Genomic DNA, 48,582 nt, shown 5'->3' on the forward strand with positions numbered 1-48,582 from the left:
CGCGCGTCCTCCTCCGGAGGAACGACGCACGACCCTACGGGTCGTAAAGACGCAACCCCCTCCGGGGGTTAAACAATTCCTCCGGAATTGTTTTGTGAATTCCTCCGGAATTCACCGCGAATAGTTTTCGCTGGGTTCTGCTTGATTTGGCGGGTGCAGGTAAGTCCTGGTGATGCTTCAAGATGGCTAACTGCTGGGAGGGGTGGCGGTGTGTTCATTTCTGATGGGGACTGGAGCAAAAGGTGACGGGCTGACAGGTTCTGACATTCCATCATCAGGTTTTCCCAGGGTACCCGCATCACGGGAACTCGCATGTCCGACTCTACCAGCAACCACCCTTTCGAATCGACCTTGCACAACCTGCTGCATCACTCCGTGATGCAGGGGTAGAGTCTGTGAAACCACGGCACCACCCCCGGGGCCGGCGGCCCCGGGAATTCCTCATGAGGAAGGGGTCAACCAATGCCGGAAGAAAAGGTCATCGAATCCCACCCTCGGTCATCCGGAGACGCCTTGAGCTTCGAAATGGGCTTTGCGGTGCAGGAGGAAATCCATCGTGAGGTATTCGGGCTGACGGTGGAGCAGATCAATGAGCGTCTGGCGGCCGCGGGCGGACTGGCGGGCCCCGAGGACGAGCCAGGACCGCTCAGCACGGAGGAGCGACTGGCGGCAGTCCGGCGGAACGAACTGGGGCGCATCGCGGCCCTGATGGCCGGCGCGGGGTGGCAGACCTACTCCCCCGATGGTGACCCCTCGGTGCCCCGCTGGCACCAGGAGCGGCTGGCGCATTGGGAGCGTGAGACGGGTGAAGCGGGGCCGGCCCCGGAGCTGATCCGGTACCGGGTCGTGGCGCAGCGGACTGATCCGGCGCACCCTGGCGCTGTTGTGACGGCCAGCTACGTCTGCGGTCGGTCGGTCGAGGATGGCGTTGGCAAGGTGCGGCGGGTGTTGGAGCGGCCGGATGGCTTGTACGGGGACTGCGGCGTGTACCGGGTGGTGCAGGTGACCGAGGAGAGCCTGTCCGTTGAGATGCGTCAGCAGGAGGAGGCGCGCCGGCGGTACCTCATCACCATCCTGGAGGCTGCCCTCGCCGCTGTGCGCGGCCGTGAGCCGGACGCCCCGGATGGGGAGTTGCTGAGTGTCTGGGGATTTGCTGAGTGGCCTGGATGACTTCTTCACTCGCGCCGTGGTCTTCCCTGACCCGCTGGGCGGTGGTGTCCGGCCCCGGCCTTACCAGGCCACGTTCGGCTGGACTGGCGAGCCGCCCGGGATTCGGCATGCCAGCGACCCTGGCCGGGCCCTGGCCGAGTTCCTCCTGGCCTACCTCGACCACCACGGCCTGGGTCTAGGGGAGGTCAGCCGGTGATCTGGAGCAGCGAGGATCTCGCCCGGGAGGTGGTGCGGCGGCAGGCCGCGGGAATGCCGGCGGCGCGGGTGGCCAAGGCGGTTGCCCAGGCGGCTGTGCGGGAGCGGGAGACGGCCGAGGAGTTGCGGTCTCCTGGGCCGGTGGAGCGTGGTCTGGTTGTGTCGGATCTGGAGGAGCTCGCCGGGATGTGGGCGGCGCGGCATGTGGAGTGGCGGCGTGTGCAGGTGCTGATGGAGGCGTCGGGCTGGGCGGTGTACGAGCCGGAGCTGGACAGTGTCGGGTCGGCGTGGGCGGCGGAGCGGGTGGCTCGGCGGGTGCAGGCGATTGTCGCGCATGCCGCGCGTCTGGAGCGGCGGCGTGAGGCCGTGGACGAGGTGCGGATGGGGGTCTGGTTGCCGGCGGGTGCGGGCCGGTTGCTGCGGCAGGCCGCGGCCCGTGCGGGGCTGACGCCACAGGAGGTGCTCGCGCAGCTGGCGGCGCGGCGGGTGGTCGACGAAGGCGGTGCGGTGTCCGTCGAGGCGTTTGTGCCGTCGCTCTGATCTTCGTGGAATTGCGGATTCGTTGAATTGCTGGATTGTGGAAATGGAGGAGTCAGGAAATGGGAAGCAAGATGGGTGAGATTCCGCTTTTCCCGCATCAGGTGGAGTGTGTGGATGCGATTATCCGGGGTCTTTCGGGGCCGGTGGACGGGGTTCTGCCTGCCCGGGGGCTACGGGGGCAGGTGGTGTCGGCGACTGGGTCGGGCAAGACGATCTCGGCGGCGACGGCGGCGTTGCGGATGGTGCCGCGGGGGCTGGTGGGGGTGTTGGTGCCGACGCTGGATCTGCTGACGCAGACGGTGGAGGCGTGGCGGGCGGTGGGGCACAGGGGTCCTGCGGTGGCGGTGTGTTCGTTGGGGGCTGACCCGCTGCTGGAGGCGTTGGATGTGCGGTGCACGACGAATCCGACGCAGCTGGCGTTGTGGGCCGGGAGCGGGCCGATGGTGGTGTTCGCCACGTATGCGTCGCTGGTGCCGCAGGGCCTGGAGGACGACCAGGACGCCGCTCAGGCCGGCGACGAGGAAGGCGTCGGCACCGAGGGGCGGTCGGGGGCGCCGGGGGTGCTGGAGCAGGCGCTGCGCGGCTCGTATGGTCAGAAGATGGGTGCTTTTGACCTGGTGGTGGTGGATGAGGCGCACCGGACAAGTGGTGCAATTGGTAAGGCATGGGCGGCAGTTCACGACCAGGAGCGCATCCCCGCGGCGCGGCGGCTGTATATGACGGCCACACCACGGCTGTGGGCGCCCGCAACGGCACCCGCCGGGGCGTCTGGGGTATCGGGCGGGGAGGGTGCTCGCAGCGGCTCTGAAGGCGATTCAGAGGCGTTGGGTGGGCGGTTGGTGGCGTCGATGGATGATCTTGATTTGTACGGGCCCGTGCTCCACGAGTTCGGGCTGATGGAGGCGGTGGAACGCGGCGTCCTTGCCTCGTTCGAGGTGGATGTGCTGGAGATCCGCGACCCCGAGGCCCCGGGCGAGGATGCTGCCCCGGAGGAGGTGCGGGGCCGACGGCTTGCCGCCTTGCAGGCAGCGCTGCTCAGGCACGCAGACACCACCGGGGCGCGGAACCTGATGACGTTCCACTGGCGCACGCTCGAGGCGATGGCGTTCGCGCGTGCGTTGCCGGAGACAGCCGCGGAACTGCACGAGACCGGCCCGGCGGTGTATCCGAAGCGGGTGGGGGCGGAGTGGCTGTGCGGGGAGCACTCGGCGGCGCACCGGCGGGTGGTGCTGGACCGGTTCGCCAACGGCCTGGACGCCGAAGGCTGGGTTACCGACCTGGGGATCCTGGCGTCCTGCCAGGTGCTGGGCGAAGGGGTCGACATCCGCGGCAAGCGCGGCGTTGATGGCGTCGTGTTCGCCGACACCCGTAGTTCGCCGGTGCAGATCGTGCAGATCACCGGCCGCGGGCTGCGCCAGGCGCCGGGTGAGGGGAAGGTGGCGCGGCTGGTCGTGCCGGTCTTCCTGCAGGCCGGGGAGGACCCCGAAGACATGATGGCCTCCGCCTCCTACCGGCCCCTGGTGGCCGTTTTGCAGGGGCTGCGTGCACACGATTCCCGGCTCATCGAGCGCATGGTCCTGCGCACCGCCACATCCCGCGGCAAGGCCACCTCGGTGGTGGCCCTGGATCCCGGGCGTGAGGAGGACGAAGAGGGGCAGCCCGAGGGGGGGCAGCCGGCCGGCGGCGACGGCGACGTCGGCGGCGACGTCGAGGGGGGTGAGGGGCAGGGCGTCGAGGAGCAGGGCGAGGCCGTGGCCGCCGTCGGTGACGATCGGCGGCCCGCCGGCGGCACGGACGAGGAGGACCAGGAGGGAGGCGAGGACGGGCGCGGGGTTGTGCCGTTGCTGCGGTTCTCCCTGCCGCGCAACCCCCACGTCATCGCCGCCTTCCTGCGCACCCGGGTGCTGCGGCCGGACAGTGAGGTGTGGCTGTCCGGCCTCAACGCCCTACGCAGGTGGGTGGAGGCCGAAGGTCATGCCCAGGTGCCGATGGACACCGTCGTGCCGATCGGCACAACCGAAAGCAACGGCGACGGCGGCAACGGCGGCACCTACGCGCTGGGAGCATGGGTCAGCGAACAGCGCCGTGCCTTCCGCGCCGGGACGCTCAAGGCCTGGCGGGCAGAGTTGCTGGACGAGCTGGGCATGGTCTGGTCGGTCGCCGACGCCCGCTTCTACAAAAACCTCGCCACCGCCCGGAACTACTTCGCCGTGCACCGGACTCTGGCCGCGCCGAAGGACGCGGTGATCGACGGGGTCGCGGTGGGCCAGTGGCTGGCGAATCTCCGGAAGACCGGCGGGCTGGGCAAAGACATCGAACGCGCGGCCCAGCGGCGCCAGGCGCTGGAGCGGATCGACCCGTACTGGAACCCGCCGTGGCCGGTCGCTTGGCAGCAACGCTACGCCGCACTCGCCGCGGTCCTGGCCGACGGCGCAACGCTCGCGGAGATCCTTCCTGGCGTGACCGTTGGCGGTCAGGACATCGGCGCCTGGCTGCACACACAGCGGCAGGGGTGGGAGCAGCTGAGCGACGGACAGCGCGAGCGCCTGGCCGAACTCGGCGCCGAACCGCTGCCCACCACCGAGGTGCAGGCCCCGGCCAAGACCGTGAAGGTCAGGAAGGCCGGCTCCGCAGCCTTCGAACGAGGTATTGCGGCGCTGGCCCAATACATCGCCCGCGAGGGCCATCACCGCGTGCCCAGGGCTCACGCAGAGGAGATCACGGTCGAGGGCGAGGCAGAACCAGTGTCTGTGAGGCTGGGGGTCTTCATGAGCAACACCAAGAGCCGCCGCAACAAGCTCAGCGAGGCCCAGCGGGTAGTGCTCGCCGAACTCGGACTGGAATGGGCGGCATAGCGGACACCAGAACGGATGCGGCGGCGGCCCCGGTGCGGATGGTGCACCAGGGCCGCTGCTGTGTGCGCGGGGGACGCTACAACCTCCCAACGATGAAGCACCCAGAACGCAACGCAAGGTACCTATCCGCGTCACTGTTCGGGGCCGCGTGCGGGCGCCAGATCACGGTGAGGAACCCAGGCCGCCCACGGATCGGTGCGCCGCAGCCTTGGCCGCGCATGACCGGAGTGAGTACTTCTACGGATGGCCGGCCAACACCAGGACCAGCAGGATGACTCCATGAGTGAACACGACGGTCGCCCCGCTGCTGGAGCCCAACCCGCCCGCGACCACCGGAGGGCGGAGACGGTGATGAAGACCATCCTCGTCGTGGCAGCTCTCACGGGTGCGATCGTGTTGCTCCCCATGATTTTCGTCATCGCCGTATTCGCCATGGGCAACTGACCGCATCCGTCCAGAGGACGTCGGCGTCGTCCTACCGGCCCCGGAGCAGCGCTAGGACGACGATCCGCCCGCCACGCCCCAGCCACTCAGAAAGTCGGCCAGGGCGCGGCGCTGTTCTTCCTCGCGGGCAAGCTGCCGGGCGAGCACCTGGCGGTCGACGTACGGGGCGACGGCGGCAAGGACCAGGCGCTGCAGCTCCTCCGGTTCGAGGGCCTCTACCTCCCACTGGACAGGGCGCTGGGATACGGGCGATGTCGCGTCATGTTTCGGTAGTACCGTCGGGCACGACGTACCCCCAGGGCGCAAACAGCGTCAACCGAGGGCGCTTTGGGATCGGACAGGAGCCACTCGACTCAAACGGGCACAGGTATGGAGTCTCCTGTCGCACAGCCCGCATTGAACACCCTCACCTCAGCAGTCGCAGGCCGACTCGCCCCTCGAAGCACCACCAAACAACCCAACCGAGACAACACGCTCTTTGAGCTTGTCGTTTAACCGAAGGCGTTCGGCGGGGACGCGGCAACGGTGACCTGGGCGGTCCAGGACCCGGGTTCCCAGGGCGGATCCCAGGTCACGTCGACGCGTAGTTCGTGAAAGTCGTACGCGAGTCCCACGACCATGGCCGCCGCGGCGGCCCGTGCCTCGGCTGGGCCGGCGTTGACCGGAATGTCGGTGAGGAGCCCACAGTGCATCCCACCTTCCACGGTGAGAACACTGTGGCGCCAGCCTTCCGGCGTCGCGAGCAGGACGATGCCCTTCGGCATGCCGAAGGGAGGTCGGCTCTTCTCCCGCTTTCGTCTCACCCCTCGTCGGCTTCCTGACGGTTCAGGCAGGCGGGGCTTCAGGTGCCGCGGCGGGGCTTGGTGCCGACTTTGTGGTGGGCGGGACGGCTGAACGCCTCACCGGCGGCGAGGACCCGCCCGACACCCTGCCCACCGTCCGCTTCGCCTCCATCACCACCCCAACCCGGCGGCACGAGCTCTAGTTACAGGCGCCGTGCTCGCGGGCCCGGTTTCCCGCGCTATCAGGTCGACGGTCGGTTCTGACTGCGGTAGGACTTCGATCTGGCCGGTGGTGTGCCGGACCGAGGCGCCGCTGTAGATGCGGGTGAGGGCCTGGATGTCGTCGGTGGTCAGTTGCCGCAGGGTCACCATGCGGCAGTCGGCTCCTTTGCGGTGGGGTACGTCTGGCTGTCTGAGGTATCGGCCCTCTATGCGCGGGCGGTCAGCGCGTCGCGCAGGATGCTGCCGTACGTCGTCATACCTGCCCAACAAGCACCCCTGCGGCAGGCTTCACGGGTTACGGAACCGCCGGAGCGGCTTCTGTGAGCCGGTCCAGCCGCGGCTGGCGATTGACGCGGGTTGGCGGTCCGGACCCCCGTCACCCAAGGCACGCGAGACTGCGGGCATACATTGCCATCATGCAAACCGTAGTGATCAATTCCCAAGGGACCTTCCAGTTGGAGCAGCGTCCAGAGCCGGTTGCGGGGCCGGGGGCCGTGGTGGTCCGGGTGCGGGCCGCTGGACTCAACGCCGCTGACTTACAGCAGGCACGGGGGGATTACCCGGCGCCAACGGGATGGCCATCGGACGTTCCCGGCTTGGAGGTCGCAGGCGAGGTTGAGCGGGTCGAACCCGGCGTCATAGGGGTTGGGCCCGGGGACCGGGTGATGGCACTGGTCGGCGGCGGCGGCCACGCCGAGCGGATCACGGTTCCCGCCGATCTTCTACTGCCCGTGCCAGAGGGCCTGCCATGGGAGGAGGCTGCCGGTTTCCCGGAGGCGTTCAGCACCGCCTGGGACGCCCTGGTCACCCAGGCCGGGGTCCGCGCCGGCGACCGGGTACTTGTCAGTGGCGCGGCGGGCGGGGTGGGCACGGCCATGGTGCAGGTCGCCACGATCTCCGGGGCGCACACCGTGGCCAGCGTGCGTCGGCCCGAACTCCATAACCATGTGAAGGCACTCGCCCCGGATGGCCGGGTGGACGTCGTGACTCCCGGCCAGGAAGCCGCGCACGCGCCCTACGACGTGATCGTGGAGCTGGTCGGCGGCGAGGACTGCCTGCAGCGGGTCGCTCTGCTCCGCAGCCGGGGCAAAGTCCTCGTCGTCGGAGTCCAGGCCGGCACCACGGCGCCGCTGCGGATGTTCGATCTGATGCTCGCGCGTGCCCAATTGATCGGCACCACCATCCGCGGGCGCTCACACGCCGAGAAGGTGCTCCTCGCCGCCACCGTGCGGACGTCCGTGGTGCCCCTGCTGGCGCAGGGGCGGTTACGGGTACCCGTCGACGCGGCCTTCCCGGTCGACAGATTCGCTGACGCCTACGCCCGCCTGGCAGGCCCGGGCAAGTTCGGCAAGGTCGTCCTGCTGCCCTGACGATCTCACTTCATCTCCGGCCGCCGCGGCGGTGAGCCAGTCGGCAGCTTCGGCGTCGGTCATGACCAGCGCCTGCGTCAGGTGGGCGGCGGCGTGCTGGTGAGCGCGGACAACGGTGGAGTCGACCGCGACGACCCGGTCGAGGTCGCCTTCGGTGTCGGCTCAGGCGAGCAGAGCGGTGAAGACCTTCTCCCCGGTGCCGTCGGCGGCCCACTCCCGCAGCCGGTTGTGGACGCCTTCCCAGGACCCGAAGTGCTCAGGCAGGTCTATCCACGGTGTGCCGGTGCGGTACTTGAACGCGATCGCGTCGATCACCTGCCGGTGATCACGCCATCGCCCTCCCCCCTCGGAGTCCGGTCCGGCAGCAACGGCTCGATCCTCGCCCACTGGGCGTCAGCCAACGACACACATCAACCAATGATCAGATGATCCGAAGGGGACGTCCTGGGCCCCTCAGCCGGTGAGTTGCTGTACCAGCTCGATGGCCGCGGAAGCCACCAGCTCCAGAGGCTCTCCGAGCTCGTGGGCGTCCAGGTTCCGCAGAGGAAGCGTGTGTCGCAGCGTCAAATAGTCGGAGGCGATGACGGCTCCGCCAACTGCGGTGGTCTCCGCCAGTTGCTCGAGCACCTGCGCGAGGTCAACTCCCTTGGCCAAGAAACACGGCGCTTTGACGGAAGCCCACTCCTCCTCGCCCACGGCCTCCCGGGTCACAATGACGATCTGGGTCTCCCCGTCCTTCACGTCGACGTCGATCTGGATCTCGTCGACGCCCTCCGAGATGGTCCGGTAGGTCTGCTTGATGTATACGACAACGTCTTCCCAGGCTGCCATGTGGTCCCTTCCTCCATCTGACGGGAAGATCAAGCTAGCCAAATGCAGCCGCTGAGAGGTCCGGATCCGTACACCGGACTCGAGGTCGCGCAGGGTCACCATGCGGCGCCCAGCTCCTTTGCGGTGGGTACGTCTGGCTGTCTCAGGTGCCCACCCTCTGTGCACGGGCGGTCAGCGCGTCGCACAGGATGCTGTCGGGCGTACGCGCCATGCGCACCAGTTCCCGGATCACTTCAGCCTTGTCCCAGCGGATGCCGGTCTGCTTCCTCAGCTCCAGGATCCATCGCTCGATCTCCAGGGACTCGCTCGGGTCGAAACGGACTGTCGTCGGGATGGCGCCGTCTGCTCACGCCGCGGCACACGACGCCGCAGGCCCGGCAAATTGCACGGGGACAAGGGATACGACTACCGGCATCTGCGGCAGTGGCAGTGGCAGCACGACGGAGCGCCGATGCAGCTGCACCCCGGGGACATCGGCTGGAACTACCAGTTCGGAACGGCCGAGACGGCCGCGGTGGTCCAGACCCCGTCCCGGCACAGGCAGCCCGGCCAAGCATCGCCACCTACCAACAATCACTGAGCATGAGCAACGCGCAGCGAAGATGACACAACCTGATCTCCCCACCCGCAAACTGACAAACCCGCAGATCGCCACCCAACCCAAGAACCCCACCCACGACCATCACGACCACAGGGCACACCACCACAGCCTGACCACAGCCACACACCAAACTGATCAGCCCAGGCCAGACCAACAACCACCGATCACCAAAACCCCGCATGGACGGCAGTACTCGCCGACCTCGGGCCTCGCCATGAACTTCCTCCCGCTGGAGCCGGTGCGGTACGTGCGACCGACCGACGATCTCATTACCCCCGTGGCGAGTTTCTCCAACCGCGACCGGCGGGAGAAATGGTTTTCGGCTTCGCGGACACCAGGCGGCGGTAGCAAATGAGGGCACAGGCGATGGCGGTGAAGGCCAGGAAGTGTTCGGCCTTGCGCTCGTAGCGGCGGTGGAGTCGTCGGCAGCGGGCGAGCCAGGCCATGGTGTGTTCGATGGTCCAGCGATGACAACCCAGTCGCTGGGAAGTCTCCCACGCGGTGGTTGATCAACGCGGGGTCAGCGAGTCCAGGAGTTCACGACCGTGCTGCCACGAGCCCAGGCCGCTGGCGGAGTTGATGTGGCCGCATGCGCCCGCCAGGTTCCATCGTGCCTGCCACCGCGCCGCGAAGCCGGCGGCTGCCTCGGGGGTGCAGTACGGGTCGTTGGCGCTGCCCACCACCAGGGCCGGGCACAGCAACGGTTGCGCCGACACTTCGGTGAACGTCGCGGCCGCCTGGCGTGGGAACGCCGGCCCGCCGGGGTCGGGCGGCGCGACCAGGAACGCGCCGCCTGTCGGGCTTGAGGGGCTCTTGTTCAGCCAGGCGGATGCCGCCCAGCAGCCCAGGCTGTGGGCTACCAGCACAACAGGGCCTTCCTGCCGGGAAGCTTCGTCGTATGCCTCCTGGACAGCGTCGACCCAGTCTTCGAGGTCAGGGGTGCACCACGAGGCAGGGGAGATCCTCACCGCCGAGGTGCCCCACTGCCGCTCCCACGAAGTCTGCCAGTGCTGTCCGTCCGAGCCATCGATACCCGGGATGATGACGTACGCGACCACTGCCCACCACCATTTCACTCGTCTCTCCCTACGATCACGGGAGCACCCGGCGCAGATTCTGTTGGATGCATCAGGGCGGCGGCAGTGGCACAAGTGATCTCAAAGAAAATGGTGCGGACAACGATGGAATCACTCGACCGGATAGACCGGGACATGCTCGCCTTGCTCCAGACCGAGGGCCGGCTGACCGGCGCGGAAGTTGGGCGCCGCGTCGGACTCTCGCAGCCCGCGGCCAGCGCGCGCATCCAGCGGTTGGAGAAGAACGGGGTCATCACCGGCTACCGAGCGACAGTCGACCCGGCAGCCCTCGGTCTGAACATTCACGCGGTTATCCGGCTGCGCACCACGCACGCCCAACTCTCACACGCGCTGGACTTCGCCTCCCGGACTCCTGAGGTCGCCTCCACTCTCAGAGTCACCGGGGAAGACTGCCTCATCTTCGACGTCTACTGTCCGCAGGCAGGACGACTCGAAGAAGTCGTCGACGCACTTGCCCGTTACGGCCCTGTCACCACATCCCTCGTGCTCCGCTCCTACCCCCAGAAGCCGCTGACCGACGCCACGTCAACAACGTCATGACCCGCAACATCTAAGCGGGCTGACACCGAGCTGGTGCTGAGCCGCCTGGCGACACTGCATGCCGCGATGTACGAGGGCCTGCGAAGGTCAAAGAGCAGCTCGCCGAACAAAGTGAGACCGTCGGCTGACCCGGCCGTGACCGGCTTGGGAGTGGGGCGTTGTGCCGGGCAGCGCGTGCATGAACATCCGTCCCCCGCGGGTGCACGTGTGAGGCCCCACACTGGCGCAGCAGCGCGGTGTGGGGCCTCAACGGCCCGGTGGGGATCAGCCGCGCTGGATGGCTTGGAGCTCCTCGAGTGTCAGCTCCAGGTGGCGGGCTTTGGGCTTGCTCTCCACCCACGTCAGGATCTGCTGATCGACTGTCCTTATCGAGTACGGGGGGCCTCCGGCGGTGGTGTCCTTGCCGTTCGAGGCGATGAGCTTGGTGAGGTAGTCGGCTAGGGCGGTGGGCCCGCCCCCGGTCCGCCCGAAGCCGTAACCGCATCCCTCCTCCTGCGGCAGCAACGACAGTGCCCCGTCGGCGGTTCTGGCCCAGAACAGGCCATTTTCCCCGTCGATGATCAGGGAGGCGAAGACGTCGTCGGGGCGCAGGTCCAAGGGCGTGTACGTGGTGTAGGTCCAGTTGTCGGTGTCACCGCCGACGGTTCGATAGTGCTCGCCGACGACTGGGAGCCCGAACTGCGGGTCGTACGAGGTGCGGTAGCACGCGCAGTTCGACCTGAGCGCGGCCGGGGAGCTGTCTGTGTCCCTCGTCCACACACGGCTGGAACAGCTTCGGCATCATCATACTGTCCACCAGTGTGGTGTGCAGTGCGCTCGGGACGCACCGCTGGTGTCGACGGTCACGCAATTCCCCACCTGGGGCGGATTGAGCGTCGCGAAATTCCCCAACCCGCGGTCACCCTTCCCCATAAGGATCGCGAAGGGGCGCTCGGGCGACCCCGGAGTCGGCCACCTACGATCCGTGCAGCCAGATCCGCAGCGGACCCATGGGTTCGAAGCCATGGCGGATGGCGGCCACCAGGTCATCGGCCTGCTCGTAGCCGACCACAGTCAGGGTGGGGAACAGCCAGTTCACCGCGTCCAGTACGCCCGGCCAGGCCGTGTCAGGGCCTCCGTCCAGAGCGAACACATTGGAGATTCCGACCACGTGATCGCTGCGGCTTGCCACCCCTCCGGCGACCACTCGGCCGTCGGCAGACTGTCCGGCGAGCACGAAGGTGGCCGGGTCGTCGAGCAATTCGGGCCGGAAGAGATCCGCGTTACCGTCCTCGTTGTCCCAGGCGAGCGCCCAGGCACGCAGCATATCCGGGTCGCCCACCATGTCCCAGGCAAGATCCGACGTGAGGGCGGGCGCACTCGCCGGGCGGTGGATCCACTGCGCCTCGAACAACACCTGGAAGCCAGCCTCCGTCAGGTCGAGGTCGGCGAAGCTGTCCTTGACGGAGGCGTCGGGTGCGGCGGTGTCGATCTGGGCCGCCAGTGCGACCCAGTCGGCGCCCGGCACCAGCGTTACCGCGTCGGGGTAGTAGAGCGGAGTGCGAGCCGGAGCGGCCCAGAATTGCGCTCCGAACTCGCTCACCAAGCCGTGCGATCGGCTCATCGCTGCGCACCACTCGGCGTTGTTGCGAGCGGCGGCCCGGACCAAGAACTGCTTCGACGTCGTCACGAGTACGGATCATGACGTGTCCGGCCCGGACCGCCGAACGGTTTTTCGCCACTCGCAGGAAGGATGCTCCGCCCAAAGCCCGTCGGCCGGCCCCTGGGTGCCTCCACGACCTGCGCGACCGCCTCGCCGGCGCTGGGGACAGCGGCGCAGCGGCGGTGGCATGCGTCGCGGCCGGCACCTCCGTTCACGCCGACGGTGGCACTGCGGCCGGGTGAGCTGGTGATGCTGGACAGCACTCCGCTGGATGTACTGGCGGTGCTGGACGATGGTGTGATCGGCCGTCTTGAGGATGATGCGGACAGCCTGAATGCTGTTGCGCCGGGACGCGCCGAAAGCTGCCCGCTCGCCACCGGCTATCCCGAGGCTTCACCTGAGTGCAGCGGACGGATGGGGCCGGTGACCGTGAACCGCAGGGGCACGCCGTCTACGGTCACCGGCTCCTGGGGAAGGTCAGTGCTCGACTGCAGATACACGGTGATGACGTATGCGGTGCCGGGCGAGACCGCCTGTCCGATCCCGACTCCGACGGCCCGATAGGTCGCCAAGATGTGCGCTTTGCGCCGGTCCAGGACGCGGCGGACGTGGTCAAGGGAGTTCGGCTCGCTCATGAGGGGCTCTCTGGCCTGGCCTGCGACGGACTTGCGGACCTCGGCTTCCGAGCGTACCGGCCATCCTGTCGTGCTGCCCGGATGGTGGCGACGTGGCGGACGAGCGAGGCCGTCACCAACACGGCCGATCAAAAGAAGTCGCGAAATCTGCTGAATAGCATGCTTTGAGGTGGTAGCAGCGGGCAGCAACGAGAGAAGACCCGTCGTGGACGAGCGTTATGCAAAAGCCCGGTCCTTGTCCCAGGCCGTGAAGACGGCGTACTGGCCCGCCTACGGGCAAGACCCCAACATCATGGGCATGGCCTTCGGGCAGCGCATCACCGACGGGCAGCGGACCGACGAACCAGCCGTCTTGATCTACGTAGCCCGGAAGATCCCCTCTCGGTTTCTCCCTCCGTCCCGTGAGCTGCCCCAGCGCCTGCCTGTGGGAGGGGACCACATCGAGGTCGACGTGGTGGAGACCGGGCCCATCTATCCGCTGGCGTTCGCGGACCGCACCCGGCCGGCACCCTCCGGGATCAGCATCGGCCACACCCTCGTCACCGCAGGGACCCTGGGATGCCTGGTACGGGACAACACCGACTCAAGCCTGTGCATCCTCAGTAACAACCACGTCCTGGCCAACGAGAACGCGGCCACGCCCGGCGACGCAATCGTCCAGCCGGGTGCTTACGACGGCGGCACCGCGCCCGGCGACACCATCGCCACGCTCAAGCGTTTCATCACCATCGGCATGTCCGGCAACACAGTCGATGCCGCCATCGCCCAGGTGACGAACCCGAGCAATGTCGTGGACCAGGTGATGAACAACCTGATGCCCGTCGCGAGCCCTAACCACCCGGCCGTGGGCCTGCTCTTCGCCGGCAGCTGCAACCGTACGTTCTTCAACCCGATCCAGGACGTCCTGACGAAGCTCAACGTCGCCTTCCCCGCCGGCGCCGGCTCGACCGCCACCGCCCAGCTCGGGATGAACGTCGAGAAGGTCGGGCGCACCACCGAGTACACCACCTCGACCGTCCAGGAAATCGACGCGACCACGAAGGTCAGTTACGACTTCGGCCAAGCGACGTTCGACGGCCAGATCGCCACCGCATGGCTCAGCGACGGCGGGGACTCGGGATCCCTCGTCTGCCAGGGCGGTGCGGGCGGCAACGAGGACCATTGCGGCAGCTGCTTCTTCATCTCCATGGCGTCCAGCATCCTCGGTGAGGACCTTTCCGTTCACCAGCAACTGGAGAAGGAATTCCGGGAGCGGTACGTCAGCCAGACCCGCGCCGGCAAATACCTGATCGACGTGTTCTTCTACAACCAGGAACGGTTGGTGAACCGGGCGCGGCAGGCCCGGCCGAGCGAAGAGGACCGGGCCCGTGCGCGCAGTCTGTACGACCGCTACTCCGAGCTGATCACACGGATCATGGCCCGGCCCTACGCCGATGACACCCGCCTGTCGGCCGAGCATCTCACCGAAGCACGGCAGGCCCTGGAACTCGCCAAGAAGTACATGACCACAGAGGAAGCCGAGGTCGCGGAAGGATTCTTCGACCTCGTCAGGCGAGCCCAGGGACTCAAGCCAGGCGAGATCCTCCAGGCGCTCAACAACCCGGGGGTGTACAACCGGGTGAAACAGCTGATCTCCCAGATCGACTTCCTCCAAGAGCCCGGACCGTGACCACCAGCCAGACCACCGGCGAGGACTGGCTCACCTGTGCACGCACCCGGGCGGCTCTCGCCGGGCTCGAAAGCACCCTGCGCGAGGCGACCGCCGCGGACGACGCACTGCTGCGCGTGATGGCCGGACACCTGTTGCAGCGAGGCGGCAAACGGCTCAGACCGGCCCTGCTGCTGCTGTCCGCGTCCTATGGCTCGTACCAGCGAAATCGACTGCTGCGTGCAGCAGCGGCTCTGGAACTGGTGCACATCGCTTCCCTCTATCACGACGATGTGATGGACCGGGCATCCACACGGCGCCACGGGCTGAGCGTGAATGCCTGCTGGGGCAACGAACTGGCCGCTCTCACTGGCACCTACCTGTTCGCCCGGGCGAACGACCTGCTGGTGACCTTGGGCAATGAGTCCCATCACGTCGCGGCCCAGGCCTTCTTGGAGCTGTGCACCGGACAACTCCAGGAAGTGGAGAACGTCTACAACACCGACCTCACCGAAGCGGCGCACCTGGAGATTCTCGCGCGTAAGACCGCCACGCTGTTCGAGCTGCCCTGTACGTTGGGTGCCCTCCTGAGCAAGGCTCCACGGCGGTATGCGACCGCGCTCCAGGCCTACGGACAGGACCTCGGCCTGGCGTTTCAGCTCACCGACGACGTGCTGGACCTGCCGGGGCGAGGCCACGGGTCAGGCAAGTCAGCCGGCACCGACGTCCGCGAGGGCGTCTACTGCCTGGCGGTATTGCGTGCCGTAGGCACCGGAGGTGTCATCGCCGCGAGACTCAAAAGCCTGCTCGGCCGGGAGGACATGACCGCAGAGCAGGTGGCCGAGGTGTACCGGCTGGTGGAAACCGCCGACGCCGGCTCAGCAGTACTCGAGGTGGCCCGCTCCTACGCTATGAGGGCTCTTGAGGCGCTCCAAGTCCTCCCCGAGGGCCCACCACGCCAGTCCTTGGAGAACCTGGCCCGGCACGTCCTCATCAGATCGAGCTGACGGGCGGGTCGCAGCATGGATGCAGATGTCATCGTGGTGGGTGCGGGACCGGCCGGAGCCACTGCGGCGTACTGGCTGGCGCGCTACGGTCGGCGTGTGCTGCTGCTGGACAGACAGGAGTTTCCCCGGCCCAAAACGTGCGGGGACGCGCTCGGCCCGCCGGCCGTACGCCTCCTGCAAGACATGGGAGTGCTGCACCGCCTGCAGAACGAGCACGGGGACCTGCGGCACATCCGTGGCATGCGTGTGCGCATGCACCAGCGATGGCGCACCTTCACTCACCAAGGAGGGCGCTCAGGACTGCTCGTGCCACGGATCATCCTGGACGAGGCCGTCCGGGAGCAGGCGGTGGCTGCCGGAGCCTACATGCTGTCCCGCACACGAGCCGTGCGCCTTCTGCGGGACGAGGGCGCGGTGGTGGGCGTGGAAGTGTCGCGGGGCGGCCGGCGTACCCGGCTGCATGCCCCGGTCGTGGTGGTTGCCTGCGGGGCTGCAGTCGACGTCCTGATCCCCACCGCGTCCGCCCACGCCGCGGTGGGCCGCGGACAGGCCATCCGGGGGCATCTGTCCGGCGTGACCGGGCTCACCGACATGCTGGAGATCTACACTCCTGTGACGCCCCCGTCCGGATACGGGCTCCCCCCTTCCTACGGGTGGCTCTTCCCCACCGGCTCATCGACCGCCAATGCCGGCGTCGGAGTCCTAGGACCATGCCCGGGCGGCCACCTGACCACCCTCTGGGACACCTTCGTCCGTACGCTGCGCGACACCGACCCGCGGTTCACGGGCCTGCGCCAGGACGGCTCCCCGCGGAGCGCGCCCATGCGCTTCGACTTCGTCCCTGAACGGTGTGCCGCTCCTGGCCTGCTGCTCGTGGGGGATGCCGCGGGGATGACGTCCCCGTTCACCGGGCAGGGCATCGGCCCGGCGATGGAATCCGGCCGCCTGGCAGCCCTCGCCATCCACGCCCGGCTTCGCCCCGGGTCACCGTCCGCACCGGATCTTACGGACTACATCCGCAGCCTCAAGAACAGCTACGTCGGTCACTTCGAGCACGGCAACCGATCCGCACGCCGCCACCTGCTGGTCTGGCGGACGCTGCACAGCACCTTCGACAGCGAGCGGCCCCTTTTCACACTGGCCAGGCAGGCGCTCCTCTTTCCGGACAGCCTCGATGAGACCCGGGTGACCCGCGTCCTGGACGACGCCACCGGCCTCCTTGCCGACAAGTCGCCCCGGCTGCGGGCGGATCTGCTCGCCGTCAGCGAGGTACTCCTGAACGCCGTACGCGCCGATTGGCCGTTCCTCGGCCGCGTCACTGCGATGGGGCGAAGCATGCCCGGCATTCCCCTGCGCCCGGCCCTCTTCGCTCTGCTAGCCGGCCGGCTCATCATCCCCGGGGGCACACCGGACACCGCCATCCTGGCCGCGGCGTCAGTCGAGCTCGGTTACTTGGCTGCCTTGGCCGGGCTCAGCGTTGTCGAGGAAACCCGTGACCGGGATCCCAAGCATGGGGACGGGCCAGCGAATTGGGGCAACATGCTGGCCCTGATGGTCGGTGACTTCCTGCTCGGCAAAGCCAACGAGCTTGCAGCCCGGGCAGGCACCGCCGTGAGCCAGATGTTCGGCCAATCACTCGCCACCGCCACCGAAGGCCGGATCCGCCACGTACGCCACGCACACGACCTCCAGCTGACCAAGGCCGAACACATCGCCATCCTGACCCAGCAGACCGCTACGCTTTTCGCGCTTCCCTGCAGGCTGGGCGCCCTGCTCGCCGGCGCCACGACAGCTGAAGCCGCCGCCCTGGAGGCCTACGGCCGCCACCTCGGCCTGGCCTTCCAACTCACCGAGGAAGCCCGCAGCGCAACCGGTCAACCAACCCGACTGGGCATGACACTGGCTTCTGAGCTGGCATCAGGCACCTTCGGGATCCCCGTTCTCCACGTACTGCACCACAACAGCAAACTCAGCACGCGATTGAAAACCTTGATCGTCAGACGCCCCAGCACGAACGAAGACGCCGAGACCGTCATCCGACTCATCAAGGAGGGCCGCGGCGACACAGAAGCACTGACCATGGCCGCCCAGCACGCCGAACAGGCTCGAGCCGCTTTGCGGCACTTCGCCCCGGGGCCTGATCGAAACGCCATGGAACGCCTGCTGGACCACACCCTGCGGTCTGCACGCCCCCTTTCATGACCAGAGGCCCATAAACAATCAGGACCGCATGGCGGTCCGGCAGGCGCTGCACCTCGGAGTCGAGCCGCCGCATCGACAGGGACGCGCACTGAGCTACCTCTCCCGGCCCCTCGGCGAGGCCGCATGGGCCGAGTCCGGGCTGGGGCACCCGCCGATATCGACCAGCTCCAACGACGCATCACCCTGCTCGAACAGCAGCACGCGGACACACACGGACAGCTTCAAGAGCGAACCGATGAGCTTGAAGCCGCCCGGGCCGCCAACCGGGAGCTGCCCCGGGCGCTAAATCAGCCCCCATGGAGGCCCTGACCTGCATTAACTCCAGGATGCGATCACTGCCCGGCGGGGGTGCGATAGGAGGCAAGGAGGTGGCGGGCATGGCGCGTGCGGTCTGGAACGGCATGGTGACGTTCGGGCTTGTCACCTTGCCCATGCGGCTCGTCACCGAGCCCCAGACCACGCCACCCGCTTCCGGCAGATCCAGCGCGGCACCACCGACCGGGTACGCAACAAACGCGTCAGCGACGGAGGGCAGACTCGCGCACCGCATCAGCGGAGCGGCGTAACGCGGCTGGCACCCAGGGTGTGCAGGCCCCAACGGAGAGTGAACCGGCCGTTCACTGGACGGGCTCAGGCTCGTCGGCCACGTGGCTGGTCGCACAGGTGGTACTGGTTGCGGTGCCTGCGCGTGACATCCATACGGGGAGAGGAGCCAAGGGATGGATCCGATATCGGCAGGCTTGTTGGCGGCGTTGGCCGGCGGTGTAGGCGGTGAGCTGGGCCGGCAGGTCTGGGCAGGACTGGGTGCGCTGGTGCGTCGACCGTTCCAGCGCGTCGAGGGAGGCGGACAGCTCCCTGCAATGAGTCCGGGAGAGACGGAGCTGGCGCGTCTGGAGGAACAGCCCGACGATCCGATGCGGGCCCAAGCACTGAGTGCTGCGCTCACGATGCGGGCGGCGGCCGACACGGACTTCCGCGTACAACTGCAACAGTGGCTCGCACAGGCAACAGCACTGGTGCACAACGTGGGCGGAGAGACCCGCAACGAGATCAGCGGGGGCACCTTCCACGGCCCCGTGCTACAGGGCCGTGACTTTTCCGAGTCGTCGTTCACCACCCGGACCCCGCCATCGCCGGCTCCGGGCGACGCCGAACTCGGGCAGCAGGAGTGAGCACAATGGCGGAGGCCTGCGGCCAAGGCCCGGCCCCGCTCCAAGAGCCTGGTCGAGGACTTGCGACTGCTGGGCACCGGCAGTGCAGAGGGCCGCTTGCGCGCGCTGGCTGATCGCTGTGGACTGCCCGGGTGACGAACCGCACCTTGTACCTGATCGCCTGCGCCGCCCCGCCGGCCCGCCGCATACAGATCCCCATCCGCGACGCCCAGAAGGCTGGTTGGGACGTCTGTCTGATCATGACGCCGTCCGCGTACCGGTGGGCCGCCGAGGATCCCGAAGCCGTCGCCGAGGGTGGGATCGAGGCTCTGGAGCAGCTCACCGGCCACCCCGTCCGCTACCAGTACAAGCTCCCCAGCCAGCCGGACGTACTGCCGGCGCCCGACGCGATCCTCGTTGCTCCGCTCACCAGCAACACGCTGCACAAGTGGGCCGCCGGCACCTCGGACACCCTGGCTCTCGGGCTGGTGACCGAGGCGATCGGGTTGCGCATCCCAACGGTTGCCCTGCCGCACTGGAACGACGCCCAGCACGCACACCCGGCGGTGCCACACAGCGTGGAGACCCTGCGGGCGGCCGGGGTGGCCCTGCTGCTCGGCGAGGACGGATTCACGCCCCACAAGCCCCGGCACGGGAACCTCGACACGTACCCGTGGCAGGCCGCGCTCGACGCCCTGCCCACCTGATCCGCCGCTTCAACGCCGGCCACAGCCGCGAACCGATCCGCCCGGCGCATCCCGCGCCGGGCAGATGGCCGCCATGGCACGATGAGTCGCCGACGCCCTCGAAGTCCCGCAGTCGGCGCTGGCCTGACATCGGAGGGTCTGTCCGAGAAGGGGTGAGCCCGCCCCTGTCGGGGGCCTTGTTGGGACCTTCGCGACGGTGGCTTTATTTGTCCCGTCTCAAAGGATCTGGTCCCGGCGCCATGACCCTGGCCTGCTACGACCAGATCGGTTGAGACGCGCAGCCGCGCCGAATCTCATTTGATCTGGTCTGCGAAGATGTTCCGCGGGCACGCCGAACAGGCATCCATCACGTCTGACCTGGGCGTCTCAAGTGATCTGGCTGACCACAAGGGAAGATGACTGTCCGTTCTCACCGAAGCCAGTCGCTCTCTCATCCAATCCAGTCGCCTCACGAGCCCGCTTACCCCAACCCGGATACCCGCAGGTGAGCGGGGCTGAGTCGCTGCTTGTCGGACACGGCCATCACGACGCAGCGCATCGGTCACCCCGCCGTGGGCTGCACACCGCACGGCCATGACCGATCGGCCGCTGTCGGCCATGACCGATGCGACACGGACTCGACCACCGCTCGCGTGCTTCCCATCGGCCATGGCGTCCTTGATCAACTTCGCGCGACGGCCTCGCTCGGGTGGCTGACGTCGCGGTGTGCGGATGACCGATGGACCGATGCCAGGAGTCAGGCCGTACCGCATCAGAAGCTGGAGCGCGTGTGCCGGCGGATGGCCGAGGCGGAGCAGCGGGAGGCTGCCCGACGGGTGTCGGCGCGGCGGGCGGCGGCGCCGGAGTGGACGCTGCGGGTGAGGGTCGGTCCGGTTGCGCAGACGTGCGCGCCCCGCTGCTCCACCTGCCGAACTACGCGGTCACCGCATTCGGTGAGCGCCTGGACCGGCACAGCGGCGAGCCGGGGTTCGTGGTCGTCCTCACCTACGCAGACGGCCATCCGGTCGGCTACGCCTACGGCAACACGATCGAGCACGGCGACCGGTACTGGCAGCGCGTCACCCCGACGCCGGCCCATGAGCACACCGAACGTCCAGCCGTGGCCCTGAAGGAGATCGGCGTCCGGGAGGGCTGGCGGAAGACCGGCACCGCCCGCCGTATCCATGACGCGCTCCTGGCCACACGCGACGAGCCGTTCGTCACGCTCATGGTCAACCCAGCCGCCGGTGACGGGAAGGTCCACGCGCTCTACCAGTCATGGGGGTACCAGGACACGTGTTTTTGAACAGTCCCGAAGTGAGGTGGCCGCTGGGGACCCCTGATGTGGACCAGAAGTGCGAAAACGGGGAGGAGCAGGTACTGACCATTGGCATGATGTTCGGATGAGTTATCAGCAGCGGACGGAAGCTCCGCGGACCGCCGATGAGCGTGCCTCGTTGGCTGGCTTCCTCCGGTATCAGCGGGAGACTCTTGCCATGAAGTGTGGCGGGCTGACCGCTGAGCAACTGAGGGAGAGGGCTGTTCCTCCATCTGGCCTGTCTTTGCTTGGACTGATCCGGCATTTGGCGGAGGTCGAGCGGAGCTGGTTCCAGGTTGTGTGGAACGGCGAAGACGTCCGGGCCTATTGGCCAGGAAGCGTGCATGGCACCTTCGCTGAATTCGATGTCGAATCGGCCGACCCTGACGAAGCTTTCACGACCTGGCAGTCAGCGTGCGCGCGGTCTTGTGCTGTCGTGGACTCCGCCGACTCCCTCGACAGCACTGTGCAGTGGGGTGACGATACGTTCACTCTTCGCTATGTGCTCACCCACATGATCGAGGAATATGCACGACACAACGGCCACGCAGACATGCTTCGCGAGCGGATCGACGGTGCCACCGGAGAGTAGTCGATGAGCGCGAGGTGACCCTGCTCAGCCGGCTGTCTTCCTCGCCCAGGTGCGGGCAGAGCCCTTGCGGGTCAGACGCTTGGTCATCACGGTGATGAGCGACCAGGCCAGGTGGGCCTCGGAGTGCTGGGGCAGGCGCTCGTAGTCTCGGACGTTGCGGCGGGCGTTCATCAGCCAGCCGAGCGTGCGCTCGACCTTCCAGCAGCGGGGAACGACGACGAAGCCCTTGGCGCCGCGGGGGCGGGCGACGGTCCGCAGCGTCATCCAGAGCCGGTCATCGGCCCAGTGGACGAGCTGGCCGGCATAGGCGGAGTCGGCCCAGACCTGGGTGATCTGCGGTTGGGTGAGACGGAGGCGCCAGAGCAGTTCGCGGGCGGCATCGCGGTCGGTCGTGTCGGCGGGTGTCACCGTGATCATCACGGGCAGGCCGATCGTGTCGACCGCGATGTGTCTTTTACGGCCTTTGATCTTCTTCCCTGCGTCGTAGCCGCGGGTGTCCTTGCCGACGGTGGCGGCCTTGACCGACTGGGAGTCGACGATCAGCGTCACCGGATACGGGCAGCGGCCCAGGTTGGTGCGGATCCTTCGCCGCAGTTGCTCGCGGATCCAGGCCACCACCCCGGCCCGGTTCCATCTCCAGAAGAAGCCGTAAACAGTCTCCCAGGGTGGGAAGTCCGCAGGCAGGACCAGCCATTTGGCGCCGTTGTCGACGATGTAGCGGATGGCATCGACGATGTCCCGCCGCGGCCACTTCTCCGGATGCCCTCCGGTCTTCGTCTGGCAGGCCGGAACGGGCAGCAGCGGCTCCAGCAGGGCCCACTCGGCGGCGGTGGTGTCGGAGGGATAGCGGCTTTTGCGGCGGGAGGAGTCTCGCATCAAGGGCTCGGCATCAGGTCGCAGGGGCCTATTTGGTGAGCTGGGCCAGGCTGGCGCGGACGCCGGTGAGCTGGGCGGAGGCCAGCTGGGCCCATTCGTCGTCGGGGTGGCGAGCCAGATGCGGGTCGAGCGTGCCGGTAATCATCCGGGTGAGCCGGCCGAGGATGAGGCGGAACTGCTTCTTTTCGTATTCGATCCAGTCGGCGGGCTCGTCGGAGAACAGGTAGCTGTCCTTACGGCGCCAGATGATGGGGGTGAGGTGTTCGGAGGCTCCGACGTCCCGCAGGTGGCGGATGCCTCGTCCGACCTGGGATTTCGTCAGGCTGGTGGCGGTGATGAGCTGGCGGGTCTGGAGGCCGGCGGGGCGGGCTTCCATCAGGGCGACGCGGACCAGTGTCGGCGTACTCGTTGAGGTGCTCAGCCAGGTACGGATGAATGTGCTCAGCTTGGTGACCGCCAAGCTGTCGTCTGGTGGAGAGGCGCTGAGCCTCAGGGTAGAGACGCCTTGCCGTTTGAGCCGGAGAGAACGGATGATCGACGCATGGAACGAGGTGCCTTCGACGACGTCCCCTTGACCACGCTGATTCCCGGCCTCTCGACTGCTGGCGTGGAGTCCTTGAAGGACACGGCCCGTGCCATTGATGCTGCCCGCGTCAACGGATCCGGGGCGAAATGGGAATGGGCATTGGGTCACGCTGTCTTCCCTGGCCCGCAATCATGGACCCCGGTCATCCTCGGCCTGGATATCATTGAGCATGCCGACAGGGGCGACCAGCTGGAGTTCCTGCATCAGGTGGTGTGGACAGACCAGGGCCAGCTCGCGGTCGAAGCGGCGGTCAATGTGGCTTGCGGGTGCGACACCGATCACGCCACCCATGACGTTGATGCCCTCAGTCTTGCCGTCGGTGACGTGACCTCCCTGCCCCTGGCTTTCCGCGCGGGGGCTAAGCGTCTGATCGGATGGCTGGCCGACCCGCGCGACGCGGACTATTGGCGTGCAGGGGCGGGGCTGCCCGCCCGCCGGCCCTGATAGGAAGCCGGCGGGATAGTGACGGTGACAGGGGATCACGGCTGATCAGGCCACATTGGCGTCGTGCTCGATAGCAGCGAGCCGGTTCTTGAGTCGGTAACTGGGGCCGTTGATGGAAACGACGTCGCAGTGGTGCAGCAGGCGGCGCCGGCAATGGATCGACCGCGCCCTCCCTCAATACGCCGGCGTCCTCGCACCCGTTGATATCAACTGGGTCACCGCGCACGGCGACTGCCACTTCGCCAACCTCACCACGAGCGGACCGACACTGTAGGACTTCGAAGGTTTCGGGCTGGCACCGGTCGGCTATGACCCCGCGCTGCTGTACGCCTACTCCCTCCTCGCACCACAGACCGCCAACCGCGTCCGCGCCGAATTCCCCATCCTGGACACCCCTGCCGGCCACACCGCCCTCCTCGTCGTCGCAGCCGACCTCCTCCAATCCGCATCCCGCGGCGACCACCCCGAACTCACCAAACCGCTGCGGGCCCTGGTGAAGTCCGTAGCGCCTTGAGTCTGCGGGCACTTCGACTGTCGTGAGTCGCCCCAGCATGAGGGACGCACTGTTCATGGGCGGCCGTAGTCGAGCGCGGCCGCGGCGGCCGGGTCAGTGTCTCGCGGGTGGAGGTCGGTGCGGAACGGATGTCGCTGTCAAGCGTGACGGTGTTCCACAGGTGTCGATGACGTCGTCCACGTCGGTGTCGGGCGAGGATGATCCGGCAGGACGTCTCCCGGCCATTCCGGCCCGAAGCACCACCACCCCGTGCAGCCGACGCCGTCCCCTGGCGTCCGGTCCATGATCTCCCGGACGGCCGCTACGAGGTGGCTGAGCAACTGGCCTGCCCTGACTTCCCAACCCCGAGCTACAGCGCGGCGCGTGCCCTCTCAGAGAACCGAATCTCATCACCCGTGCGGGGCATAGCGGGCTAACAGAGGTCATCCTTCCAAGGAGTCTGAGTCCCCCTTGTTCTGGTCTATCCCTCGGCAGGGTTGCGCGAGGCGCCTTTCAATGCGCTGCCTGCCTTCTCTTTGCCGAGCGCGGACCTCGATCTCAACGCGGGTACCGCTGCCATCCGCCGTACTTTGCAGCGCACCACCGCGGGCGGACTCACCACGCTGCCCACCAAGACCCGGGCCTCCGAACGCCGCATCGCCCTTCCCGCACGCTGCGTCCAGTCGCTGAAGCTCCACCACGAACAGCAGCAGCGTGAGCGCGAGGCAGCAGGCACCGCGTGGCAGCACAGCGGAAGCGTATTCACCACTCCGCAGGGCACACCGATCGATCCGACCAACATCACCCGCACCTTCACCACGCTGCTCCGCAAGGCCGGCCTCCGCCGCATCCGCTTGCACGACCTCCGACACTCGACCGCAACCCTGCTCCTGGAGCAGGGCGTCGAACTCGTCGTCATCAAGGAACTCCTCGGCCACGCCCACATCGGTGTCACCGCCACCGTCTACGCCCACGTCCGGCTCCTCCTCCAGCGAGACGCCATCGACCTCCTCGGCCACGCCCTCCGTAACCCCGCTGAGACCGCCGGCCAGCCCGACGACGGCGACGACCCACCGCCTTGCGCAGCACCCGTCCGCTGACGTTGCCGTCAACTACTGCCGTCAGACACCTCTGTGGCCCCGTCGGAACGATCCCGACGGGGCCACAACTGTGCTCCTGCATGCAGGTGCGATGCGAAGATCAGGTTTTCCGGTTACGGCCCCCTATCACTCACCACTCCACACCGCAATCTCCCCTCCGGGCATGCAGGTCACTCGCTTTCCCTTAGGCCCGACAAGCCCCCAAGCCTCGTACTCCTCATCCGGCTGGACAGTCAGTTTCGTGCCGCTTTCGAATTCGATCACGAGACGCCCGGCTCTTCCCACCTCAGCCTCAGTGATCACGTCACGGGCCAGTCGGACGAGATGGGAAGCCGCAACGCCTGGGGATTCTGGATCGAAAGACACATGATCCCCGGCTGAGACTTGAAGAACCGCCTCGGTCTCGACGCGCAGTTCACAATCCCCGCTGGTCAGGACTGTGAGAGCCGCGTCGAAGCAGACACGGGTAACTACTTGACCCCGAAGGTTCAGGTTCATTCCTACCATCCCACCGGAAGTGGATAAGTGCCGTCAGGATTCATCGGGATATGTGTATCCGCTTTCGAGCCGGGCTTTCCGTCGAGCCCGATCGGCTGGCCCTGCTTGTTGGTGAAACGCACATAGCCATCCGGGTACCTTCCGGTCGGATTCATCACACGAAGCATGTCGGCATTTCCGGTCGCCCCAGGCTTCTGCCACACACTTCCCTTTCCGTTATCAGCTGCCCGCGCCACCCAGTCGTCACCCACTCCAGTGGGACGCTGAGGGCCGATGGCGGGAGTGCATGGTGTCGAATTGTGAACGAGGACCGGAGTCTCGCCCGCCAGCACATAGTACGTGTGGGTGCCCTCGACGGTCAGGTCGTGGGTGCGCTGCTGCTTGTGGAAGTGGCGGACGGCGGAGACCGTCGCCGTGGCGCCTTGGGGAGTTCGGAGTTCGGTTCCTGGGCGTAGGTCGCCTGCGTTGATCCATCGCTTCTTGTCGACTGACCAGAAGGGGTGGGTGTCGGTGGAGATGATGCTTGATTTGCCAGTTGGGGTTTTGATTGTGAGGTCAGTGAAGTGCTTGTCGTCCTTGGTGACGATGGCGGCGACGACCCGGCGGGTAGTGGTTTTCCCTGACTTAGGGTCAGTGGCTACTACTTTGTCGCCGATTTTTACATCTTCGATCTTTTTACTTTTACCGTTGGCGATTTCGACTTCTGTGCCAGGCACAAAGCTGTGGCATGGCATTCCCTTGCTGTCGAGACGCACCCGGAACTTTCCGGGGATAGCCCCCTCTGCAAGCGCTGCCGCGGCGCCTGCGGCTATGAGCTTGCTGTAACTCATTACCTCGCTAGGGCAGCCGCCCTCGATCCTGGCGCATGCTTCGTAGAGTGCGACGGTGATACGTGCGCCGGCCATAGGGCCGTCTTCGTAGCGCGGATTTCCCCACGGCGCCATCTCACGTACAACGTCGGTGAATCGTCGGCCGAGTTCTTCGGTCTTCTTCCAACGTTTCGGCGCTTCAACTCCGGGATAGATGGTGATGGTTCGAGGCGTGGCTCCCCGCCTGTAGCCGGAGCCGCCCACACCACCCCGGGCACCGCTGTATCCGCTCTCCCCTGGCGCTGGTTTCGTGTATCCGTTGTGTGCACCGTCACCAGCTATTGGGTAGCCGCCTCCGCAGGACATGCAGAGTCCGGAGGGATCGGATTCCGTGAGGGGGCTGCTTCCGGCGTAGATGTAGCCGTTGAGTGTTTCCGGGTCCGTTAGGTCCATAAGGGCGTCGACGGATATGAATCGGCCGGTCTCCGGGTCGTATTCGCGTGCGCCGAGGTGCGTCAGGCCGGTGTCGGCCGTGTCGTCTGTCCCGCCAACGTAGCCTCTCGATCCCGGCCATGTTGCCGGTTTGTCGCCACGGGGGCTTCCGAAGGGGAGGCTGCGGCGCTGGGAGAGAGACAGGTCGGCTGCGTCGATGGCGAGTTGGCCTGTGCCATGGTGGTCGGCGAGGGTCACGGTGTAGGTGCCGTCATCGGCCAGGACGGCCTGGTTCCCGCTGCCGAGGGGGATGTAGCGGGTGGCTTTGGGTTTGTCGGCTCCCTTGTCGAGAGTGAGCTCGGTGTGGTCGCCGAGGTAGAGGGTGGTCTTGTCGTCGGCGCGGGCCAGGAGACGGTTGCCGTCGGCGTCGTAGAGGTACGACGTGCTCTTGGTGCCGCTGTCACCTGCGGGTTCGGTGACGCTGGCGAGGTGGCCCTCGGAGTCCCACCGGAGGGTCTGTTCGTCTCCTTGGAGAAGGCGAGTTGCGGTGTTGCCGGTTTTGTCGTAGGTGTAGCTGCTTTGGCTGGTGCCGGTCGGGCCGGATGTGTCGACCGTGGTGAGTGTGTGGGGTTGGGGTGCGCCGGGCTTGGGGTAGGTGTAGGCGTTCTTGGTGTCCTTGGTGGTGTCACCGTTGGGGTCGTGCTGGGTGAGGGAGGTGCGGTTTCCGGCGTCGTCGTATCGGTAGGACTGCCAGTACGGTGCCGGCCCAGCGATCAGGTTCCCCGTGGGTGTGGCTGCGCAGGTCTTCTCGTCTTGTGTCCAGGCTTCGGTCAGGCGGCGCTGGTAGTCGTAGGTGAAGCACTGGGTGTCGGTGCCGGAGCGGGAGACGTCGGAGAGTGAGGTGACGTTTCCGGCGGGGTCGTAGCCGTAGGTGGCGGATTGGTCGACGCCGGCAATGTCCTGGCGGTCGACTCGGGAGTTCGACAGCCGTTCGGTGCCCCACTCGTAGGTGTTGGTGACCTGTGTGGGCTTGCCGCTGCCGGCGATTTTGTAGGTGAGGGGCTGGCCGGTGAGGGTGTAGGTGGCGTCGGAGCGGATGCCGATGCCGTAGATGCTGGTGGTGCGCAGGGTGTTGTCGTCGTAGGTGTAGTTCCAGCCCTTGCCGAGGATGCTGCCGGCCTGGGACATGCTGCGGGCCTTGGGCAGACCGTTGGCGTAGTAGCTGGTGCTTGCCGTGTAGGTGCCGGACAGGGCGCCTTCGGATTCGGGGATGACGGTGGCGGTGCGCTGCGGCCGGTAGGCCGGGTCGTACTGGGTGATCTTGTTGGTGTAGGCCTTGCCGTCGACGTAGCGGGTGGATTCAGCGAGTTGGCCCTTGGCACCGGCGATGGTGTCGTAGGTCCATTTGGCGCGTAGGGGGCCGTCCGCGGTTTTGTCGTGGAGTTCCGTCTTGCGGCCGAGGCCGTCGTAGACGGTGGCGAGGGTGGTGCCTTTGGCGTCCTCGGTGGTGATCTGCTGGTCGCGGTCGTTGTATGCGGTCTTGGTCAGGCCCTTGTCAGGGTCCTTGGCCTGGATTTGGTTGCCGTGCTGGTCGTAGGTGTAGGACCAGTTGTTGCCGGCCGGGTCGGTGACCTGGGAGAGCTTGCCGGACGGGGTGTAGGCGTAGCGGGTGGTCTCGGCGGGGGCGTCGGCGGTGCGGCTGTGGTGCTTGAGGAGCTGGGTGGTCTGGCCGCGTGCGTCGGTCACGGTGGTGGTGGCGGTGTCGCCTTCGGGCGGGATGACGGTGGTGCGGTCGCCGCGGTAGCTGGTGGTGGTGACGGCGAGGACCTTGCCTCCTTCGCCGTTTCCTGCGACGTCCCGGCTTTCGGTTTCGCGGCCCAGACCGTCGAAGATCTTCCAGGTCTGGGTCTCGACACTCAGCGCGTCCGCGGGCTTGAACAGCTCGCGTTCCGGCTTCTTGGCGACGTAGTACGGGGCGAAGGTCTTTGCCGGCAGGCCCCGTTCGTCGTAGAAGGTGTCGCTGATCAGCCATCCGCCGTCGGGGCCGGGGGCCTGGGTCTGGCGGGGGCGCAGGTAGCCGTCGTAGAGGGTGTAGGAGACGGTCTGGGTGCCGCCTTCCGGGTTGAGGGTTCGGATGGCGGTGGTAGCCGGTTTGCCGTCTTCGACGTAGTAGTTGAACTGGTAGCTCGGCAGCAGTGAGGTGGCCCGGCGGTCCGGCAGCCACACCATGGAGGCGCGGCCGAGGGCGTCGTAGGTCAAGGTGGTGCGCTTGGCGTTGGTATCGACGGTGGCGGTGGGCAGGCCGCGCAGCGGGTCGAGTTCGGTCGTCGTGGTCTGGGCCGTCGTGGCGTCCTCGGCGTCGGCCGGAGGTGTGGTGGTGCCGGTCTTGGCTGGGATACCGGTGGCAGGGGTGTAGGCCGTGGTGGTGATGCGGCCGTCGGTTCGGGTGGCCCGGGTGGGTGCGCTGTCGCCAATAGCAGTCACGTTTGCCGTGAGGTCGGTGACCTTCAGCGGGCGGCCGTAGCCGTCGTAGGTGGTGCCGGTTTCCAGGTAGGTGGCCGTGGTGCCGTCGTGCTTCTTGAGCGTGGCTGCGGCGGTGGCGTCGCCCTTGGTCGGCGCTGCGTCGTAGCCGCCGGAGTCGTAGGCGGTGCGGACGTCGGAGATGACGTCCTTCGAGCGGTCGGGGCTGGTGCCGCATTCGGTGGCGACGGTCTCGACCCGAGCGGGGAGGGTGAGGATGTTCTTGTCGGTGTTGGTGGCGTAGGTGGTGCGGGTGCACTGGTCGTCGTCTGTGGTGCTGTCGTCGCCTCGGTCGCTGATCTGGGTGACGCGGCCGGCGACGGTGTCGAAGGTGGAGGCGGTTATGGTCGTGCGCCATTTCGCGCCCGCGCCATCGTCGAGGGAGGTCTGTTCCCGGCTGCTGGCCGTGCCGGTGAGGTTGGCGGTGACGGTGCCCCAGTCGCGAGTCTTCTTCGCCGTCTGGTGGTGCCAGGGCCGGTCGACGGTCTTGGCCAGGACCTTTCCGCCGGGCGCGGAATAGGAGACGGTCTTGTAGGAGAAGCCGGCCGCGGAGGCGTCGTCGGCCAGTGGCCCGCCCTCGCTGTCGTCCAGGGGGACGCTGACGTCCTTGGTGCCGCCGCTCGTGTCTTTGCGGTCGCCGTCCATGCCGCGCAGGAAGTAGCTGTCTTCCTGTGTCTTCATGGCGTCGGTCGGGGTGCCCTGGCCGCCGGTCTGGACGCGTACGTGGCCGTATCCGCGCCACTGGGACCAGGTCTTGAACTTCTCCTTGGTCAGTCCGTCATCATCGTCGTAGTGCCAGGCCGCGTCACCGAGGTAGGTGTAGCGGGTGACCTGGTCGGGTGCTCCGCCAGTCCGGTCGGTGGTGGTGACGGCGGTGACGACGTACTTGTTGAACCACTCCTTGTCCATGTCGTCGCTGGAGCTTCCCCCGATGAACTGCGGGAAGCACCGCGTGGTGTTGGACTCGGGCGTGGGCAGGCTGTCGAACGAGCAGGCCGCCGAGGAGTAGGAGACGTCGGTCTGGCCACCGTATTCATCGGCGACGGTGGACAACCGGTCCTTGACGTACGGGGCGTAGCCGTCTCCGGTTTTGTCGAGGCGGTTGGCGAGCTGGGTGTAGGCGAACGTGGTCTTCGGCAGCGTGATGGGGCTGGCGGCGGTGCGGCCGGTGTGCTGGATGGAGTCCAGCTCCAGCTGGTAGTCGACGTCGGCCTTGCCCCAGCGGTGGCTGAGGGCCCACGAGTCGACGGGGGTGAGGGTGCCGTCCTTGAGGATCTCGGTGGTGACGCCGGTCAGTCTTTTGCGGGTCCAGAAGGTGGGTGACAGACGGCCCTGGTCACAGGTGGTGCCTGCCTTGCAGTTCAGGTCCCACGGGGTGTCGTACCAGTAGAAGCTCTTGGTGTCGATGGTGTCGGCGGCGCAGGTGACGCCGGTCTGTGGCAGGCAGCGCTCGGCGCTGGTGAAGGAAACCTGGGCGAGCGGTTTGCCGGTGTAGAGGTCGGCGGCGGAGCGTCCGTACTCGATGCGTTTGAGGGTGCCGCCGCGTGTGTAGGGGGTGTCGTCGTCCTTGTTCAGGTCACGGCCGTAGGAGTTGGCTTCCTTGTCGTAGTAGTACGCGATGGCGTTGTTGTGGGGGTCGACGACGTAGTCGAGGTTCCAGCGCCATGCCTGCTGGCACCAGGAGTCCTTGAAGGTGTCCTTGTGGCACTCCTCGCCGGCGTTGTTGCCGAAGACCGGAGTGGTCCACGTGGAGTCCGTGGTGTCCTTGCCCGCCGCCCAGCCGGGGAGTTTGTGGTAGCCGAAGTAGAAGCGCGTGCCGGAAGGGTTGGTCAGCTCCCAGTACTCGTTGTCGTTGTCACCGTTGTCCCGGGAAGACGACGTCAGTCGTTTGATCTTGGTGCCGTCGTCGCTCTGCAGCTTCCACTCGTCCTTGCCGGAGGGGACCAGCTCACCGGCCTTGCCGTTGAAGGAGAGGAAGGCGTTGTCGTACGACCAGCACAGGTCGCCCGGTTTATTGCCGTCGGCGTGCTTTTCCCCATCGTCGGAGCAGGGTTTGTAGCGGCGCTCGATGTAGCCGGGCCACAGCTCGAAGCCGTCTCCGGCCCAGGAGCCCTGGTTGTTGCTGCTGCCGGTGCGGCCGTCGATGGAGCCGGAGGAGTAGGACAGGCCGACGTTCGGTTTGAGGTTGCCAGGGACGTCGGGGACTGGCATGTCGTAGGACCAGGTGAAGTCGCCGGTGTTGAGGTTGGTGCCCCAGGTGGCGGAGGGCGCGAGGCTGGTGGCCTTGTAGTCACCCTTGACGCTCTTGTCGTCGCCGACGGCCGCAAGGACGGTGGGGCCTTGCGTGCGCAGCGGCACGGAGGGCGCGGTGAGTGTGTGCTTCTCCGTGTCGTTCTCGGTCTTGAGCGGGTTTGCCGTACGGCAGGAGGTCTTCTGCGGAGTCGTTGCCGCGCAGGCCGGCAGCTCCACGAGGCGCAGCCTTGCGGCATAGCCGCCGCCGTAGGCGCCTGCGAAGTCACCGTAGTTGAGGCTCACTTTCAGCGGGTCGGGGCGCTGTTTTGGGGCCGGGCTGGATGTGTCGGTGGGCTCGAGGGTGAACAGGATTCCGTCGATGCCTGCCCTGCGGGTGTGCTTCTGGCTCAGCACGCGGGCGCTGACTGCGCTGGGCGTCGCGCTGCGCTGCCTCGATGTGTGCTTGGCCAGGCGGCCTGAGCGGGTATGGGTGGGGGCGAGGGTGAGGGGGATTTTGCGGTTCGCTGCGTCGCCTGTCTTCTGCGGTGGACCGGCGCCGTCTTCGGTGAGGGGGATGGTGGCCGCCGCGGCGTGGGGCCAGGTGCTCTTGGGATGTTCCTTGGGGGTGTGCGGTCCCTTGGAGAGCTTGCGTGGGTGGGCCTGGACGCCCGAGGTTCCGGGAACTGCCCTGCCTGCGTCCGGGTGGCCGGACGCCTGTGCGGGTGGTGTCTGTGAGGGCAGGACGGCGAGCAGGGAGCCTGCGAGCACCGTGGAGATGCCCATGGCGAGTCCGCGTCTGGATCGTTTGTGTCTGAAGAGATCAAGCATGCCGTTCATTTCGACCACACCCCTCGTTGCCGACCGCGCGCAGGCGTATGCGGGCAGCGACGTCTGATGACAATTGCTTGGAGGCGGCGTGCGGATCACGGTCCGCACGCCGCGGTGGATCAGCTGGCTTCGGGCACGTCCGGTACTTCGGTCGGCAGTCCGTCCCAGGCTCCGGCGATGTAGCTGATCTGCTCGTTGCTGAGCGCGCCCTGGAAGGTCCACACGTCGTCGATGGCTCCGGGCCAGTAGTCCCCGAAGGAGCCTCGGCCCTTGGCCCGCCCGAGCTGGAGCGACTTGAGCGCCTTGAAGGAGATGACGTCTTCCGCCCAGGGAACTGCCTCGATGCAGTCCGCATTGTCGGCCTGGCCGTCGCCGTTGCCGTCGACACAGGCGGCTTCGCCGAGTTGCCCGTTGACGTAGATGCGGACCTGTTTGGCGAATCCGTCATAGACGACCGCGACGTGGTTCCAGTCCGTGACGCTGTTGAAGGACTGCGTGTTGCCGGCCCAGTCCACCTCGGAGTCGACGGTGTCCGCCTTGGAGGTGACCACTTCCCAGAAGCCTTCCGCTTCCGGGTCCTTGGGATTGGGCAGGAAGCCGATTGCGAAGCTGCTGGTGTTGGTTCCTTCTGCGCTGACCAGGGCAGAAGGACGGCTTGGAACCGCTGCCGCCTGTACCCACGCCGTCACTGTGAAGCTTTCGCTGGTGTCGAACGGCACTGCGCTGGCTGCAGAGTCCTGCTGCTTGCCGTCGAGGACCAAGCCGCTCTCGCCGAGGAAGCCTGCCCCGGGCACTTGCTTGGCGCCGCCTTCCAGTGTCATGGCCGGGCCGCGGGGGACGGAGTTGGCTCCGGGTGCGGCCGCCTGGTCGAACTGCCAGCGGCCCGTCAGGACCGGGCGGCGCCGTATGAGCTGGTGGATCTCGCCCTCGGCGACCGGGCGGTCGAAGATGCGGACGTCGTCGATCTGACCGGCCAGGTTGTCGGTGTAGGAACCGCGGTAGAGGGCCCGCCCGATCTGCAGGGAGCCATTGCCGTACCACGCCTGGGGGGCTGCGGTACTGCCCTGGAGGATGCCGTTGACGTAGAGGCTCAGCGTGCCGTCGTCCGTGTCGTGGACGGCCGCCAGGTGCGTCCAGGTGCCGATGCTCGCCTTTTGTTTCGAGGCGACGCGTTGTTGAGTGAGGACGCCGTCGGTGGCGTCCTTGGTGGCCATGCGGATGCTCCAGAGGCCGGAGGTCTCGTAGGAGAGGTAGAAGGCGCTGAGGAAGCCGCCGTCCTGAGCGACGACGGTCTGGTTGCGGGTGCTGTCCGTGACGCGGGCCCAGGCGGTGACCGTGTAGGAGCGTTCGGTGTTGAAGTGGGCCGCATCCACGGATGCGTAGTCGTCCTTGCCGTCAAGGGTCAGTGCCTTGCCGGCCACGCCCGTCTGGCCCGGCTGAACGCCGCCGTGAAAGACAGCAGGCATCACGTCCCCGTGCCCAGTGACCTGCTTGCTGTCGGCCGGCTCGTCGAGAGGGAAGACCGCGCGAGCAGGACGCCCCGGGCCGTGGATGCGTTCCTTGGCGTTGAGGCGGCTGACCTCGCCGGCTGAGACGGATTTGTCGAAGATCTGTACCTCGTCGACGGCACCGGGGAAGAAGGCGCCCGGCGTGCCGTCGTACGAGCCGGCACCCAGCTGAAGGCCGCGGCGGGCACCCCAGTCGCCGGCATAGGACGTCTTGCCTGCGAGTTTTCCGTTGACGTAGAGCTGGAGTTCTTCGTTGATGCTGTCGTAGACGCCGACCAGGTGGGTCCACTCGTTAGCGGTGACGCCTCCGGGCTGGGAGGCCATCGCGCGGGCGACGGCGGCGCCGGGGCTGTCGGAGGTGTACTGGTTGAACACCCATCGTTGGAATTCGGCGGAGTAGTACAGCTCGAAGCCTGGCCGGTTGTTTCCCGGCTGGGTCGCGACGATCGCCGCGTGGTCGGGCACCTGGCTCAGGCAGACCCAGGCGGAGACGGAGAAGCCTCGAGCGGTGTCCACGACCGGGATGTCGGTGGCCGCGTAGCCGTCGGTTCCGTTGAGGGCGAGGGCGGTGCCGACCGCGCCGTCCGCCCCGGGGGTGGCGCCGCCGTGGAGATCCGCAGTGCGGGCCGGAGTTGTTCCCTCGGCCTCGGTGGCTCCGGAGGACTCGTCCAGCTGCCAGGTCGCGCGTTCGGGCTGACCGGCCTTGACGCGGAACTGGTAGGTGCGGTCCTCACTCGCGTTGCCCGCGGCATCGAGAGCTCTGACCGTGACGAAGTTGAGGCCCGGCTTCTCGGGCAGGACATCGATGCTCCGCTGTCCTCCGGCACTGGTGGTCACCACGTGTGTGCCGGACGGGTCGCCGTTGACGCCGTACCAGTAGCGGTTGACGTCCTTGTGGGTATCGGCGAGCGTGAAGCTGCCGTACTGGCCCACGCCGTCGTACCAGGGGTCGTCCGGGTCCTCCGGGTCAGATGCGGGGTACTCACCAGAGATGATGGTGGGGGCCGCAGGCACCTGGGTGTCGAGGACGAAGTAGCACGCCTGTGCCGCCCCTGCGAAGGACCAGGGTGAGTACTGGGCACCGTCATAGACGCGCACCGCCCAGTTCACCGTTTTGTTCGACGGGATCGAGTCCGGCAGAGCCACCGCGAAGTCCGACCCGGATTTTTTCGCTGTCGTCACCCCGGGCTTCCAGCGGGCGATGGAGCCCTTGCCGTCTCCGCTGTCCCAACTGGCCTGGAACTGGAGCTGGACCCGGTCCCTGTCCGGATCGGTGATGTTGTTGGCGTACAGCTTGCCCCGGGTACGGATACGCGCCGGGGTGCTGGACTTCTTGCAGGTACCGCCGTACTCCATCAGCAGCTGCGAGGCTTTCACCTGCGGCGGCGGGCGGTTGTACGTCACCCGCAGATAGGCCTTGTCCGAGAACCGCTTCCAGGCCAGGCCGTCAGACTCGCTGCCGGCCTTCATTCCGAACGTCAGCGTCGGCCACTTGTTGTCCGCGGCCTCCTGCACGGCGGAGCGCACGGCGAATTCGCCGTCCTTGGCCGCGCAGCCCTCATAGCCGTAGGCGAAGCTGTCGGAGGCCAGGTGCTTTTGCCAGAACCCGGACTCGTTCTGGGAGTTCCACGTCGTCGACGAGGAGATCGCCTTGGTGCGCCACAGCTCGACCTCGCGTTCCTTGCAGGACGCCGACCAGGTGTTGCGGACGACGAACTCCGCCGACAGGATCGACTTCCCGGCGAAGGACGAGGTCGGGACCTGGTAGAAGAGCCGTTTGGTGTCCTCGGGCTGGCAATGGTTCCAGTCGCAGTAGCCCATCCCCGCGTCATGGTCCCCGTTGAACTTCCACTGCGGTGACGATGCCCAGTACTTCGACGCCACCGTCCAGGACGTTGCGCGCGGCGTCGACCACTGCGGGTCGATGAACACCGGATAGACCGTGTCCTTGCCCTTGAGGACCTCGGCGTCGGGCTTGAGGACGAGCTGGTCCTGGGCTGCGGGAACATCCACCGGTACAGGAGCGAGCTTGCCCGTCTCACCGGCCGACGGTTCATCGCCTCCGGCATCGGTTACCGCCGTCCCGGACGCCTTCTCGGCCGCATTCGGCGCCTTGTTTCCCTTCTGGAGAGCGGCGGTGCCGTTGCCCGCGCTGGAGTCCCACATGAGGGGTGTCGGCGCCTCGAACACCGCCGAGCCGGCGCCCTTGTCCACCGCACTCAGCCCGCCGGCCGCGGTCTCCTTGACCTCCACACCGTCCGCCGCGAGCTTCAGCTTCAGCTGCGCAAGCTCCGAACTCTGCGCCGCCTGAGCCGACTTGACGATCAACAGCTGCGTAAAGCCGTCTTCCTGTGCACCCATCCGCAAATCCACGCCGGGCAGTACGTCGCGGTAGGTAGCCTCGCTGCTCTCGAGCGTGGGAGCCGGGAGCGTCCCCGGCCAGGACAGCGTCAGGGTCCGTCCCGCTCTGCGCATCGTCACCAGCGGCGTGCTGCCGCCTCCGGAGAACGCCAGGCCCACGGCCGCGACCTTGGGCGCCACCGTGCCGTCATCCTGCTTGGCCAGGTCGGTATCGATGTCCTTCCACTGCCCGGACACCCTGCTGCGGACCGGACGCAGGTACTGACGCGCCTGAAGCTTGCCCTCGGGTGTGGCCACCACATCGACCGACTCACCGCGCAAGGAGGCCACTTCGACCTGCCGCCCGGTGCGCTTGGCCTCCTCCAGCGCTGCGTCCTCGGTGGGGGCAGAAGGTGCTTGTGCACCGGTAGCCGCGTGCACGACTTCTCGCGACGAAGGAGTTGCGGCCTGAGCGGGCGGCTGGAGCACCCCGGGCAGCAGGCCTGCGGTCAAGAATCCGCCCAACCCGGCGGACAGTAAGCGGTGTAAGCGTCTTCGACGCGACGAGCCGGGCATCCCCATCTTTCCCCCGCACACAGAAATGAAAATTTCATGAAGAAGTTGTGCGCGTGAACGTAAGCGCAGAACCACTCCTCCGCTAGATCCACCAACACACCCCTACGTGATGGAACCGACATTCCGGATAACGGAATAATATGAGGTGCATCACGTCGGAGGAAGGTTGTACGGCTTCAAGACGAACTCAGGATCAAAATCCGCCAGAGCCAGCCGGCAACGCACCACCGGCGACCGCGGCGGACGCCACGCGCTTGCGCGGCCAGTGCCGCCTCGGCGTCGCGGCGCCCCTGCAACGTCAGCGCGCACAGGACACGTGCCGGACGGCCCGGGTGTAAGCCTGGTTCCTGAAGGAGCACGACGCACCGTCGCTCGGTGACGTGCTCGTGCTGGTCGTGGGCGGCAGTCTGGGGTGTAGCTCATTTGTCGGCGGCGGCTTCGAGGTTCGCCAGGACGAGCAGGACCCGCAGCAGGTGGGTGGCGCGGCGGGTCGGTGCGGAGTTTCGTGAGGATCCTCCAGTTCTTCAGGTGGGCGAAGCCGTGTTCGACGGGGGCGCGTGCAGCGGCCAGGACCCGATTAGCTTCCTTCTCGGCGGGGGCGAGTGCGTGGTAACCGTTCAGTCATGAAGCGCCGGCCGGGAGCATAATGCGCTCCCGGCCGGCTTTCGTTCGGCTCGCAAGAAGCAAGGATGGCATGTCTCTGAAATTCACTCGGTGTTCCTTCCAATACGGCCGGAAGGTCCCCGTCCTCAATAGGCTCGATCTCTCCATCGAACACAGAGCCACTGTCCTCCTCGGGCCGAACGGGGCGGGGAAATCGACCCTTCTGGGCATCGCTGCCTCATGGATCTCGCCGAGTGAGGGCGCAGTCACCTGGCGGGGAACTGATCCTTCTCAGCCGAAATCGCAGGCGGCTTACCGGAAGGCGGTGGGCTGGCTCCCGCAGAATGTCAAACCCATGCCCGGACTTACGGTACGCGAGAACGTCGCCTACATCGGTTGGTTGAAAGGGATGCCCCGTTCCGATGCTTGGGATCAGTCACGCGATGCCCTGGAACGCGTAAAGCTGGGCAGCCTTGCCGACCGGAAGAGCCATCAACTCTCGGGTGGCCAACTGCGACGCATGGGTATAGCTGGAACGCTCGTCCACAGCAGCGAAATCGTGCTGCTTGATGAACCGACGGCTGGCCTCGACCCCTCGCAACGGCAGATCTTCCGCGACCTCGTAACCAACCTGCTGTCCGACATCCAGGTGGTGGTGTCGACCCACCAGACCGAGGACCTCGATGCCATGTACGACCATGTCGTCATCCTCGACAAGGGCCAGGTCCGCTTCGAGGGCGACACCCACAGTTTCCTCGCCCTCGCCCCGCAGGGGACTCCCGAGGGACGTCGGGCGGAGGGCGCCTACACCCAGCTGATCGCTCAGGAGGTGTGAGCCATGCTGTGGCGTACCGTTCTACGCTCCTCCTCCGCCAGCTGGCTGGCTCCTCTGTTGGCCGCCTTCGTCGCCCTGCTCCTGTCGGACGACCTCACCGCCAAGGTGACCCACGGCTATTGGCCCAGCGTCCTGGGGGCCGCCAACTTCGCACTGCCCTTCGTCGCCCCCGCATGCGCCACCGCCGGCGCCTGGGAAGGCACACGCATCACCCGCGGCAACGTGGCCGGCTGGGCCCCGACCCGCTCAACACTCGGCATCGCCCTGCCGCTCCTGGCGCCCGTCTTCGTACTGGGAGCAGTCGGCATGGCAGTCGCCGCCGCCCTGACCATCTCCACGGGCCGGCCCGACGTCGGCACGCCGCCGATCGGCATGGTCCTCGTCTGGATGGTCATCCTCGCCGCCCACTCCATGGCCGGCTTCCTGCTCGGGAAACGCCTGCCTCTGGTGATCGCCACACCCCTGGCGCTCGTCCTCAGCTTCGTCCTGACCGCCTACCCGGCCGCCATGGAACCGCTGTGGCTGCGCCACATGGTCACCGGCGGCATGTCCTCGTGCTGCTCCCTCGATCAGACCCCCAACTGGCGTGCCGCTGCCAGCGCCCTCCTCCTGGCGCTCGCAGTGATCAGCGCATGTGCACTGGCTCTGACCGCACTGCACCAGCGGACGCGCGCTGTCCTGATCAGCACAGCGCTGGTGGTCGGCATAGCCGGCAGCGGCGGGCTCGCCTACGGGCTGCCCGCAGACCCCGTCACACCCCGTGCTGAGGACCAGTTGCAATGCGCCGGGGAGAACCCGCGCGTGTGCCTGTGGCCAGAGCTGTCCCGGCAAGCTGCCATGATCCGCGAGAACGCCTCTGACGCCCGGCATCGTCTCCAGGAGGCCGGACTTGCCGTCCCCAAGACACTCACCATGGAGGAACATTCAGGAGGCGATGCCTTGTTCATCGGTACCTGGCCCGACCCCAGCGCCTCAGAGGTGCGCGCAGGCGTTGGCACCGCCCTGATGCCGTCAGACCCCCCGTCTTGTGCCCAGTCCGGCAGCAACTTTCCCGGCGCTGACGCCTACGGCCCCACCGCAGCATGGCTCGCCCTGACCGCCGGAGCCGAATCTCAAGAGGCCGCCGGCCGTTACGGGGAGAAGGAAGCGGCGGTGGCAGCGCGCGTTCAGCAGTCCTCCCACGACGCGCAGCTGGCCTGGTTCCGGCAGAACAGCAAGGCTCTGCGCGACTGCACAACCCGTCCCGCTCCGATCCCGTCAGCCCACGCCCTGGAGACATCGCGATGATCTGGTGGCTCAAGGCCAAGGGCGCCCCGGCCGTCGTAGCGGCCACCCTCGCGGTATATGTCATGGCCATCGTCGTACGCGAGCAATCCATTCCGGTACCTGCAGTCGTAGGCCCCTCAGGCCAACTCCTGGTCACGCAAATGCTCGCGGTGCTGCCGGTCGTCCTCCTCCTGCACGGCATCGACCGGGGCGACACCATCGCCGAAGAGGTCGCACTGCGCCACACAGGCCGACGCAATCTGGCACTCTGCTGCGCTTTCGCCCTACTGACCCTGCTGCTGGCAGCGATCGTCCAGATCCTGTGGGATCGGCCGGAAGCCCTCTCCCTCACCCGCAACTGCATCGGCCTCCTCGGAGCCGCGCTCATCGTCCGCGCTGCTCTGGGCGCCGGCATCGCCGCGACCTGCGTCGCAGGGCTCCCCCTCGCCTGCGCCGCCGCCGGCCGCAGACCAGGAGGCACACCACAACCTTGGGCCTGGCCCATCCAGGAACCCACGTCTGGCCTGGGCGCCGCCGAGGCCGGCATCCTCTTCATCATCGGCTGCGCAGTCGTGCTCTGGAAGAATCGTCCCCTGCTCAACCCCCTTGCCCGCACCACTTGACCACGGCTCCGGGTCTGGTTCTCCGGCCGGAGAACCAGACCCGGAGCCGTCAAACTCGGCCGGCCAGCTGAGAGCACCCAACGACGCGCCCCGACCAAGATCAAGTCGGGGCCCTCGTTTCTCCCCGTCGCCGAAGTCGACCTCCGCTTCGTGGCAGGGGTGAGCGGTATCGACGCCAGGCACCGGCGCGACGCACGCCTGTACGCCACCGACGACGCCCTCGCCGCTCTCGTGTCCGTGCCCGAACCCGGCGTCTACCGAATCTCCGTCAGTTCCCCCACCACCCGCGCGGATCCGGGGGTGGCATGGTCGGAAAGATGGCGGCCTTCAGCGCTGCGGGACGGTCAGCAGCTTGAGTCGCTGGGCAAAGGCGCAGGTCAGGTATCGATTCCTGCAAAAGTGACTGAAGCGACTGAAGTTCGAGACAAGGTGAACCACACACTAGCGAATGAAACTTATACCTCTCCCACAACCTCGCGGCGTGGCGCCTGCAGGCTCTCCAGCGACTGAAGCGACCCGGTCCCGGAAGACGCTCAGGCGGAAGCCAGAGCTCCGGCGCTTTCGCGCGTTGAGTCGCTTCGGTCGCTGTCTTAGACCATCGCGTCCGTCTCTGGGCTCGCTTCTTTGCCTGCTCAGGGGCGCTTGGACGGAGCATGCCTCACACGTTCCGAATCTCCTTGCCTAGCGCAGCGACTGAGGAGTGCGGGCTGCTTGAGACAACGGCCGGACTGAACGGCCAGTACCGAGGGGCAGCGACTCTTCTGCTTCAGTCGCTGCCCTCAGTACTGGAGGAAACCCCAGGTCAAGGGCACCCTTAAGGCGTATCAGCGACTGAAGCGACTGGGAAGTCGCATTATGAAGACATTCCCGCGTGCGCGTGCGTGTCATGGATACTGGCCTTCAGTCGATTCAGTCGCTTCAGTCGCTTTTTGGCTCCTGTCTCCTCTCTGGACTGCGATTTTCTGAGCGACTCACGCCAGCGACTGAACGCCTCCAGTCGCTGCCAGTTCCAGCACAGTCGCTCTCGACCAACAACCACTCGAGCAGAGCCGCCTGTCCGAGCTGTCGGCCCGAGGTCGGCATCGTCCAGCGTGTACCAGCGGTCGGTAGCACCAGATAAACCGCCTTGTTTCCGCAGAGCAGAACAAATGGTGCTGCTGCCGCACGACGGCGTACGGCAGCCCTCTCTGGATGTTCTCGCCTTTTCAGGGTCTCGGAGCGGGGCTCGAAGGGCGAGCAGCTGCTCTTGTAGGAGGCCAGCCCATAGGCCTGGGTCGGGGCTGCGCTGCACTCACGGCACACCCGACGACCAGCACTACAGGCACGACCCACGTGATGCCGACCACCGGCGAGCAGCCGGACCAGGGTGAAGCGCCAGACCGACGCCGCAGGCCCTCGCCTTTCACCGCGAGGGCCTACCTGGGAAAATAGAGTGTGTGTCTCACAGCTGCAGCCGGGCAGCAGCAGTCACAAGATGGTGCTGTGGGGAGTGCGGCGGTCTCCAGACGGGGCATAGCGGCGGCCGCGAGGAGGTGCGGCGAGTTCTCGCCGGTCCTTGGCGGTGCCTGCGCGGCGGCGAGGGTCGTCAGCTGGAGTGTCCTAGGATCCGCCGCATGGCTTCGGAAGTTGTGCCGATCAGTGCGTCCCTCATCCCAAAGCCCCAGACCGACTACACCAAATACGGGTACGACTTCCCGGGTGACGGAAGTTTCGTGGTCATGCCCGGCATGGGGATTCTCGCGGTCTCGTTTCTTGCGCGCGCACTCAAGCGCCAGGCCCGCGAGGCTGTCGGGAAGCGTTTCCGGGAGTCTGATGATGACGGCCTGGAAATGCGTGTGACGGCGCGGCTCGTGGGCCGGCTTGACGGTGATGGAGCAGTAGCACTGGACTATCGGGCCACGGCGATCGAACTTGACTGCCCTCCTGACAAGCTGCGGGAGGCCGTCGACTGGTTGGCGAGGATCCGAGCCATCGCAATCGAAGCGTCGGGGGCTGGTGAGGGAACTCTGGTATGGGTTAATCCCTCGATCGCTCACAGCCCGGGCGTCGACCCCTACCGGGCGGCCAAGCGTCACCGGTTCCCTCGGCTCGACCTCGATCCGACGCCGATGCCCGCGGCCCCGCTGGTCGAGGAGTTCGAGGACATCGTCTGGCAGGTGGCTCAGCTCTGCTCTGCGGAGCTCGAGGGCAGCGGCAGGTGCGACTGGGACCTTGGATTCGGGTTGTGCCAGCAGCACGCCACCGACGCGGACCGCGCCCACGAGGAGGCTGAGCGGCGCCGAGCGGAGCAGCGTGCGTGTGAGGAATGGCGCGAACGCGTGCGCCAGCGGCGGAACGAGCTGGCGGCCAGGCGCCAAACCCCTTGCCCTGTCTGCAGGGCACAACCCGGGGAGCACTGCCGTACAGCTTCCGGCGGACGAGCCCGCGAGCCTCACACCAGCCGGCGTTCGGGTGCTGCGGATATGGGTAGGCAGAACTTGGGCCGAGGATTGCTGATCAGATAGGGCGTAGCCGTTACTGGTCGACGCTGTCGAACCCGCCGTGTAGGGCACGGTGTAGGTTCCCCTCCTGGCTTGGTGGGTTGGGGGGGCAGTGAGCGCAGCGGCACGCTGGAAGTTTGGTGCACGGGTGATAGGTGCGATCGTCGCCGCGGTGGCGATCGTCGGGGCTGGTCTGTGGCTGCGGTCCACATGGATTGCCGGTGCTTCACCGCGGGCGGGGCAGTTACTCCAGGCGGACGCCGACGCTGGCGTCGATCCCTGGGATGCGGCCAGGGACGTCATCACGGCCTACCGCCCGACGGCTCCCTATAGTGGGGAAACCACCGTTCGGGTTCGCCGTGCCAAGAGCGGCGGGTGGCTGGTGACGACGAGCTATCGACTGGTCTTGCGGCCGACGGACAAAGTGGTCAGCCAATTGCGGCGCGCCCCTTCGGACATCGGATATGTGATCCCGAACCTGCCTGGCGGTTACGCCACAGCACACCCTCATGACGGGGAGACACCCCATCTGCCGAAGTCGTGCGTCATCACTCAGCAGAGCCGGAATGCAAACGTCACGATCACGGCAACCCATACATGGGGGCAGAACGCACGCCAGCCGCTCCCTCTCAGATACGAACTGGCCAAGGGCCTGGAGGGCGCTCGGGCAGGTGCGCACGCCCACTGGAAGTTCAGCATTGATGCCCCGGACTGGAAGCTGCGCGTGGCCGGGCGCCCGGACCGTCAGACGTCGCACACGGTCACCGCCGACCTGGCGCGATCCGATTCCGTGACCAGGATCGAAGCCGAGCCTCCACCCGGTCCCCGCACGCGGATCGCCCCGTCGAGTTTCACAGGGCTGACGGTCGTCCTGTCCACGCTGTCGATCGTCGCTGTGAGCGGCGGATTCCTGCTCCACAGGGTCGTGTCGTCGGCCGTCCCTGGCAGTACAAGGCGCCGGTGGAGCGCCACGGTGATCGGTGCAGTCGCGGCCGTCGCGCTGGGCACCTGCGCCGTGGTGATAATCGCCTTCTTCCATGCACGCACCAGCAACTCTCCCTGGTACGGGGCGGAGTATTATGTTTTCGACGGGCCGGTCACCGTCTCGGGGCAGATCCTGATGCAGCAGGTGCTGCTCGCTTGCTCCTGGTTTACTCTGCCGGTGATCGTGCTCGCGGTGTGTGTCAGGTTGTCCACCCGACGGCCGCCGGGGCTACGGACCCTCGCCATGGCCGCGATGGCGGCACCAGTTCTACTGGCGATCGAGGTCGTGGTGGCAGGCCCTTCCCGGTGGGCGCTGACAGTGTGCTTGGCCATTGTCACGCTTACGGCAGGGGCGTGGGCGCTGCTGCGCTCGCGACTGTTGGGGCAGACCGGGCGTCGATGGGCCGCTGCTGGTACTGCTGTGGTGCTCAGTTACCTCTCCGGCTTGAGCGCTTTGAGCCTGCTGCCCGGCCCTGGCCATCATATGCCGACGGCAGACACCACTTGGGGCGGGGCTGCTTGGCCGGCGGTGGTGACCGTGCTCGTTCCTTGGATCATCGTTTTCACCCGCGCCGTGCTGCGGCTCGCGACGAGCAAGCCTCCTGGGCTCTCCTTGCTCACCGCCGCCGCGCTTGTGTGTTTGGTCCTGCCGTGGAATGCCGGGGTCAGTGGAGGTTACCCGCGGAGCGTCGAGCTGCTGGGGACCCTGACCGATCTCGTACCCGGATCCGGTGGTGTCAGCTGGGTCGGCGCGCTGTACTTCCCTTGGCAGATAGCCTGGCTCTGTGCGGTGGTTGGCCTTCTGGCTCATTTGCGGTCTGGAGGCCGCGTGCCGGGGGCTTGGCCGTCTGACGCTCGCATCGCCTTTGCAGCCTTGATCTGGCTGGTGGCTGCCGCGCATGTGGTAGGCGTTAAGGGCTCGCGCCTCAGTCAGTGGCCGACGGCGGCGGCTGTCATTCTGGCGTGCGTCGGTACGCTGTGGCTGTTTCCCGGTGACGAGATGGACAGTGGGCGGCGGCTGCATCGTCTGTCCGGCCCCGCCCATGCTCGTCTGATGCGTTCTCTTGTGCGGGCACAGTTGCTGGCTACAAGTCGGCAGCGCTTCTTACGTGAATCGCACGCCGCCTTGGCCGATGGTTCTCTCACCGCCGATGAATGGGACTCTCGATGGCGGGCCCTGGGCGGCGACTCGTCGTCGGGCCCTGCAGGGGCGTCCCTGCGAACGAGGTCCACTGCGTTGGGCACCTCCGCCGGCATCCCGGCCTGGGACAACGGGGGCGTCGGGGCAACAGCATCCATGCTGTTGTCGCTGCCCTGGACGATCTCGCAGGTCTGGACCAGCCCGTACTACGTGGGGATACCGCAGGCGGTCACGGCCGTTGGTGGCGCGACGGGCCTGTGGGTCTTCTTCGGATTCGGCTACGGCTACCTCTACCCGTGGCTGCGTGGTGTCGAGCCGATCGGCAAGGCCCTCAACATGTTCGTCGTGCAGTGGTTGTTGCAGCTGCTCCTGCTGTTGGCTGGGATGGATGGCGACTTCACCCAGATGGCTGTCCCGATACTTCTTGTGAGTGTGCAGAGCTTGCTGGTCGCCCTGGGACTGGGGCTGTACTGGGAATTTCGCCTCGTGCGGACTGCCGGGGTGCCGTGGGGAGACATCCGCAACTTCCGTCGGTTGTCCTCACTCGCGGTCCCGACCACGACCGTCCTGGTCGCCGTGATCACCGCCGTCGCCACCGCGCTCGCCGGTGCCTGGGGTACCGCCCTCGCCCAACCCAGCGAGACGCCTCCGGCAGCTGTCAAGTCAACTTCTCCGTAGACAACGGAGAAGGGAAAGCGTTCCGAGCATCGTGCAACCCGATCGAAAGGGCCTCTCACAGGGGCTCGGCGAGACTGTCTGGCCTGAGTCGGTCAGCGGTCTAGCTGTGGTGCCTGACCACACTTCGCACGGCGTGCGGGAACAGTTTGGGGATACGGTGACGGCGAAGGGCCCGGAGTCAATTGCAGTGACTCCGGGCCCTTCGTGCGCGCTCGGTCAGGCTGCCCAGCCGACGGAGGAGACGTAGGTGTAGGCGTCCCAGTCGGTGCCGAGGCCGGTGCTGATGATCTCGTCCCAGATCGCGTCCAGCTCGTCGGTGTCGCCGGCGCTCCAGGCGTCGACGGCGCGGTCCCACACGCTGCCGCGGACGTTGATGGAGCGGGTTTCCAGGTCGCGTTGGTGGCGGTGGTGGACCTGTGACTGGTCGACGGGGTCGATCTCGATGCGGGTTCCACGGCCGCGGTTGTTGAGGCGGCGCTTGAGGTCGGCGAGGACGTTGCGGCGGCGCAGTTCCCAGTAGGCAGCGTCCAGGCGGGCGAGGTTGGCCTTGGTGGGGGTCTGCTCTTCGGCGAGCCAGGCGATCAGGGTGCGGGGGCGGACGTGGATGCCGGCGCGGTCCATGGCTTCGTAGCCGGCGTCGGAGGCGGTGAGGTAGCGCAGGCGGGCGGCCAGGCCGCGCTCGGAGTCGACGGGTGATTCGATGCCCGTGACCATGCGGTCGAGGCCTTCGGCCAGGGCGACCCATCCGGCGATTCCGCGGGCGCGGAGGGCGCCCAGGTCCCTCCAGCGGCCTTCTTCGGTGCCGGCCATCAGCGGGTGACCGTGCCGATGGTGTACTCGCCGGAGGCCTTGGCGTCACTGTGCTTGATCTTCATCTGGGACACGCCGCGGCCCTCGGCGAAGACCTGACGCCAGTCGCCGGTGACGTGCAGTTCGTCGGTGCCCATCATGGCGATGATCTCCAGGCCGGCCTGGTGGGCCTTGTAGGCCTTGCCCCACAGGTTGGCGTACGCCTGGCTGTGGATGATGTGCATCCAGTCCGGGCGGACCATTTCCCGGTTGTGAACCGACTCGCCCATGGTGGAAACGAACTTCGAATACATCGCCTTGACGTACTCGGTGGTGATCGTGTCCTCCTCCTCAATCGCCTTTTCCCGGGCAGCGGTGAGAATCTTTCGCAGCGCGTCGAGAAAATTCTCTGTCGCGCCGGATGTCCACGATTCGTGAATTTCGGGTGCGTCGATAAGGCCGTATTTCGGTCCGGAGAGGCGCATGAGCAGCCTGAGAGTGGCGTCGGTGACCCACAGTGCCCCGTCGGTGTCGCGGTCGCCGAGGGGGTTGGGCAGGTGCGGGTGGCGCCATTCGGCGGGGGTGATCAGGTGGACACCGGAGCGCTTGGGGTCGACGCCCTCGGCGCCGGTGGTGTGTTCCAACTTGCCGATCGGCAGCCAGCACTTGAGGGCGGAGAGGTAGGCCGCGTTGGCGTCCAGGGCAGTGACCTGGACACTCCCGGGAATCTTGAGGGAGAAGTCTGGGTGGTGGAAGGCGGGGCGGGCCTCCCAGATCTGGTCCGGCTCGCGCTTCGAGGGCTTCTTGAGGATGTCCGGCAGCGCCGGGTAGGCGGTGAACTGATATCGGGCGGTCGCCCGCGTCTCTTCGAACATCGCCATGACGTCCGGGATGCCGCGCTTGATGAGGGCCTTGAGCGCGGCCTCGGTATCGCCTTCGGCGCGCTGGAGCTCTTCGTCGACGGCCTGGGTGATCATGGCGTGGGTTTCGGCCTGGGCGCGGGCGGCGGATTTCGCGCGTCGCTGCGGACGGGTCGGCACGGGTGCCGGTACGGGCGAAGCCGGGGCCGCAGGCGCCGGAGTAGGGGCGGGTTGGGCGGTGGGTGCGGTCTGTGGGGCTGGTGCGGCCTCAGTGGGCTGGCACATGGCGCCGGCGTGCAGGGGGCGGCCGTCGGTGGACTGGTAGGGCGTGGTGTGGCCGCAGCGGATGCATGGGCCCGGTTCTCCCTGGATGGCCCGGCCATTGGGGCCCCACGCGGTCTGGGCGGCCTCCGGCGCGGCGAACACGGGCGCCACCGGGGCTGCCGGGGCGACCGGGGCCGGGTGGAGGCGGGCGAGGCCTTCAAGGAGGCGGAGGTACTTGGCGCGTCCGGGCGGCTGCGGGGTGGAGGTGCCGTCCTCCCAGTTGGCGACGGTCTGACGGCCGACGCCCACTGCTGCGGCGACCTGGGCGCGGGAGAGGTCGGCGGCCTCTCGCAGGCGTCGACGCTCGGCCGGTTCGGGCATCGCCGCTGTCAGCCGAGCTTCCTCCAGCAAGGCTTCCACACTGTCGAATTGGTCATCGCTCATGCGTCCAACGTACCGAAGACTGGACTTCTAATGGAAGTAGATTGGGCTTTCATTAGGCATTCATTTTGCATTCGACTGGATTGGGCCGCGGCGCCGAGAGGCCCGCGACAACGGCCTCCGGCCGGGGCAGCGGGCCGCGGCTCAGAGGACGGTGCCGTGCAGCGCGCGGCGGTCACCAGTGAGGGGGGCGTAACGGCGGGCCGCGAGGCCGTGCTGCAGGTCCTCGCCGATCTCGTCGCACAGCGCTCGGAGGACGTCGGCGGCCTGCCCGTCGGAGAGGTAGGCCGGGGCGACTTCGAGCATCAGCTTGCCGATCGCGTGGGTGCTCGCGGCGGCCGGCGCGGAGCCGACGAGGTCGGGCAGCCTGCGGCGCAGCCACAGGCACTGCTCGAAGCCCCGCGGGGTGAGGCCGACGAGGTCACGGGACAGGGCGTGGCCGCCGTTCCGGCCCAGGGGCGGGGGGCGCGGTAGAAGGTGGGCTTGGTAGCGCACTCCGTCGATTCGGCATGACGGACCAGAGCCAGGGTCAGCTCGGTGCGCGGTGCCATACGAACTCCTTCGATGCCAAGCGCGAGGGCGCGGCGGGGCGTAGGGCGTATCTGGCAGAACAGGAGGGCTCAAGCCGTCGCGTTGCGGGGGCCGGGCCCACTGGGGTGGTGAGTGGGACGTCTGAGGGCAGCGGCGTCGAGGGTTCTCAGAAAGCTGGGGCATGAGCGCGCGTTGGCACAGATGCTGCATCGTGGAGCCGCTCTAGGTGTGTTGTCCGGAGAGGTTGGTGACGCGGCTGGCTGGGGTGTGGCCGCTGATTCCGGTGTGGGGTCGGTGGTAGTTGTACCAGTCCAGCC

Annotated in this window: 37 protein-coding genes and 4 pseudogenes; 23 read left to right on the forward strand and 18 right to left on the reverse strand. The window is 67.1% G+C overall.

The window, feature by feature from the left end; all coding sequences use genetic code 11:
* The first annotated feature begins 462 nt into the window (after positions 1-462).
* The 5 genes from ACIRPT_RS39795 to ACIRPT_RS39815 all read left to right on the forward strand — a co-directional run bounded on the left by ACIRPT_RS39795 (position 463) and on the right by ACIRPT_RS39815 (position 5,204).
* On the forward strand, positions 463-1,170 hold the full coding sequence (locus ACIRPT_RS39795) for a hypothetical protein (RefSeq protein WP_403836604.1): 708 nt from the start codon (positions 463-465) through the stop codon (positions 1,168-1,170).
* 16 nt (positions 1,171-1,186) lie between these two features.
* Positions 1,187-1,366 (forward strand): hypothetical protein, encoded by a 180-nt coding sequence (locus ACIRPT_RS39800; protein ID WP_403836606.1) that lies wholly within the window; start codon positions 1,187-1,189, stop codon positions 1,364-1,366.
* Complete coding sequence (locus ACIRPT_RS39805) at positions 1,363-1,905, forward strand: hypothetical protein (RefSeq protein WP_403836608.1); 543 nt, start codon at positions 1,363-1,365, stop codon at positions 1,903-1,905. Before ACIRPT_RS39800 ends, ACIRPT_RS39805 begins: the two co-directional genes overlap by 4 nt.
* Positions 1,906-1,964: 59 nt before the next feature.
* Positions 1,965-4,760: a Helicase associated domain protein gene (locus tag ACIRPT_RS39810; RefSeq protein WP_403836610.1), complete on the forward strand. Its 2,796-nt coding sequence runs from the start codon at positions 1,965-1,967 to the stop codon at positions 4,758-4,760.
* Between the two features lie 279 nt (positions 4,761-5,039).
* Positions 5,040-5,204, forward strand: a complete 165-nt coding sequence (locus ACIRPT_RS39815; protein ID WP_403836612.1) for a hypothetical protein — start codon at positions 5,040-5,042, stop codon at positions 5,202-5,204.
* A 491-nt stretch (positions 5,205-5,695) separates the two neighbouring features.
* On the opposite strand, the gene ACIRPT_RS39820 is transcribed toward ACIRPT_RS39815, so the two are convergent.
* Together ACIRPT_RS39820 and ACIRPT_RS39825 are read right to left on the reverse strand one after the other, a co-directional pair.
* Positions 5,696-6,007 carry a hypothetical protein gene (locus ACIRPT_RS39820; RefSeq protein ID WP_403836614.1) on the reverse strand — a complete coding sequence of 104 codons (312 nt, stop codon included), beginning with the start codon at positions 6,005-6,007 and terminating at the stop codon, positions 5,696-5,698.
* Between the two features lie 150 nt (positions 6,008-6,157).
* Complete coding sequence (locus tag ACIRPT_RS39825) at positions 6,158-6,358, reverse strand: hypothetical protein (RefSeq protein ID WP_403836616.1); 201 nt, start codon at positions 6,356-6,358, stop codon at positions 6,158-6,160.
* A 266-nt stretch (positions 6,359-6,624) separates the two neighbouring features.
* Here ACIRPT_RS39825 and ACIRPT_RS39830 point away from each other — a divergent pair, with 266 nt between their 5' ends.
* On the forward strand, positions 6,625-7,578 hold the full coding sequence (locus ACIRPT_RS39830) for an alcohol dehydrogenase catalytic domain-containing protein (RefSeq protein WP_403836618.1): 954 nt from the start codon (positions 6,625-6,627) through the stop codon (positions 7,576-7,578).
* A 162-nt stretch (positions 7,579-7,740) separates the two neighbouring features.
* Here ACIRPT_RS39830 and ACIRPT_RS39835 read toward each other — a convergent pair whose 3' ends face one another.
* Together ACIRPT_RS39835 and ACIRPT_RS39840 are read right to left on the reverse strand one after the other, a co-directional pair.
* Positions 7,741-7,965, reverse strand: coding sequence for a transposase (locus tag ACIRPT_RS39835; protein WP_403836620.1), 225 nt, complete (start codon positions 7,963-7,965; stop codon positions 7,741-7,743).
* A 66-nt stretch (positions 7,966-8,031) separates the two neighbouring features.
* Entirely contained in the window at positions 8,032-8,409 is a 378-nt protein-coding gene (locus ACIRPT_RS39840; RefSeq protein ID WP_403836622.1) for a hypothetical protein, read from the reverse strand.
* Positions 8,410-8,791: 382 nt separating this feature from the next.
* Between ACIRPT_RS39840 and ACIRPT_RS39845 the strand changes: the two genes are divergently transcribed.
* Complete coding sequence (locus ACIRPT_RS39845) at positions 8,792-8,989, forward strand: hypothetical protein (RefSeq protein ID WP_403836672.1); 198 nt, start codon at positions 8,792-8,794, stop codon at positions 8,987-8,989.
* Positions 8,990-9,279: 290 nt separating this feature from the next.
* Here ACIRPT_RS39845 and ACIRPT_RS39850 read toward each other — a convergent pair.
* A pseudogene (locus tag ACIRPT_RS39850) lies at positions 9,280-9,504 on the reverse strand (transposase); the annotation flags it as partial.
* A 15-nt stretch (positions 9,505-9,519) separates the two neighbouring features.
* Positions 9,520-10,086 carry an RBBP9/YdeN family alpha/beta hydrolase gene (locus ACIRPT_RS39855; RefSeq protein ID WP_403836624.1) on the reverse strand — a complete coding sequence of 189 codons (567 nt, stop codon included), beginning with the start codon at positions 10,084-10,086 and terminating at the stop codon, positions 9,520-9,522.
* Between the two features lie 105 nt (positions 10,087-10,191).
* On the opposite strand from ACIRPT_RS39855, the gene ACIRPT_RS39860 reads away from it, so the two are divergent.
* The gene (locus ACIRPT_RS39860; protein ID WP_403836670.1) at positions 10,192-10,647 is read left to right on the forward strand and encodes an Lrp/AsnC family transcriptional regulator; all 456 of its coding nucleotides are present in this window, start codon (positions 10,192-10,194) and stop codon (positions 10,645-10,647) included.
* Positions 10,648-10,911: 264 nt separating this feature from the next.
* Here ACIRPT_RS39860 and ACIRPT_RS39865 read toward each other — a convergent pair whose 3' ends face one another.
* The 3 genes from ACIRPT_RS39865 to ACIRPT_RS39875 form a co-directional block, all read right to left on the reverse strand.
* Complete coding sequence (locus ACIRPT_RS39865; protein ID WP_403836626.1) at positions 10,912-11,406, reverse strand: hypothetical protein; 495 nt, start codon at positions 11,404-11,406, stop codon at positions 10,912-10,914.
* Positions 11,407-11,602: 196 nt separating this feature from the next.
* Positions 11,603-12,316, reverse strand: a complete 714-nt coding sequence (locus ACIRPT_RS39870; RefSeq protein ID WP_403836628.1) for a hypothetical protein — start codon at positions 12,314-12,316, stop codon at positions 11,603-11,605.
* A gap of 353 nt (positions 12,317-12,669) precedes the next feature.
* Positions 12,670-12,924, reverse strand: a complete 255-nt coding sequence (locus ACIRPT_RS39875; RefSeq protein WP_403836674.1) for a hypothetical protein — start codon at positions 12,922-12,924, stop codon at positions 12,670-12,672.
* 205 nt (positions 12,925-13,129) lie between these two features.
* Here ACIRPT_RS39875 and ACIRPT_RS39880 point away from each other — a divergent pair, with 205 nt between their 5' ends.
* The 7 genes and pseudogenes from ACIRPT_RS39880 to ACIRPT_RS39910 all read left to right on the forward strand — a co-directional run bounded on the left by ACIRPT_RS39880 (position 13,130) and on the right by ACIRPT_RS39910 (position 21,528).
* Positions 13,130-14,593, forward strand: coding sequence for a hypothetical protein (locus ACIRPT_RS39880; RefSeq protein ID WP_403836630.1), 1,464 nt, complete (start codon positions 13,130-13,132; stop codon positions 14,591-14,593).
* Positions 14,590-15,579 carry a polyprenyl synthetase family protein gene (locus ACIRPT_RS39885; protein ID WP_403836632.1) on the forward strand — a complete coding sequence of 330 codons (990 nt, stop codon included), beginning with the start codon at positions 14,590-14,592 and terminating at the stop codon, positions 15,577-15,579. The genes ACIRPT_RS39880 and ACIRPT_RS39885 overlap by 4 nt, the downstream gene beginning before the upstream one ends.
* Before the next feature lie 15 nt (positions 15,580-15,594).
* Positions 15,595-17,781: a geranylgeranyl reductase family protein gene (locus tag ACIRPT_RS39890; RefSeq protein WP_403836634.1), complete on the forward strand. Its 2,187-nt coding sequence runs from the start codon at positions 15,595-15,597 to the stop codon at positions 17,779-17,781.
* A 719-nt stretch (positions 17,782-18,500) separates the two neighbouring features.
* Positions 18,501-18,953: a hypothetical protein gene (locus ACIRPT_RS39895; RefSeq protein ID WP_403836636.1), complete on the forward strand. Its 453-nt coding sequence runs from the start codon at positions 18,501-18,503 to the stop codon at positions 18,951-18,953.
* A 131-nt stretch (positions 18,954-19,084) separates the two neighbouring features.
* Positions 19,085-19,639, forward strand: a complete 555-nt coding sequence (locus tag ACIRPT_RS39900; RefSeq protein ID WP_403836638.1) for a flavoprotein — start codon at positions 19,085-19,087, stop codon at positions 19,637-19,639.
* Positions 19,640-20,516: 877 nt separating this feature from the next.
* Positions 20,517-20,912, forward strand: a pseudogene (locus ACIRPT_RS39905) (GNAT family N-acetyltransferase); the annotation flags it as partial.
* Positions 20,913-21,021: 109 nt separating this feature from the next.
* A complete protein-coding gene (locus ACIRPT_RS39910; protein ID WP_403836640.1) occupies positions 21,022-21,528 on the forward strand; it encodes a DinB family protein in 507 nt (168 codons plus the stop codon).
* A gap of 24 nt (positions 21,529-21,552) precedes the next feature.
* Here the strand turns inward: ACIRPT_RS39910 and ACIRPT_RS39915 are convergent, their stop codons facing one another.
* A complete protein-coding gene (locus ACIRPT_RS39915) occupies positions 21,553-22,404 on the reverse strand; it encodes an IS5 family transposase (RefSeq protein WP_403836642.1) in 852 nt (283 codons plus the stop codon).
* Between the two features lie 28 nt (positions 22,405-22,432).
* The gene (locus ACIRPT_RS39920; protein ID WP_403836644.1) at positions 22,433-22,864 is read right to left on the reverse strand and encodes a hypothetical protein; all 432 of its coding nucleotides are present in this window, start codon (positions 22,862-22,864) and stop codon (positions 22,433-22,435) included.
* A gap of 81 nt (positions 22,865-22,945) precedes the next feature.
* On the opposite strand from ACIRPT_RS39920, the gene ACIRPT_RS39925 reads away from it, so the two are divergent.
* Positions 22,946-23,434: a hypothetical protein gene (locus ACIRPT_RS39925; protein WP_403836646.1), complete on the forward strand. Its 489-nt coding sequence runs from the start codon at positions 22,946-22,948 to the stop codon at positions 23,432-23,434.
* A gap of 45 nt (positions 23,435-23,479) precedes the next feature.
* Here ACIRPT_RS39925 and ACIRPT_RS39930 read toward each other — a convergent pair.
* A pseudogene (locus ACIRPT_RS39930) lies at positions 23,480-23,578 on the reverse strand (ATP-binding protein); the annotation flags it as partial.
* On the opposite strand from ACIRPT_RS39930, the gene ACIRPT_RS39935 reads away from it, so the two are divergent.
* Positions 23,547-23,708 carry a hypothetical protein gene (locus ACIRPT_RS39935; RefSeq protein WP_403836648.1) on the forward strand — a complete coding sequence of 54 codons (162 nt, stop codon included), beginning with the start codon at positions 23,547-23,549 and terminating at the stop codon, positions 23,706-23,708. The pseudogene ACIRPT_RS39930 and the gene ACIRPT_RS39935 sit on opposite strands and share 32 nt — an antisense overlap.
* Positions 23,709-24,475: 767 nt before the next feature.
* Positions 24,476-25,027, forward strand: a pseudogene (locus ACIRPT_RS39940) (site-specific integrase); the annotation flags it as partial.
* A 126-nt stretch (positions 25,028-25,153) separates the two neighbouring features.
* Here ACIRPT_RS39940 and ACIRPT_RS39945 read toward each other — a convergent pair.
* The 3 genes from ACIRPT_RS39945 to ACIRPT_RS39955 form a co-directional block, all read right to left on the reverse strand.
* Positions 25,154-25,525 carry a DUF6188 family protein gene (locus ACIRPT_RS39945; protein WP_403514685.1) on the reverse strand — a complete coding sequence of 124 codons (372 nt, stop codon included), beginning with the start codon at positions 25,523-25,525 and terminating at the stop codon, positions 25,154-25,156.
* A gap of 2 nt (positions 25,526-25,527) precedes the next feature.
* Entirely contained in the window at positions 25,528-32,301 is a 6,774-nt protein-coding gene (locus ACIRPT_RS39950; RefSeq protein ID WP_403836650.1) for a polymorphic toxin-type HINT domain-containing protein, read from the reverse strand.
* A 164-nt stretch (positions 32,302-32,465) separates the two neighbouring features.
* A complete protein-coding gene (locus ACIRPT_RS39955) occupies positions 32,466-36,770 on the reverse strand; it encodes a LamG domain-containing protein (RefSeq protein WP_403836652.1) in 4,305 nt (1,434 codons plus the stop codon).
* Between the two features lie 694 nt (positions 36,771-37,464).
* Between ACIRPT_RS39955 and ACIRPT_RS39960 the strand changes: the two genes are divergently transcribed.
* The 5 genes from ACIRPT_RS39960 (at position 37,465) to ACIRPT_RS39980 (ending at position 45,380) form a co-directional block, all read left to right on the forward strand.
* Positions 37,465-38,208 (forward strand): ATP-binding cassette domain-containing protein, encoded by a 744-nt coding sequence (locus ACIRPT_RS39960; RefSeq protein WP_403836654.1) that lies wholly within the window; start codon positions 37,465-37,467, stop codon positions 38,206-38,208.
* A 3-nt stretch (positions 38,209-38,211) separates the two neighbouring features.
* A complete protein-coding gene (locus ACIRPT_RS39965; RefSeq protein ID WP_403836656.1) occupies positions 38,212-39,495 on the forward strand; it encodes a hypothetical protein in 1,284 nt (427 codons plus the stop codon).
* Positions 39,492-40,097: a hypothetical protein gene (locus ACIRPT_RS39970; RefSeq protein ID WP_403836658.1), complete on the forward strand. Its 606-nt coding sequence runs from the start codon at positions 39,492-39,494 to the stop codon at positions 40,095-40,097. Before ACIRPT_RS39965 ends, ACIRPT_RS39970 begins: the two co-directional genes overlap by 4 nt.
* A 1,613-nt stretch (positions 40,098-41,710) precedes the next feature.
* Positions 41,711-42,601, forward strand: coding sequence for a hypothetical protein (locus ACIRPT_RS39975; RefSeq protein ID WP_403836660.1), 891 nt, complete (start codon positions 41,711-41,713; stop codon positions 42,599-42,601).
* 88 nt (positions 42,602-42,689) lie between these two features.
* A complete protein-coding gene (locus ACIRPT_RS39980) occupies positions 42,690-45,380 on the forward strand; it encodes a hypothetical protein (RefSeq protein ID WP_403836662.1) in 2,691 nt (896 codons plus the stop codon).
* 216 nt (positions 45,381-45,596) lie between these two features.
* Here the strand turns inward: ACIRPT_RS39980 and ACIRPT_RS39985 are convergent, their stop codons facing one another.
* The 3 genes from ACIRPT_RS39985 to ACIRPT_RS39995 all read right to left on the reverse strand — a co-directional run bounded on the left by ACIRPT_RS39985 (position 45,597) and on the right by ACIRPT_RS39995 (position 48,229).
* Positions 45,597-46,190 (reverse strand): transcriptional regulator, encoded by a 594-nt coding sequence (locus tag ACIRPT_RS39985; protein ID WP_403836664.1) that lies wholly within the window; start codon positions 46,188-46,190, stop codon positions 45,597-45,599.
* On the reverse strand, positions 46,190-47,737 hold the full coding sequence (locus ACIRPT_RS39990) for a helix-turn-helix domain-containing protein (RefSeq protein WP_403836666.1): 1,548 nt from the start codon (positions 47,735-47,737) through the stop codon (positions 46,190-46,192). The genes ACIRPT_RS39985 and ACIRPT_RS39990 overlap by 1 nt, the downstream gene beginning before the upstream one ends.
* 141 nt (positions 47,738-47,878) lie before the next feature.
* On the reverse strand, positions 47,879-48,229 hold the full coding sequence (locus ACIRPT_RS39995; RefSeq protein WP_403836668.1) for a hypothetical protein: 351 nt from the start codon (positions 48,227-48,229) through the stop codon (positions 47,879-47,881).
* Positions 48,230-48,582: the final 353 nt, after the last annotated feature.

The organism is Streptomyces sp. NPDC101227 (assembly GCF_044767545.1).
GTDB lineage: Bacteria > Actinomycetota > Actinomycetes > Streptomycetales > Streptomycetaceae > Streptomyces.

Excerpts from the sequence above, each read along its gene's own strand:
- ACIRPT_RS39795 (WP_403836604.1), top strand. The coding sequence starts at position 463 with ATGCCGGAAGAAAAGGTCATCGAATCCCACCCTCGGTCATCCGGAGAC.
- ACIRPT_RS39810 (WP_403836610.1), top strand. The coding sequence starts at position 1,965 with ATGGGAAGCAAGATGGGTGAGATTCCGCTTTTCCCGCATCAGGTGGAG.
- ACIRPT_RS39815 (WP_403836612.1), top strand. The coding sequence starts at position 5,040 with ATGAGTGAACACGACGGTCGCCCCGCTGCTGGAGCCCAACCCGCCCGC.
- ACIRPT_RS39825 (WP_403836616.1), bottom strand. The coding sequence starts at position 6,358 with ATGGTGACCCTGCGGCAACTGACCACCGACGACATCCAGGCCCTCACC.
- ACIRPT_RS39830 (WP_403836618.1), top strand. The coding sequence starts at position 6,625 with ATGCAAACCGTAGTGATCAATTCCCAAGGGACCTTCCAGTTGGAGCAG.
- ACIRPT_RS39840 (WP_403836622.1), bottom strand. The coding sequence starts at position 8,409 with ATGGCAGCCTGGGAAGACGTTGTCGTATACATCAAGCAGACCTACCGG.
- ACIRPT_RS39860 (WP_403836670.1), top strand. The coding sequence starts at position 10,192 with ATGGAATCACTCGACCGGATAGACCGGGACATGCTCGCCTTGCTCCAG.
- ACIRPT_RS39875 (WP_403836674.1), bottom strand. The coding sequence starts at position 12,924 with ATGAGCGAGCCGAACTCCCTTGACCACGTCCGCCGCGTCCTGGACCGG.
- ACIRPT_RS39890 (WP_403836634.1), top strand. The coding sequence starts at position 15,595 with ATGGATGCAGATGTCATCGTGGTGGGTGCGGGACCGGCCGGAGCCACT.
- ACIRPT_RS39895 (WP_403836636.1), top strand. The coding sequence starts at position 18,501 with ATGGATCCGATATCGGCAGGCTTGTTGGCGGCGTTGGCCGGCGGTGTA.
- ACIRPT_RS39910 (WP_403836640.1), top strand. The coding sequence starts at position 21,022 with ATGAGTTATCAGCAGCGGACGGAAGCTCCGCGGACCGCCGATGAGCGT.
- ACIRPT_RS39915 (WP_403836642.1), bottom strand. The coding sequence starts at position 22,404 with ATGCGAGACTCCTCCCGCCGCAAAAGCCGCTATCCCTCCGACACCACC.
- ACIRPT_RS39925 (WP_403836646.1), top strand. The coding sequence starts at position 22,946 with ATGGAACGAGGTGCCTTCGACGACGTCCCCTTGACCACGCTGATTCCC.
- ACIRPT_RS39935 (WP_403836648.1), top strand. The coding sequence starts at position 23,547 with ATGGAAACGACGTCGCAGTGGTGCAGCAGGCGGCGCCGGCAATGGATC.
- ACIRPT_RS39945 (WP_403514685.1), bottom strand. The coding sequence starts at position 25,525 with ATGAACCTGAACCTTCGGGGTCAAGTAGTTACCCGTGTCTGCTTCGAC.
- ACIRPT_RS39950 (WP_403836650.1), bottom strand. The coding sequence starts at position 32,301 with ATGGGCATCTCCACGGTGCTCGCAGGCTCCCTGCTCGCCGTCCTGCCC.
- ACIRPT_RS39955 (WP_403836652.1), bottom strand. The coding sequence starts at position 36,770 with ATGCCCGGCTCGTCGCGTCGAAGACGCTTACACCGCTTACTGTCCGCC.
- ACIRPT_RS39960 (WP_403836654.1), top strand. The coding sequence starts at position 37,465 with ATGTCTCTGAAATTCACTCGGTGTTCCTTCCAATACGGCCGGAAGGTC.
- ACIRPT_RS39965 (WP_403836656.1), top strand. The coding sequence starts at position 38,212 with ATGCTGTGGCGTACCGTTCTACGCTCCTCCTCCGCCAGCTGGCTGGCT.
- ACIRPT_RS39970 (WP_403836658.1), top strand. The coding sequence starts at position 39,492 with ATGATCTGGTGGCTCAAGGCCAAGGGCGCCCCGGCCGTCGTAGCGGCC.
- ACIRPT_RS39975 (WP_403836660.1), top strand. The coding sequence starts at position 41,711 with ATGGCTTCGGAAGTTGTGCCGATCAGTGCGTCCCTCATCCCAAAGCCC.
- ACIRPT_RS39985 (WP_403836664.1), bottom strand. The coding sequence starts at position 46,190 with ATGGCCGGCACCGAAGAAGGCCGCTGGAGGGACCTGGGCGCCCTCCGC.
- ACIRPT_RS39990 (WP_403836666.1), bottom strand. The coding sequence starts at position 47,737 with ATGAGCGATGACCAATTCGACAGTGTGGAAGCCTTGCTGGAGGAAGCT.